The sequence below is a fragment of the Delftia sp. Cs1-4 genome (assembly GCF_000214395.1).
GTDB lineage: Bacteria > Pseudomonadota > Gammaproteobacteria > Burkholderiales > Burkholderiaceae_C > Comamonas > Comamonas acidovorans.
In genome coordinates, this window is the sequence record NC_015563.1 from 5927242 (window position 1) to 5982987 (window position 55746).

A 55746-nucleotide genomic window follows, 5' to 3' on the forward strand; every position below is an offset into this window, starting at 1 on the left:
CGGCATCGAGCAGGCCAGCGGCGTCATCGAGCCGCTGCCACTGACCGGCGGTCTCCAGCATGGGCACATCGGGGTTCAGCAGGAGCGCCTGGGCCTGGGTCAGCAGCGGACACAGCAGCCAGGCCAGCAGCAGGAGGGTTGCACGGTAATATCGCATCGGAGGTCCACCACAGGGCCGCCAGCGTACACCAGCCTCCCGGCCTCGCCGCTCCGCCCCCTTCCTCCCCATGCTTGATGTGATCCTGCTCGAAGACGAGCCCGTGCTGCGCCATGAACTGGGTGAATTCCTGGAGGGCCTGGGCTACGCGCCGCAATGCGTTGCCAGCCTGCAGGAGTTCGACCGCCACTTCGACGCCCGGCGCCACCGCCTGGCCATCATCGACATCGGCCTGCCCGATGGCAGCGGCCTGGCCCTGATCCAGCGCCTGCGCCAGCAGGGCCAGCAACTGGGCATCATCGTGTTCAGCGCGCACAACACCAGCGCCAACCGCATCGACGGCCTGGAAAACGGAGCCGACCACTACCTGGGCAAAGGCTGTGATCTGGACGAGCTGGAGGCCACGCTGGCCGCGCTGGTGCGCCGCCTGGGCCTGCAGCAGCGCCAGGCACGCTGGCTGTTGCAGCTGGGCCCGAGCCGCCTGCTGCCCCCCTCGGCCCCGCCGGTCGCGCTCTCCCAGCAGGACCTGCTGGTGCTGCAGTGCCTCATGGGCCAGGCAGGCACCGAGGTGAGCCGCCGAAAGATCGTGCAGGCCCTGGGCGGCGACTACCTGGTCTACGACCAGCGCCGCCTGGACACCCAGATGCGCAGGCTGCGCCGCAAGGTGGAGGAGGCCAGCGGCCAGCAACTCCCCGTCAAGACGCTGCGCAACAGCGGCTATTGCTTCTACCAGGCGGGCGAAGTGCAGGCCTGAGGGCGGGCCTGAAGGCGCCCGGCCTTGGGCCCCGCAGAGAAATCAGACGACCGAACGCACCCAGCGCACGATCTCGCCGGCCGGCAAAGCGCCGGAGACACGGGCGATCTCGCGTCCCTCCTTGAACACCACCATGGTCGGGATGCTGCGGATGTTGTAGGGCTCAGCGGCCTGGGGATGGGCTTCGGTATCGAGCTTGGCCAGCTGCACGCCGGGCGCCAGCGCCTGCGCCGCCTGCTCGAAGGCCGGCGCCATCATGCGGCAGGGGCCGCACCAGGGCGCCCAGAAGTCCACCACCACCGGCGCCTGGCTGCGCCCCACATGCTTGGCAAAGCTTTGCGCATCCAGCGCCACGGGCTGGCCGGTGACCAGCGGCTGGTGGCAGCTGCCGCAGTCAGGCGCGCTACCGAGCTGGTCGGCCGCAATGCGGTTGGTGGTGTGGCAATGGGGGCAGACGAAATGCAGCTTGTCGGACATGGGCGGCCTCTTGTTCGGAAGTCATGGGGCAATGCCTGCATATACGGGCGGCGCGCCCGTGCTTCAAGCCATGCTCAGACCAGCTTGGCGATCAGGGCGGCAATCACGCTGAGCAACACGGTGCTGGCAATGGGCAGAAAAATCACGCGGCCGAACAGGCGAAAGCGGAAGTCGCCCGGCAGGCGGCCCAGGCCTATGCGCTCCAGCCAGGCGTGCAGGCCATTGAATAGCAGCAGGGCCAGGAAGATGACGAGGAGCCAGCGGATCATGGCGCCGAGTGTACGGCGGCGGCGCGTCATGGGCAGGACACATGGGCGTCCTACATTGGGAAAGTCCCGTGGCGGGAGGCTTCGGGACCATTCGCGACAAGCCCCCTTCTTCCATGGCTCCATGCCGCAACAAGACAACCCCACCATGCAACACACATCCAGGCGCCTTCTTCTCGCCATCCTGCCCGCCGCCCTGCTGGCGGCCTGCGCCAGCGCTCCGGCCCCCACCACGGCAGCCGCAGCGTCGGGCGCCATCGACAACAGCGCCCTGCAGCGCAGCGATTTCCGCGCCCACCAGGCCACCTATGGCCTGGTCTACCGACTGCCGGCCGATGCCACGGCCATCATGGACAGCCAGGTCACGCCCGTGGTGCACGAGCAGTTGCTGGGCCTGAAGCTGGTGGCCGAGGCCAATACCTTCAACCTGCCCCATGTCACCGTGGTGCATATCCACAGCGCCGACCCGACCACGCCGCGCAAGATGCTGGCCGCCCTGCCGGCATTGCCGCCCGTGCTGCAGGACGTGCACCTGAAGAATTTCTACACCACCGAGGCCGCCAAGGGCGCCGGCAAGCCGTGGTGGCTGGACCTGGGCATCGTCAAGTCCGGCCCGGCCTACGAGGCCATGATGGACTTCAACACCCGCGCCACCGCCGCCATGGCACCGCTGCGCGACGGCCCGCTGCCGCGCGTGACGGGGCCCGTCTATGCCCGCATGAACGATTCGGCCAAGACCATGGTGCAAAGCGTGGGCGTCAGCGGCATCAACCAGGTGCAGGCCGGCAAGGAGGTGCGCAGCCACAACCCGCACAACACCCTGGTCTACAGCGAAGCCACCTTCACGCCCGAGATCGAGCGCGCCATGGGCGAGACCGCCGCGCGCCTGAACCGCATCCTGCCCGGCGGCTTCACGACCACGTTCGAGAACCTGTCCATCGTGGAGCTGGGTTTCTCGGGCAACGTCACGCGCGAGATCTACCGCATCAACCTCAAGGACCAGACGGCCTACGAGGTGAGCAACGGCCGCAGCGTCCAGCGCTGAGGCCCGGGGCGGAGCTCTGGCCGGCGGCTACAGGCGGTGCGTGCGGTCGCCGCGCACAAAGCCCATGGCGTCCCAGGGCTCCACGCCCTTGGCCAGGCCGATGACCTTGAACAGCTCGCCCATCTCGTGCTCCATCATCAGCTTGGTGGCCATGGCGCGCGGGCCCTGGGCCAGGGCGTCGAGCTTGGGTCCCAGGCCGCAGTTGATGAGGAAGTGGGCCTGCGAGGTATAGCCCAGCACCTCGAAGCCCGCCTCCTGCGCGGCCACGGCCGTGCCCGTGAAGTTCACGTGGGCCGTGATGTCCTTGAGGCCGACCTCGGCCAGCGGGTCGTCGTCCACCTTGTGCAGGCGGTGGCAGACCAGGGTGCCCATGTGGCGCTGCGGGTGGAAGTATTCGGACTCGCCGAAGCCGTAGTCGATGAAGAAGGCAGCGCCCCGCGCCATGCGCTCGCCCAGCGTGCGGATGAAGGCCTCGCCCTGCGGGTGGATCTCGGTCAGGTAGTCGTGCTCGCCCTCGATCTCCATGGGCGGGCGCAGCTGCGTGGGCCGGTCTTCCCAGCCCAGGCTGCCGTCCGGCTGCAGCACCACGCCGCGCTCGTGCCAGACACCTGCCTTGCGCACCAGCAACTGCACGGGCATGGCATCCAGCACCTCGTTGCCGATGACCACGCCTTCGAGCCGATCGGGCAGGGCATCGGCCCAGTGCACCAGTCCTTCGTACTTCACCAGCCTGAGCTGCTGGCGCGCGCGCAGCGTGCCCGACAGATCGACGATGGTGTAGCGGTCCGGCCGCACGCCCAGGGCGGCCAGCTCGTCCAGCACCTGCAGCGCCAGCGCGCCCGTGCCGGCACCAAACTCCCAGACTTCGCGGGTATGCGTGCGCTGCAGCGCCTCGGCTACCTGGGCGGCCAGCAGCTGGCCGAAGACCGGAGACATCTCGGGCGCGGTCACGAAATCGCTGCCCGACGATGGCATCAGCCCGAACTTGGCGGTGTCATTGGCGTAGTAGCCCAGGCCCGGCTCGTACAGTGCCAGGGCCATGAAACGGTCGAAAGCCAGCCAGCCTCCAGAGGACGCAATCTCTTGCGCAACACGGGATTGCAGGGCGGCCGTTAAAATTGAGGGTTCTGTCGTCACGATCCGTACATTGTCCTCGAATGTCCACACCTGCCCGAACACGCACCGTTTTGGTGACCGGCGCGGCCCGCCGCCTGGGGCGCGACATCGCGCTCGCGCTTGCCAGCGCCGGCTGGCAAGTGGCCGTGCACTACCGCGACTCGCACGACGAGGCGCTGGAGACGGCCGCCGCCTGCGCTGAACTGGCCGGCGACAGCGCCGCCCTGGATGCCGATTTCTTCAACGAGGATTCGGTGCGCTCCCTGGTGCCGCGCGCCGTGGCGCACTTCGGCCACCTGGATGCCGTGGTCAACAACGCCTCGCTGTTCGAGCACGACGATGCAGGCAGCTTCAGCTACGTGGCCCTGGAAGCCCACCTGCGCAGCAACACCGGCGCGCCCATCCTGCTGGCCCATGCGCTGCATGCCCATATCGAGGACCGCGTGGCGGCTGGCGAGGAGCATGCCAGCGGCGCCGTGATCAACATGCTGGACCAGAAGCTCTGGAACCAGAACCCCGATTTCCTCAGCTACACGCTGTCCAAGGCGGCTCTCGAGGCCGCCGGCACCATGCTGGCGCTGGCGCTGGCACCGCGCGTGCGCGTCGTCGGCGTGGCCCCGGGCCTGACGCTGACCAGCCACATGCTGAGCCAGGAGCGCTTCGAGTCGCTGCACCGCCTCAGCCCGCTGGGCCGCTCGTCCAGCGCGGCCGACGTGGCCGCCACCGTGTGCTTTGCGCTGGACAACCAGTCCATCACCGGCACCACCTTGCTGGTCGATGGCGGCCAGCACCTGCAGCGCTTCGAGCGCGACTTTTCCATGATGTAGGCGCCTGCGCGCGCCACCCCAAACACTCCACGGCTTTTCCCCATGCACTCCGCCACCGGACAACAGATCCTGACGCTCACGGGTTTGCGCTTCGACGCCAACCTGGGCATCCTCGCCCACGAAAAACAGATGCCCCAGCCAATCCAGGTCGATGCCGAGCTGAGCCTGGGCACCCAACCGCTGGCGCCGCGCGACGACGACATCCTGCATGTGCTGGACTACCGCAAGGTGCGCCAGATCATCATCGATGAATGCACGGCCGAGCATGTGAACCTGCTGGAGAGCCTGATCGGCAAGCTGGCCCAGCGCCTGATGCAGCTGCCCGGCGTGCTGGGCGTGCGCGTGAAAATCGCCAAGCTGGAAATCTTTGAAGACTGCGAAGTGGCCATTCGCATCGAAACCGGACAATGGTGAACCCCATGAATGCAGTGACCGACAACCCCTGGCTGGCCGAAGAAGCCGCCCCCGAAACCGCCGCCGCCGATGCGGATGCCCAAGCCCATACCGCGAACGGCAACCGCATCAAGATCGAGCGCGAACAGGTCAAGCTGGAAAAGCGCCTGTGCCGCGAGGTGGGCCGCGCCATCACCGACTTCAACATGATCGAGGAAGGCGACAAGATCATGGTCTGCATGTCGGGCGGCAAGGACAGCTACACGATGCTGGACGTGCTGCGCAAGCTGCAAAAGCGCGCGCCCGTCAAATTCGAGCTGGTGGCCGTGAACCTCGACCAGAAGCAGCCCGGTTTTCCTGACCATGTGCTGCCCGAGTACTTCAAGAGCATCGGCGTGGACTACCACATCGAAACGCAGGACACCTACAGCGTGGTCAAGCGCGTGGTGCCCGAGGGCAAGACCACCTGCGGCCTGTGCTCGCGCCTGCGCCGCGCCATCCTGTACAAGGTGGCCGACGAGCTGGGCTGCACCAAGGTGGCCCTGGGCCACCACCGCGACGACATCGTGCAGACGCTGATGCTCAACATGTTCTACGGCGGCCGCATGAAGGGCATGCCCCCGAAGCTGGTCTCGGACGACGGCAAGCATGTGGTGATCCGCCCGCTGTGCTACGTGCCCGAGAAGGACACCGTCCGCTGGGCCCAGTACCAGAACTTCCCCATCATCCCCTGCAACCTCTGCGGCAGCCAGGACGGCCTGCAGCGCGTGGCCGTGGGCGAGCTGCTGCGCGAATGGGACAAGAAATTCCCGGGCCGCGTGGAAAGCATGTTCCGCGCCATGGGCCACATCGTGACCACGCACATGATGGACCCCGAACTGCACGACTTCAAGAACGCCAAGGCCACCGGCATTGCCGACCCCAACGGCGACATGGCCTTCGACCATGAAGAGATGCCCGTCTCCGCATCACTGCCCGGCCTGCAGGTGGTACAACTGTCGTCCTGACGGCTGAACCTATAACAATCGCCCCACTCCAACCAAGGCCCGTGCAAACGGGCCTTTTTTCGACCAAGGAGTACACCATGAAGCTGCGCTGCATCCATGTCCTGGCCATCGTGGCCACGGCCTTGCTCACGGGCTGCGCCAGCGTGCGCGAAGTCCAGAGCACCGTCCAGAGCTATTCCACGCTGGGCGCCCTGCCCGCGCCGCCCACCTACCGCCTGGAAGTGCTGCCCTCGCAACGCGAGGCGCAGACGCATTTCGCGGCCATCGAGTCCCAGGCCCAGCAGGCCCTGGGCCGCGTGGGCCTGCAGCGTGACGACTCCCGGGCCAGCCTGATCGTGCAGATCGGCGCCGACGCACGCTATGCGCGAGACTACGCCGCCTGGCCCTACTACGACCGCTGGGGCGGCCCGCGCTGGGGTTGGGGCGTGGGCTACGGGCGCGGCTGGGGCATGGGCTTTGGCGGCAGCTTCATGTTCGACGGCCCGCCGCTGGAGTACTACCGCGCCGTCAGCATCGTGATGCGCAACGCCACCACGCAGCAGATCGTCTACGAGACCTCGGCCCAGCGCCAGGATGTGTGGACCGACGACCCGGCCATCTTCGGCATCCTGTTCGACGCCGCCCTGACCGGCTTCCCCAACCCGCCCAAGGGCTCGCGCGTGGTGCGCACCACCATCGGTCCGGTGCAGCAGGGTGGCGCGCCGGCGCAGCCGCCGGCCCAGGCGGCGCCTGCGGCGCAGGCAGCACCGGCCACGCCAGCACCCGCCCGGTAAGTCATCGTGTCTCAGAAGCAAAGGCCTGCATCCGCAGGCCTTTTTTGCATGGTGATGGCGCTTGAAGCAGTGCCTCAGTGCACATGCTCCATATCCGGCACGGCAGCCATCAGCGCGCGCGTGTATGCATGCTGCGGCGCATCGAGCACGGCGCCGGCCTCGCCGGTCTCGACCAGGCGGCCGCGCTGCATGACGCCGATGTCGTCGCACATGTGGCGGATCACGGCCAGGTTGTGGCTGATGAGCAGATAGGTCAGGCCGAACTCCTCCTGCAGGTCGCGCATGAGGTTGAGCACCTGGGCCTGGACCGAGACGTCCAGCGCCGAGGTGGGCTCGTCGCAGATGATGAACTCGGGCCGGCTGGCCAGGGCGCGCGCGATGGCGATGCGCTGGCGCTGCCCGCCCGAGAACTGGTGCGGATACTTGCGCGCATCGTCGGGCTTCATGCGCACGCGGCGCAGCGCCTCCTGCACGCGCTCGGCCGTCTCGTCCTTGCCGGCCGTGAGGGCCAGCACCTGCAGGGGCTCGGCAATCAGTTCCTGCACGGTCCAGCGCGGGTTCAGGCTGGCATACGGGTCCTGGAAAATCATCTGGAAGCGCCGGCGCATGGCCACGGTCTGGGCGGCCGGGCTCCACTTGTCCACGCCGTCGAACAGCACGGTGCCGCTGGTGGGCGGCGTCAGCCCCGCCACCATGCGCGCCACCGTGGATTTGCCCGAACCGGACTCACCGACCAGGCCGAAGGTGGAGCCCCTGCGGATGGAGAAGCCGACGCCGTCCACGGCCTTGAGGATCTTTTTGTCCTCGCGCGCCAGCAGCCGGGCCAGCCAGCCGCTGGACAGGTCGAACTCCTTGCACAGATCCCTGACCTCCAGCAGGGCAGCCGCGGGCTCCTGCGCACCGGCCCCAGGCTGCCAGGGCACGGCGGGCGCGGCCGGGCCGCCGCCCACCTCGGGCACGGGCAGGCGCTGCACGCGGTGGTGCACGCTGGGAATGGCGCCCATCAGCACCTGGGTGTAGGGCTGCTGCGGTGCGTCCAGCACCTGGCGCACGGGGCCGGTTTCCAGCACGCCGCCCTGGTACATGACCATGACGCGGTCGGCCGTCTCGGCGATGACGCCCATGTCGTGCGTGATCAGCATGGCGGCCGCGCCGCGCTCCTTGCACACGCGGCGCAGCAGGGCAATGATCTGCGCCTGCACGGATACGTCCAGCGCCGTGGTGGGCTCGTCGGCAATGATGAGTTCGGGCTCGGCGCACAGCGCCAGGGCGATGGCCACACGCTGGCGCATGCCGCCCGAGAACTGGTGCGGATACTGGGCCATGCGCTCGCGCGCCTGCGGGATCTCCACCTCTTCGAGCAGGGCCAGCGCGCGCGCTTCAGCCTCCTTCTCGGAGACGGGCAGGTGCGTGCGGATGGTCTCCACCAGGTGCCGGCCCACGGTATAGACCGGGTTCAGGCTGGTCAGCGGGTCCTGGAAGATGGAGCCTATGCGCCGGCCGCGTATGCGCCGCAGGTCCTCGCCGCGCAGCGTGTCGATGCGCTCGCCGCGCAGCTGCACCGTGCCGGCCGAGATGCGGCCCGGCGGCTCGATCAGGCCGATCACGGCGGCGCCCGTCATGGACTTGCCCGCGCCTGACTCGCCCACCACGCCCAGGATCTCGCCGGGCGCGATGTCGAAGGACACATCGTCCAGCACCTGCACGGGGCCCTTGTAGGTGTCGAAGGTGACGGACAGGCCGCGAACGCTCAGCACCGGAGGCTGTGCAGGGGGCTGCCCGGATTCTTGTGTCGTGCTCATTGCAGCTTGGGGTTCAGTGCGTCGCGCAGCCAGTCGCCGACGAGGTTGACGGACAGCGCCAGCGCCAGCAGCACCAGCGAGGGGAACAGCAATATCCACCACTCGCCCGAGAACAGGAAGCCCTGGCCGATGCGGATCAGCGTGCCCAGCGAAGGCTGGGTGGGCGGCAGGCCCACGCCCAGGTAGGACAGCGTGGACTCGGCCACGATGGCATGCGCGAAGCTGATGGTGGCGATCACCAGGATGGGCGCCAGCAGGTTGGGCAGGATGTGGCGCACCAGGATGGCCACGCGGCTGCGGCCAATGAGCTGGGCCGCCAGCACGTAGTCCTTGTGCTTTTCCACCATCACCGCGCCGCGAACGGTGCGTGCGTACTGCACCCAGTCGGACAGGCCGATGGCCACGATGATCACGAAGACCGCCATGTCGTCGCGGTAGCCCTCGGGCAGCAGGCCGCGTGCGATGCCGAAGACCAGCAGCGCCACCAGGATCACGGGAAAGGTCAGCTGCACATCGGCGATGCGCATCATCAGCGTGTCGAACCAGCCGCCCGCATAGCCGCAGACCAGGCCCAGCGGCACGCCGATCAGCAGGGACAGCCCCACGGCCGACACGCCCACCAGCACCGACATGCGCAGCCCATAGAGGATGGCGCTCCACACATCGCGGCCCTGGTCGTCCGAGCCCAGCGCGTACAGCGTGCCGCTGGTGCCCGCCTGGCCCGGGGGCGTGAAGGCATCCATCAGGTCCAGATTGGCGGGATCGAAGGGGTTCTGCCAGGCCAGCCAGGGCGACAGCAGCGTGGCCGCCACGATCAGCGCCAGCACCAGCGCCGCCGCCTGCACCAGGCGCGAGCGTGCAAAGGCGCGCTTGACCGGCGAGTCGCTGGCGCGCCAGCCCGTGGGAGGGATTGCTTGTTTGGCGGAATCGGTCATCGGTTTCTCAAGCGGGGGTCCACGATCACGTACAGGAAATCGACGAGCAGGTTGATACCCACGTACAGCAGCGCGATGAACATCAGGTAGGCGGCGATCAGCGGCACGTCCACGCCCTGGATGGAGGAGATGAACAGCAGGCCCACGCCGGGCCACTGGAACACGGTCTCGGTGACGATGGCAAAGGCGATCAGCGAGCCGATCTGCAGGCCCGCGATGGTGATCACGGGAATCAGGGTGTTGCGCAGCGCATGGCCGAAGTACAGGTCGCGCTCGCGCAGCCCGCGCGCACGGCCGAAGCGCATGTAGTCGGCGCGCAGCACCTCCAGCATCTCGGCGCGCACCAGGCGCATGATCAGCGTCATGTTGTAGAAGCCCAGCGTGATGGCCGGCAGGATCAGCGCCGACCAGCCCGAGGCCGTCAGCAGCCCGGTCTCCCAGCCGCCCAGCTTCACCGTCTCGCCGCGCCCGAAGGACGGCAGCCAGCGCAGCTCCACGGCAAACAGGTAGATCAGGGCGATGCCGATCAGGAAGGTGGGCAGGGACACGCCCACCAGCGACACCGTCATGATCGAGCGGCTCAGCCAGCCCTCTCGCCGTATGGCCGTGTACACGCCCAGCGCCACGCCGATGACCAGGGCGAACAGCGCCGCCGTCATCGCCAGCTCCAGCGTGGCGGGCAGGCGCTCGGCAATGATCTCGGTCACGGGGCGCTTGAGCCGGTAGGAGATGCCCAGGTCGCCCTGCAGCACCTTGCCCACGTAGCCCAGGTACTGCAGGGGCACGGGCTTGTTGAAGCCCAGGCTTTCCGTCAGCGCCTCGCGCTCGGCAACCGTCGCGTCCTCGCCCAGCAGGCTGATCGTGGGATCGCCGATATGGCGGAACACCATGAACGAGACAAAGGAAACGGCCAGCAGGACCAGGGCGGACTGGCCCAGCCGGCGCAGCAGATGGACCAGCATCGGTGCTTACTTCTTCTCGAACTTGACGAACTTGAAGTGCAGCGCGTTGTCCGGGTGCACGGGCACATTGATCCGGGGCACGGACGCGAAGTGGATCACCTGGTCATGCAGCGCAATGTAGAAGCGCTCCTTTTGCACGGTCTCCCAGATGCTCTTGATGGTTGCATCGCGCTTTGCCTTGTCGCTCTCCGAGGACAGGGACAGGATCTTGGCATCCACATCGGCATTGCTGTAGTGCGTCGCGTTCTGCGCGCCACGGCTGTCCTTGCCGCGCGTGTGCACCAGGAAGTCGAAGATGTAGGCCGAGTCATAGGTGGGCACGCCCCAGCCGTACAGGTAGAAGTCGCTGTCCGCCTTGGTCAGCGACACGCTGTGCATGGCGATCGGCCGGGCCGAGACTTCGGTCTTGATGCCGATGCGGCCCAGGAAGCCCGCCACCGCCGTGGCAATGGCCTCGTCGTTCACATAGCGGTCATTGGGTGTGTTCAGCGTGATGGTGAAGCCGTTGGGGTAGCCCGCCTCGGCCAGCAGCTGCTTGGCCTTGGCGGCATCCGCCTTGGGATAGGCCGCGAAGGCCTTGTCGTAGCCATTGACGAACGACGGCGCGATCACGCCCGTGGGAATCGACAGGCCGCGCATCACCGAGCGCTTGATCGCATCGCGGTCGATGGCCAGCTCGATGGCCTGGCGCACCTTGGGATCGGCCAGCGGATTCTTGCCCTTGACGTTGCTGCTCTTGAGCTCTGCCGCACCCACGTTCAGTCCCAGGAAGATGGAGCGGTTCTCGGGGCCTTCATTGATGCGCAGGCGCTTGTCCTGCTTCAGGCGCGCCACGTCCTGCGCGGGAATGTCCTGGGCGAAGTCCACCTCGCCCGACAGCAGGGCCGCCACGCGCGTGGCCGGGGACTTGATGGGCAGGTAGACCAGCTCGGTCACCTGCAGCGGGAACTGGCCCTTGCCCCAGTAATCGGGGTTGAGCTTCATCACCGTCTTCGAATCGACCTCGCGGCTAGCCAGCACATAGGCGCCCGTGCCGTTGGCTGCGCGCGTGGCGCCGTTCTCGGTCTTGCTGGCCGTGTCCTGCGTGGTCTCGGCGCCGTTGGCCTTGGACCACTTCTCGCTCATGATGAAGAGATTGGTCAGGTTGTCGGGGAAGATCAGGTTCGGGCCCTTGGTCTTCACCTGCACCGTGAGATCGTCCACGGCCTTGGCCTCCTCCATCGAGGACAGCAGGGACTTGACCTGGGCGTTCTCGCCCTTGGCGCGGTTCAGCGAGAAGACCACGTCGCGCGCCGTGAACGGCGTGCCGTCATGGAACTTGACGTTGGGACGCAGCTTGAACTCCCAGACCGACGGGTCGGAGGTCATCTTCCACGAGGTGGCCAGCGTGGGCACCAGCTTGCCGTCGGCCGAACGGATGACCAGGGTTTCGTAGATCTGGTGCAGCAGCACGAAATTGGTGCCCACGTTGAAGGCATGCGGGTCCAGCGACGTCGGATCGGAGCCGCGCGCCCAGCGCACGGTCTCGGCCTGGGCCAGCGCGGCCGAGGTCAACAGGCCTGCGGCCAGCAAAGAACTGCCCAGAATCTTCATGATCATTTGTCTGCTCCCCTGTGGATTGATTGGAAGGGCGGCGGTCATGCGACGCAGCAGCCCGGGCGCCGCAAGAAGCGGGCCATATAGGTGCGCCCCACTGTAAATAACTTTTACAGCTTGTTGAATTGATTTTTATACTTAAAAGCCATTTCCAAATAACAAGACCGCCGCCTGCGGCCCGCCATTGGCGTGCGGCCATCATGGACAGGCCAACGGCTTTGACAGCTAGTGAAAACGCGAAAGACCGCCACGGCCCGCTCTGGCAAAGGTTTGCAATCGGGCACAGGTCTGCGCCGCACGGCGTGCTAATTTCAGGCCCTGTATCGAGCCTGCGGGTTTCCGCGGAAAGGAAGCATCCATGAAGACATCCATTGCCAGCGCACTGCTGTGCGCCATGCTGGGCCTGGGCGCCCTGCCTGCCCAGGCGTCGGGCCTGGGCGACTCGCTGCGCCAGGCCTCGGGCCTTGGCGGTGACAAGGCCGCCGCCAGCAGCGAAGGCGCCGGCTCCGGCCTCGGCGGCATGCTGGGCGCGGGGGCAGGCGGTGCGGGTGCGCTGTCCGCCCTGGGCCTGAGCCCCTCGGCCACGGCCGGCAATGCGGCAGGCGTCATCTCCTACTGCATGAAGAACAACTACCTCAATGCCGACAAGGCGGCCCAGGTCAAGGACCAGTTGCTGGGCAAGCTGGGCATGCAAAAGCAGGAAGAGCCCAAGGACACGGGATTCCAGAACGGCCTGGGCGGCCTGGTCACTGGCTCCAACGGCAAGAGCTTCAGCATCGACAAGCTCAAGGGCGACCTCAAGGAAAAGGCCTGCGATTTCGTGCTGAACAACGCAAAAAGTCTTATTTGATCCCCCTGAGGCGCTGCGCGCCTTCCCCCTGAGGGGGACGACACCCTCGGTGCGGGGCGGCCCTTCCTCGGTGTCCCTGGGTTTAGGGCGCGCCAGTTTCGCCTTTTAGTTGACTATGCCAAGGATCCACTTGGCCTGCGCACCTGGGCCATGCAGGCTCCCGCAGCTTGCGGGACAATGCCTGCTCTTTTTGCAGCACCCCACGCCAGCCCCTCATGCAAGCCACGCGCATCATTGCCATCCGCCACGGAGAAACCGCCTGGAATGTGGACGCCCGCATCCAGGGCCATCTGGACATTCCTCTGAACGACATGGGACTTTGGCAGGCCGCCCAGGCCGGCAAGGCCCTGGCGGGTGAGCCGGTAGCCGCCATCTACAGCAGCGACCTTCTGCGTGCCTATGTCACGGCCGAGGCCGTGGCCGCAAGCACGGGGGCGACGCTGACGGCCGACAAGGGCCTGCGCGAGCGCTGCTTCGGCAGCTTCGAGGGCCAGACCTTCAGCGATATCGAGGCGTCCCACCCGGAAGATGCGCTGCGCTGGCGCAAGCGCGATCCCGAGTTCGTGCCCGCTGGCGGCGGCGAGTCGCTGCTGATGCTGCGCGACCGCATCTCGGCCACGGTGAACCGGCTGGCCAGTGGCCATCCCGGCGAGCAGATCGTGATCGTGGCGCATGGCGGCGTGATGGATGTGCTCTACCGCCTGGCCACGCACCAGGAAGTGCAGGCGCCCCGCACCTGGGCGCTGGGCAACGCGGCCATCAACCGCCTGCTGTGGACGCCCCAGGGCCTGGGCCTGGTCGGCTGGGGCGATGTGCAGCACCTGGAAGGCGGTGCGCGCGACGAGGTTTTCAGCTAAGCACCCGCATGGGGAAGGGCGCCGCAGCGCACCTCCCCGCCACTTGTCGCTTACCAGTTGTCGTCGTCCTTCTTGCCGACCGGGGCATCGGCCTCCTTGGCGGGCGATGCCGCGCGGCGTGCTGCGGGCGGTTGTGCAGCACGGGCCGGTGCGGCCTGGGGCTCAGCGGCCGCGGCCGTATCACCTGATGCAGCCTGTGCAGCCAGCACGGGCGCGGCGGATGCCTTCAGCACCTCACGCACCTGCAGCCCGCCCGGTGGCAGGTCTTCCATGCCGCCGCGCATGTTCTCCAGGTGGCCGTAGGAGAGGTTGGGGGTCACGCGATCGACCACCAGTTCGCAGCACGGTGACTCCAGGCGCCCCAGGCTTTGCCCGGTCTGCGGGTCCTTCATCTCCTTGCCCATGGCCACCACCTGGTAGCGCGCGCCCTCCTTCACGGCCTGGCCGCCCTGGCTCAGCACCACGCTTTCGCCATCGCGGGCGACCACGGTCAGCGGAAAGGTGCGCTGCAGGATGGAGCTGACCACGCCGGCGACCAGCGCATCGCTCATGTCGGTCATGACCTTGTTGCCATCCACGCCCGCGCCCAGCGTGGTCGGTGCCGTGGAAGGGACGGAGCCGCGCAGCGAATCCGAGGCCGTGACCTGGCGCGTGGCCACGTTCACCAGCTTCTGCGACAGGGCCCAGCCGCCTGAGTAGCTCACCAGTTGGCGGTCGCTGGTCTTGAGCTGGCGGGCATGGCGGTTGTAGGCAAAGCTGCTGACGCGGGCGCTCCACACCAGATCGGCGCTGGCGGCCTGGGACAGCTTGGCCAACTCGGCGCTGGGCGCCTGGCCCGTGGCGATGATGGCCAGTTCCTGCTCGATCTCGGGGCTGAATTCGCGGTCCAGCACGGCAAAGCGGCCTGTCTGCACCAGGGCGTCGCTGATGCGTTGCCTCAGCGTTGCACCCACCTCGGCGGCGGAGACGCTGCGGTCGCCCATGGGCAGCGAGGCCTGCTCGAAGCGCACCGGCCCCACAACGACCTTGATCTTCTGCATCTCGGCCGAAGGCTTGAACTTGGAAATGTTGGCCTTGATGGTGTACTTGTAGCGTTTGGCCCAAGGCTTGGGTTCCTCCAGATCCACCACCTGGACCGACTGGATGACGCCACCGGACTTTTGCTTGACCACCTCGGCGAAGGCGCTGGCGCGCAGCGAGGCGGCGTCCTGCCCCAGCGCCACATCCAGACCGTACTTGGCCGTGACCGAGGCGGACTGGATCACGGCGCCATTGACCTGCAGCAGCGCCATCTGCAGCGCCTGCGCCATGGCTTCGCCAGGGGACTGGCCCAGACCGATGACCTGGACCTCGACGGTCTCCAGCCTGCCCACGTCGGGCACGGGCGGGGCGACGCTTTGGGGTTGTTCAGGCGCGTCGGTCCTGGGCTGCTCGGATGGCTTGTCGCCACAGCCGGACATGGCGGCGCAGGCAGCCACGACGGCCGCAATGATGCGGGTACGCATAGAAAGTGCTCCTTGCCTGTACCGGATCACAGCTTGAGCGTGCCCAGCGCGGCCGTGGCGTCGGCCGCATTGGCCGGCACCTCGATGTCGTTGGCCCGCGCGAAGGCAATGGCCGTCTGCACGGTGCTGAACAGGTCGGAGGCCGAGCCGGGGAACTTGGACACCACCCAGGCCGCGGAGGTGAGCTTGGTCAGCTGCATGGGGTTGGCGCTTTGCAGGCTCTTGCCCATGACCGATACATCCTTGCCCATGCCGGCGTACTTCACGCTGCCGTTGACCAGGTGCACCAGCCCCTCGGCGAAGGTGGCCTTGGAGGCGGCATCGAGCACGGGCTTCTTCGCCATGGACTCGGCAATCGCGCCGCTGGTGTCGGAGACCACCTTGTTGCCATCGCCCAGCGCGCCGATGGTCGCGCCGTCACCCAGGCTGTCCGCCGTGCTGGCGGCGCTGGCGGCCTGCTCCTTCAGGCCCAGGGCCGTGGCCATCTTGGCATTGGCGCTGAGCACCTCCTTGCTGGCGCCCACATAGCTGCGCACCAGTGCGTCGCCCTGGCCGGCCACGTCGGCAGAGCCGCTGCCGCCCATGAGCTTGCCGACACCCGGGATGGAGGGCATGGAGAACTGGGCCTGTGTCAGGGCGGGGCTGGCCATGGCGGCGGCAACGGCGACGGTGGTGAAGAGCTTTTTCATGGAGATGGACTCGGGTTGCAGCAGTCCGTGAACGCGGACGGCGAAGATAAAAACGAGGTAGGCGTGGAAAACGTGGAAAGCGAAAGAACGGAAAAAAGGTCCGGCTGCATGGCAGCCGGACCTTGGAAGCCGCAGCGCTCAGCGCAGGCCCAGATTGGTGACCTGGCTGGTGAGATCGCGGGCCGCGTTGTTGGCGGCCAGCTTCAGCGCGTTGTTGCGCGCCTCATCCTCGGACGGACCCATGCCCGCGTACAGCACGGGGCCGACGGCGGCAATCGTGTCGGGAATGGTCTGGGCGATGTCCAGGATCTTGGCGTTGACCGTCACGCTCACGCGCATCAGGCCGGTCTGGGGGTCGGGCTCGCCCATGCCCACATCCAGCGTGCCCAGGGCGATGTAGGGAATCTGTGCCGTGCGCATGCCGGCCACCATGGCCGCCAGCGTCGAGGGCTGCAGGTCCATGCCGCTCTTGTAGTCGTTCTCCACGGCCGCGACCTTGAAGTGGCCGCCCGTGTAGGGCTCCACCAGGGCAGCCTCTGACACCTTGAAGCCGGCCTTGGCGAAGTTGGAGAAAAAGACCTGGGACAGGTTGGCGCTGGGGATCACGCGCCAGGTGGACTCGGCCGAGCGGCGCGTCGTGCTGCCGCCGGTTTCGGAAGTGCGGCTGCTCTTGACCGAGGCGGTGCCCGAGGTCGCCGTGGAGGCATTCGTGCTGATGCGTCCGCCACGGATGGATTCACCCTCGCTGCCCTTTTCGGAAGCGCTGACCTGGGCCTTGACGTCCTCGGTCTCGTCCACGCGCTTGTAGACGCGGTCATCGAAGGACTTGGTCGTGGCCACCTGGCGCGAGACGAACATGAAGGCCAGCGGCGACCGGCCTGCAGGACCGGCCTTGACCACGGCAGAGTTGGCCTTGACGGCATTGCGCAGATTGGCCACGTTCAGCGCCACGCGCACGGAGACCGTGTACTGCTTTCTGTCGGCGTTGTCCTCTTCGCTGAGCACGGTGTGCTCAAGGATGTAGCGATCGGGGTTGGCCAGGATCTTGTCGCGCACGGCGTCGAAATTCTCGGCCTCCGACTGGCCGGCTTCGGCGTAGTAGAACTCCACGGCCTTGAGCTGGGCCGCCATCAGCGCACGCTCCTTGTCCTGCGGGCTGACCTTTGAATCCTGGTAGCTGACCGAGGCCTTGCCGCGTGCCTGCTGCACCTGCGCGCCCGCACCGGCCGCGAACAGCGCCATGGAAAGGCACAGGAGGATTTTCTGGATTACTTGCATAGATTCATCAGGTCTTTTGTTTTGACAATTTGCGCTTCGATGTCGCTCTCGGCAGCAGCCGACTTGAGCCAGTCATTGCCCCGTCCAGCCGCCACCGTCTCGGCCAGCTTCACGAAAAGGCCGTTGAGCGAGTCATAGAACGCCGGAAAATCATCGACATGGGTTTGCGTGGAAGGCACCACCTTCACTTCCGCGTTCTTCAGCGAGGCGCCGAGAAACACCGGTCCATTGGGTTCCTGGATGCGCATATCGGCAAAGGTGCCGTAGACATAGCTGGTGCCGGCGCTGGATTCCTTGAACTTGAGCTTCTTGAATCCCTTGAAATCGACGCTGATGGCGTAGTCGGCACTGGGCAGCTGCAGCGTGTAGACCTCTCCATCAAGCACCTGCATGCGCATCACATTGCCCACGGCATAGCCCATGGCAAAAGGAATGATGGGCACACCAATGCGGCTGGAAATGGCCTCGCCCACGATATCGGCGGCCCAGGTCTTGTGCACCTGCGGGTCCTGCAGATAGCCGGGCAGCATCTCGGCCATGGCGGCGGGAATCTGGATATCGGTGACCTGCAGGAAACGCGGAGTCTGCGAGGGCACGGTGGCCGTGGCCAGCACCTGGGCAAAACGGCCGAAGATGCCGGGCTTGCCTCCCGCGCCTTCGTATACCTTGGTCACGCGCTCCATGATTTCCTCTTGCGACGGCTCGTGGCGCAGGTTGTCGATGAAGGCAAAGCTCAGTGGATACGAACGCACCGCCGTCATGGACTTGAAATCGAAAAACAGGGCCTGCCCACGAATCAGGATGAACAGCTTGCGCACGCCGCCAAAGCTTTCCACGGAGACCGTCTCGGAATTGAGCACCAGAGAAACCACCAGGGCCTGGTCGCGCCCCTTGAGCTCATCGATGGGATTGGTGGATATCTGCAGATGCTGTGCAGGCGCCTGCTGCACGAATGCCAGTGCCCGCGCATAGGCACTGTGTCCGGCGGCCTTCAGGCGGCTCTCATACTGCTTTGAATAAGGGAATCGCTGCTGCTGCGAACTGGCGTCGCCCGAATAGGCGACTCCCGCAAAAGTGACATTGGGCCGGTCCTCGGCCATTGCAGCACCCGACGCTGCAAGCGCAAAAAGCCAGAGCCATGCCATGGCCCGGCGCATGATTTTCTCCACCCCCACACCGCCCCCTTAAAAATGTAAGCGGAGGGTAACAGATTTCACACACCAATACGTGGCACTCGGCGCACAAAGGCGACTGCAGACAATGCCGCCGATTTCGCCGGCCCTGTCTTCATTCAATGGAAAAAAGCGGTCACCCGCTGACCGTCAGCGCGGCCTATTCCACCTGGATATTGGCGGACTTGACGATCTGCGTGTAGCTCGCCTTTTCCTTCTTCAGGAATTGGGCGAACGTGGCCGGCGTGCCCGAGCCGGGCGTGGCACCACTGTCCTGCAGGCGCTTGCGGACCTCGGGCAGCTTCAGCACCTCGGCCAGTTCGGCGGCCAGGCGGCTGACCACGGGTTCGGGCGTGCGGGCGGGGGCGAACAGGCCGGTCCAGGCTTCCAGCTCGAAGCCCTTGAGATCGGGCGCCTCCGCAAAGCTCATGACCTCGGGAATCACATCGATGCGCTGTGCCGAGGTCACGCCCACGCCTTCCAGCTTTTTCTGCTGTACCAGCGGCGTGGCGCCGGTGGTCATCAGAATGCCCAGATCGACCTGGCCGCCCATGACCTCGCTGGTCACCTGGGCCACGCCGCGATAGGGCACATGGACCAGGCGGATGCGGGCGCGCTCCTGCAGCCGTTCCATGGCCAGGTGCAGCACCGTTCCCACGCCCGGCGTGGCATAGGTCAGCGCGCCGGGCCGGGCGCGGGCCATGCTGATCAGCTCGTTGAGGTTGTGCACCGGCAGGCCCGGGCGGGCCACGATCACCATGGGCGCCGCGGTGACCAGACCCACGGGAGCCAGATCACGCTCGGCGTCATAGCGCACCGAGGAGTTCACCAGTTGCGCAATGCTCACCGGCCCGTCAAAGCCCAGCAGCAGCGTATAGCCATCGGCGTGCGAGCGCGCCACCTTGCTCACGCCCAGCACGCCGCCCGAGGCCGGCACGTTGTCCACCACCACCGACTGGTGCAGCCGCGCACCCAGCTTTTCGGCGATCAGCCGCGCCGTGGCGTCCACATCGCTGCCCGCGCCAAAGGGCACGATCAGGGTGATGGGCCCGGCTGCCGGCCAGGGCTTGCCCGCGCCCGGCGCGGCATGGGCGGCGGGTGCAGCGGCAAGGGCCACAGCCAGTGAGGCGGCAGCCGATAGCAGGGAGCGGCGGGACAAGGGCATGGGGCTTGGGCATGCAAGGCGCATGCCGGCAAAGGCGGTGCGGGCTGGCGATGGCCTGCAGGGCAAGCACGTCCAGCGCGTGGAAAGCGGGCGATTCTGCCATAGGGCGCAATTTTCCTGCCACGCGCCTGCCATGAAGCCCCATTTATTGCAATCCGTTTCAACCCTTGTGATTCCGTGTCCTAGGGTTCACGCCTAAGGCGCCGCACAACGGCCCTGTCCAGAATTGGCAGGCCATGATGCCCTCACCCAGCCAAATCATCGTCTTCGCCACGCCGGCCTTTTTGCTGCTGATCGCGCTGGAATGGGGCGTGAGCCTGTGGCGCGGGCGCAATGCCTACCGGCTGGCCGATGCCGTCAGCTCCATCAGCCTGGGCATGCTCAGCCAGACCAGCGCCGTCTTCACCCAGCTGCTGCGCATAGGTCTGTACACACTGGCCTTCGATCATGTGGCGCTGTGGCGCAACGACGCCTTCTGGACCAGCATTCCCGGCTGGCTGCTGGCCCTGCTGCTCTACGACTTCTGCTACTACTGGCTGCACCGCATGGGCCATGAGGTGGCCGTGCTGTGGGCAGCCCACGCCGTGCACCACCAGAGCCAGGACTACAACCTGTCGACGGCGCTGCGCCAGACCAGCTCGGGCGCGCTGCTGGGCTGGCTGTTCTACCTGCCCATGGCGCTGGCCGGCGTGCCGCCGCTGGTGTTTGCCATCGTGGGCCTGATCGATCTGCTCTACCAGTTCTGGGTCCATACCGAGCAGGTGCGGCGCCTGGGCTGGTTCGACCGCTGGTTCTGCGCGCCCAGCAACCACCGCGTGCACCACGCCGTCAATGACTGCTACCTGGACAGGAACTACGGCGGCATCCTCATCGTCTGGGACCGCATGTTCGGCACCTTCAAGCCCGAGGACGACAGCGAGCCCTGTGTCTACGGCACGCGCGGCCTGCTGCAAAGCTGGGATCCGCTGTGGGCCAACGCCGTGGTGTACCGGCAACTCATCCATGACAGCTGGCATGCGCGGCGCTGGAGCGACAAGCTGCGCGTCTGGCTCAAGCCGCCCGGATGGCGCCCTGCCGATGTGGCGCAGCGCTTTCCCAGGCCGGCCTTCGACCTGGACGCGCACCGCGTGCTCTACGCACCGGGGATGGAGCGCGGCCTGCGCTGGTTTGCAGGCCTGCAGTTCGTGGCGCTGATCGCCGGGGTGTCGCTGTTTCTCTGGCATGCCGACCAGTCCTCGACGGCCCGCAATGCACTGTGGTTTGCCGTGCTGCTGGCTTGCCAATGGGCGCTGGGCGCAGCCATGCAGGGGCGCATCAGCCTGTGGCTGGCACTGGCCATTGAGGCCGGCGCACTGGCCACCGCCACCGCCGCGCTGGACATGCTGCACTGGCACTGGCTGTTCAAGCCGCTGACTATGGTCTTTGCGCTGATCGCCGTCATGCAGCTGTGGCGCGGCAGCACGGCCTTCTCGGCACTGGCGAAACCCGCGCGCGGCGCCTGCTGGCTGGCCGCGGCACTGGCGGCATCCCTGGCGGGCGACGTGTTCCTGATGCTGCCCGATCTGTTCATCCCGGGCCTGGCCAGCTTCCTGCTCGCCCACCTGGCCTATATCGTGCTGCTGCGCCAGGATGCGCCCTGGTTTGCACACCGGCCCTCGCTGGCCGCCACGCTGGCCCTGGGCGCGGGCATGTATGCCGTGCTCTGGCAGGGCGGCCTGCCCGCCGCGCTGCGCCTGCCCGTGGCCGCCTATGTGCTGGTCATTGCGCTGATGGCGGCGCAGGCCCTGGGCCGCGCGCGGCATCTGGGCGGCAAGGCGGCCTGGCAGGTGGCCATGGGTGCCTGCTTCTTCATGGCCAGCGACTCGCTGCTGGCCATCAACCGATTTGTGCAGCCCTTCGACGGCGCGCAAGCCGGCGTGCTGTCCACCTACTATGCGGCGCAGCTGCTGATCGTGCAGGGCTGGCTGGCCCGTGGCGCATCGACATCAGGGTTGACCCGAAGCAGCTCGCAAGGCACAATCGAGGGATCGCATTTTCAGGAGTCCTCCGTGGACAGTGCCAGTTCAACCAGTGACAAACAGCGCGCCGCAATGGCTTCGCTGCTGGCTGACTGACCGACTCCTGTGATGGGAGCGGCCATGTCGGTCGGCTTCCATCCATTGCTGCGTTTCCCCTTGGATCTTCGCGCCGCCCGGCGCTGCAGTGGCGCTTGGCATGCATCAGGCACGCCGCTCCTGCACCGAAGATTCCAATGGCTGTTGATCACTGACCGCGTGCCCGTGTGGCTGCCATCGAGCAGCGCCCGGCCCACGCTGCTTGACGGCCCTGCCTACGGCGGTCTTCCTGGTTCGCCAAGGAGAAAGCCATGTCCACACCGTTCGTCCGCCCCGCAATGCAACGCCTGCAGCCTGCCACTGCCGCGCCCTGCCCCGGCGCCACCGGCACGCGCGTGGCTGCCTCCCAGGCAGCAATGCAGGCCAAGGCACAGGCACAGATGCAAGCCCAGGCCCCTTCGGCCATGGAGCACGCCATGCACCTGGACCTGCAGACCCACTGGCCCACGCACCGCATCCGCAGCTTTCTGAGCCTGCAGCCGCGCTGAGCGCGCCGCCCGCCTTGTCCGTCCCCTCGTCAGAAAGGAGCTCCCCCATGGACCCCGATCCGAGTCGATCTTGCCCTGACCCCTCCGATACGGTCCGGCCGCACATGCCTGCGGCCCTTCCGCCTCATCCCAAGGCCCCGGCCGGGAGACCCGCGCACGTCCATTGACGGATAGGTGCCGGGCTTCTTTCGGCCGCAACGAAAGAAGCCCGCCATGCAACACGTCATCACCGCGCTGCGCACCCTGCCCGCAGCCACGCCGGCCGCCACACGCGCCAGCCACACCTCCCGCGCCAGCACCCTGCAGCTGGCCCTGCAAGCCGCCATTGCGGCACGCCATACCGGACAACTGCACGCCCTGCTGCAGCAACACGGCCCCGATCTCTTCGCCCACGCCCTTGTGGCGCTCACGCAGCGCCAGCAGGCCGACGTCCTGTCCCTGCTGGCGGCGCAGGAGCGCGCCGAGGTCTACCGCCACCTGCCTGCCCATGCGCGGCGCCAATGGCTGCAGTCAGCCACCGTGACCCGCCCGCCGCTGAGCCGCCGCCTGCTGTGCGCCTGCCAGCGCAACTGGCACTGGCTGCGCGCCACCCTTCGTTCGAGCCAGGCCTGAGCCGCCAGGGAGGTCACCATGAAAAGCCTCAAGCACCTGTTCCAGGCGTTTCTGCGCAGCCGCCATGCCCTGGGGCTGTTCCGGCGCAATGCCCTGCCCTCGGGCACGGCCGTGCACCACTCGCGCTCGGTATCGCCGACCCTCACGCGCGAGCTGCTGCGCGCCTCGCGCGATGACATTGCCGCCGTGCTGGCGCGCACCGGCTCCAGCGAGGACGGCCTGACCCGCGAGCAGGCCCGCGCCGCGCTCGCACGTCTCGGCCCCAACGAGGTCGAGCACGAAAAGCCGCTGCCCGGCTGGCTGCACCTGTGGTACTGCTACCGCAATCCCTTCAACCTGCTGCTGACGCTGCTGGCCGTGGTCTCCTACGCCACCGAGGACATGAAGGCCACGGTCGTCATCGCCTCCATGGTGCTGCTGTCCACGCTGCTGCGCTTTGTGCAGGAAGGCCGCTCCAACCGCGCCGCCGCGCGGCTCAAGGCCATGGTCAGCAGCACGGCCACGGTGCTGCGCCGCAATGGCGGCCCCACGGCGCCGGCAGATGCCGACTCCGCAGACGCCCCGCACAGCGGCTTCGGCCAGCAGGCGCGCCGCTACGAGGTGCCACTGCGCGAGGTCGTGCCCGGCGACTTCGTGGTGCTGTCGGCCGGGGACATGATCCCTGCCGACTGCCGCGTGCTCAGCGCCAAGGACCTGTTCGTGAGCCAGTCCGCCATGACCGGCGAATCCCTGCCCGTGGAAAAGCGCGCCGACGCCAGTGCATCGAATGGCACTGGCGTGCTGGATGCCAGCAACCTGCTGTTCATGGGCACCAACGTGGTCTCGGGCACGGCGCTGGCCGTGGTGCTGGCCACGGGCAACCGCAGCTATTTCGGCACCATTGCCACGCGGGTGACCTCCAACGACCGCGCGCCCACGGCCTTCGAGACCGGGGTCAACAGCGTCAGCTGGCTGCTGATCCGCTTTGCGGCGGTGATGGTGCCCGTGGTGCTGTTCATCAACGGCTACACCAAGGGCGACTGGGCCGAGGCCTTCCTGTTCGCGCTGTCCGTGGCCGTGGGCCTGACGCCCGAGATGCTGCCCATGATCGTGACCTCCACCCTGGCCAAGGGCGCCGTGGTGCTGTCGCGCCGCAAGGTCGTGGTCAAGCGGCTGGACGCCATCCAGAACTTCGGTGCCATGGACGTGCTGTGCACCGACAAGACCGGCACGCTGACCCAGGATCGCATCGTGCTGGAGCGGCACACCGACGCCTTCGGCCAGCCCTGCGACGAGACGCTGCGCTTCGCCTACCTCAACAGCCACTACCAGACGGGCCTGAAGAACCTGCTCGACCATGCCGTGCTGGAACACGTGGAGCTGCACACCCAGATGCGCCTGGCCGAGGACTACCGCAAGGTCGATGAGATCCCCTTCGACTTCGAGCGCCGCCGCATGTCCGTGGTGGTGGCCGAGCGCAACCACCACCACGAGCTGATCTGCAAGGGCGCGGTCGAGGAAATCCTGGGCGCCTGCACCCGGCTGCGCGAAGGCGACGGCACGCGCCCGCTGGACGAGGAGCAGCTGGCCCGCGTGCGCCGCGTGACGCGCGAGCTCAACCGCGAGGGCCTGCGCGTGGTCGCCGTGGCCATGAAGGAAGTGCCGCCGCACAAGAGCGACTACGGCGTGGCCGACGAGTCGGAGCTGACCCTGATCGGCTACATCGCCTTCCTGGACCCACCGAAGGAAACCACGGCCGAGGCGCTGGCCGCCCTGGCCGCGCACGGCGTGGCCGTCAAGCTGCTGACCGGCGACAACGAACTGGTGGCCGCCAAGGTCTGCCGCGATGTGGGGCTGCCCGCAGACCGCATCGTCCTGGGCACGCAGATCGAGCACATGAACGACGAGATGCTGCGCCAGACAGTGGAACGACACCAGCTGTTCGCCCGGCTCACGCCGCTGCACAAGGAGCGCATCGTGCATGCGCTGCGCGCCAACGGCCACATCACCGGCTTCATGGGCGACGGCATCAACGACGCACCGGCCCTGCGCGCGGCCGACATCGGCATCAGCGTGGACAGCGCCGTGGACATCGCCAAGGAAGCGGCCGACATCATCCTGCTGGAAAAAAGCCTGATGGTGCTGGAGCAGGGCGTGATCGAGGGCCGGCGCACCTTCAGCAACATGCTGAAGTACATCCGCATGACGGCCAGCTCCAACTTCGGCAACGTGTTCTCGGTGATGGTGGCCTCGGCCTTCATCCCCTTCCTGCCCATGCTGCCGCTGCACCTGCTGGTGCAGAACCTGCTGTACGACCTCTCACAGATCGCCATCCCCTTCGACAACGTGGACGACGAACTGGTGCGCCAGCCGCTGCGCTGGAACCCGGCCGACCTGGGCCGCTTCATGGTGTTCTTCGGGCCCATCAGCTCGCTGTTCGACATCCTGACCTTCGCGCTGATGTGGTTCGTCTTCGCCGCCAACACGCCTGAGCAGCAGACGCTGTTCCAGTCGGGCTGGTTCGTCATCGGGCTGCTCACGCAGACGCTGATCGTGCACATGATCCGCACGCCCAAGATCCCCTTCCTGCAAAGCCGCCCGTCCTGGCCGCTGCTGCTGGCCACGGCGGCCGTGATGGCGGCCGGCATCTTCCTGCCGATGGGGCCGCTGGCCGGCTACTTCAAGCTGCAGGCGCTGCCGGCGGCCTACTTCCCGTGGATGATTGCCATATTGCTGGGCTACGCTTGCCTGGCCACGCTGCTCAAGCGTGTCTACATCCGCCGCTACGGCTGGCAGTGACGCACCCTCCAACCCATTCACCAGGAAAGCCCGGAACCCCATGCAGGCCCTGCAGAACCTCAACCCCGGCGCCATGCTGGACACCTTCGTCAGCCTGACCACGGCCTTCGTGTTCGGCGCCCTCATCGGCCTGGAGCGCCAGGTGCGCCAGCGCACGGCGGGGCTGCGCACCAACACCCTGGTCGCCGTGGGCGCGGCCGTCTTCGTGGACCTGGCCGTGCGCCTGGGCGGGGCCGAGGGCGCCACGCGCGTGGTGGCCTACGTGGTCTCGGGCGTGGGCTTCCTGGGCGCGGGCGCCATCATGAAGGAAGGGGCCAACATCACCGGGCTGAACACGGCGGCCACGCTGTGGGGCTCGGCCGCCGTGGGCGCCTGCGCGGGCGCCAGCCTGGTGGCCGAGGCGGGCCTGGCTACGCTGTTCGTGCTGGCCAGCAATACCTTGCTGCGCCCCGTGGTCAACCGCATCAACCGCCGCCCGGTGGATGACGAATCCACGGAGTCGACCTACTACGTCTACGCCATCTGCCACCGCGGCGCCCAGGGCGATGTGCGCGAGCAGATGCTGGAGCTGCTGGAGAACGCCAGCTACCCCGTGCGCGGCGTGGAAACCCATGCCTTCGGCCCGCAGGACACGGAGATCGAGGCCATGCTCTACGCCACCTCGGTGGACTCAGACGAGCTGGACCGCGTGATCGCCGCCATCGAGGCCCTGCCCGGCGTGCTGCAGGCCTTCTGGAACGCCGGCACGGAAGAATGAGTAGGGGTATCACGCAGTCCTAGATCTAGGACACCGAGGAAGGGCCGCCCCGCACCGAGGGTGTCGTCCCACTCCCGCGAAGCGAGAGAGGGGGAAGCGGCACAGCCGCTCAGGGGGTGTCTTTTTCTGGCACCGGCAACCCGAGATGGCGGTACGCCGCCTGGGTCGCCATGCGCCCGCGCGGCGTGCGCTGCAAAAAGCCCTGCTGGATCAGGTAGGGCTCGATGACATCCTCGATGGTGCCCGCCTCCTCGCCGATGCTGGCCGCGATGTTGTCCAGGCCCACGGGGCCGCCGTCGAAGCGGTGCACCACGGCCTCCAGCAGCTTGCGGTCCATGATGTCGAAGCCCTGGGGATCGACATCGAGCATGGCCAGCGCGCGGTCGGCCAGCTCGCGCGTGATGCTGCCGTCGCCGCGCACATCGGCATAGTCGCGCACGCGGCGCAGCAGGCGGTTGGCAATGCGTGGCGTGCCGCGCGAGCGGCGCGCGATCTCGAAGGCGCCCTCGTCATCGATGGGCGCGTTCAACAGGCCTGCACTGCGCCGCACGATGCGCGCCAGCTCCTCGGCCGTATAGAACTCCAGCCGCGCCACGATGCCGAAGCGGTCGCGCAGCGGGTTGGTCAGCATGCCCGCGCGCGTGGTCGCGCCCACCAGCGTGAACGGCTGCAGGTCCAGCTTGATGGAGCGCGCCGCCGGCCCCTCGCCGATCATGATGTCGATCTGGTAGTCCTCCAGCGCCGGGTAGAGGATTTCCTCGACCACGGGCGACAGGCGGTGGATCTCGTCGATGAACAGCACATCGTTGGCTTCGAGGTTGGTCAGCAGCGCCGCCAGGTCCTTGGGCTTTTCCAGCACGGGGCCGCTGGTCTGGCGCAGATTCACGCCCAGCTCGGCCGCGATGATGTGCGACAGCGTGGTCTTGCCCAGGCCCGGCGGGCCGAACAGCAGCACATGGTCCAGCGCCTCATTGCGCTTTCGGGCCGCGCCGATGAAGATCTCCAGTTGCTCGCGCGCCTTGGCCTGGCCCACGTACTCCTGCAGCAGCTTGGGGCGCAGCGCGCGCTCCATGGCCTCTTCCCCGCGCGAGACCGGCGCTGCCGAAATCATGCGCGGCTTGTCCGGTGCCTTGTCTGGCGGGAAGCCGCCCTGCGCAAAGCCGCCCTGCCCGAAATCGTCGGTATGGATGCTCATGCGCCGCTCACTTGGCCAGCGCCTTCAGCGCCAGCTTGATGCCTTCGGTCACGCCCACGTCGGGCGGCAGCTTCTTGAGCGCGGCGGCCGCATCCTTGTCGGAATAGCCCAGCGCCATCAGCGCCTGCACGATGTCGTTCTGATCGTTGTTCACGAACAGCGACTGCGCGCCCGTATCGGCGCCGATCTTGCCCTTGAGCTCCAGCAGCAGGCGCTCGGCCGTCTTCTTGCCGATGCCCGGCACCTTGACCAGGCGGCCCACCTCCTGCAGCGTCACGGCCTGGGCCAGGTCCTCCACGCTCATGCCGCTGAGCACCGACAGCGCCATGCGCGGGCCGATGCCGGTGATCTTGATCAGCTCGCGGAACGCCTGGCGCTCGCTGTGCGTGCCAAAGCCGTACAGAAGCTGCGCATCCTCGCGCACCACGAAGTGCGTCAGCAGGCTGACCTTGGCCCCACTGGCGGGCAGGTTGTAGAAGGTGCTCATGGGCACCTGCACCTCGTAGCCCACGCCGCCGCAGTCCACCAGCACCTCGGGCGGGTTTTTTTCCAGCAGCGTTCCTGTCAATTTGCCTATCATTGGTGTCCTTTGCCGCCCTGGGGGCGGCTTTTCATGCCCGTCCGCAACCGAACGCCGGCCCATTCACAGGGTATGGCACCACGCCCTCGCGCTGGCCGCCGCCCGGAATCTCTGGAATTATCCGCGTGATCCTGCGCCACACCTTCACACCCCACGACAACAACCGGTTGAGCCACGTCTGCGGCCCGGCCGACGCGCACCTGCGCACCATCGAGATCGCACTGGGCGTCAAGATCGCCCACCGCCACGAGCAATTCAAGATCGACGGCCCCAAGGCCAAGGCCAACGACGCACTGGAGCTGCTGCAGGCCCTCTACGAGATGGCCGACGACCCCATCCTGGACGACTCCCTGCAACTGATGCTGGCCGGTGACACCGAACTCATCGAGCAGCCCCAGGACGCCATCCAGCTGTCCACGCGCCGCCCCGACCTGCGCGCGCGCACGGCCAACCAGTCGGCCTACCTGGAGAACATCGCCCGCCACGACATCACCTTCGGCATCGGCCCGGCCGGCACCGGCAAGACCTACCTGGCCGTGGCCTGCGCCGTGGACGCGCTGGAGCGCAGCGCCGTGCAGCGCATCGTGCTCACGCGCCCCGCAGTGGAGGCAGGCGAGCGCCTGGGCTTCCTGCCCGGCGACCTCACGCAGAAGGTCGACCCCTACCTGCGCCCGCTGTACGACGCGCTCTACGACCTCATGGGCTACGAGAAGGTGCAAAAGGCCTTCGAGCGCAATGTGCTGGAGATCGCGCCGCTGGCCTTCATGCGCGGGCGCACTCTGAACAACGCCTTCGTCATCCTGGACGAGGCGCAGAACACCACGCCCGAGCAGATGAAGATGTTCCTCACGCGCATCGGCTTCGGCGCCCGCGCCGTGGTCACGGGCGACGTCAGCCAGATCGACCTGCCCAAGGGCGCCCTGAGCGGCCTGATCGATGCCGAGCGCGTCTTGAAGCGCGTCAAGGGAATCGCCATCAACCACTTCACCAGCGCCGACGTGGTGCGCCACCCGCTGGTGGCCCGCATCGTGGACGCCTACGACGCACGCGGCCAGGCCCCGGCGCGCCGTGCCGCACCGCGCCTTGCCGCGCATTGATCCCGACAGCCACAGCAGACGCCCGCCCACGGGCGCTCCAAAGCACACGCCCAAGCTCACGCCCACGCACTCCCCCATGTCCCTGAACCAACTGCAACTGTCCCTGCAATTCGCGCGCTTTGCCGAGGCACCTGTCCACCGCGCCGTGCTGTCCCGCAGCAAGGTCACGCGCTGGATACGCCACGCCCTGGCCGTCGATGCCGAAATCACCGTGCGCATCGTCGATGCCGAGGAAGGCCAGCAGCTCAACCGCGAATACCGGCAAAAGGACTACGCCACCAACGTCCTGACCTTCGACTACCAGCAGGAGCCCACGGCCATGGCCGACCTGGTGCTGTGCGCCCCCGTGGTCGAGCGCGAGGCGCGCGAGCAGAACAAAACGCTGGAGGAGCACTACGCCCACCTGCTGGTGCACGGCACGCTGCACGCCCAAGGCTGGGACCATGAAACCAGCGAGCAGGACGCCGAGGAAATGGAAGCCTACGAGACCGAGATCATGGTCGAGCTGGGCTTTGCCGACCCCTACGCCAAGTAGGCGGCACCAGAGCCCACGCGGGCCTCAGCGCGCCGTATCGATGACGACCCGGCCGCGCACCTGGCCGGCAAGCAGCCGGGGCGCCAGCGCAACCGCATCGGCCAGGCCCGCCTCTTCGGTATTGCGCTCCAGCACCTCGCGCGGCAGTTCGGCGGCCAGCCGCGCCCAGGCCTGCTCGCGCCGCGCCTGCGGCGCATAGACGCTGTCGATGCCCAGCAGCGACACGCCGCGCAGGATGAACGGTGCCACGGAAGCGGGCAGGTCCAGCCCCTGGGCCAGCCCGCAGGCCGCCACGCAGCCGCCGTAGCGCAGGCTGGCGCACACATTGGCCAGCGTATGGCTGCCCACGCTGTCCACGGCCGCCGCCCAGACCTCCTTTTGCAGCGGCTTGCCGGGCGCATCCAGGCTGCTGCGCTCCACGATCCGCGCCGCGCCCAGCGCCTTCAGGTGCTCGGCCTGTTCGGGCCGCCCGGTGCCGGCGTGCACCTCGAAACCCAGGCGCGACAGCAGGGCCACGGCAATGCTGCCCACGCCGCCATTGGCCCCCGTCACCAGCACCGGGCCGCTGGAGGGCGTGATGCCATGCGCCTGCAGCGCCATCACGCACAGCATGGCCGTATAGCCGGCCGTGCCTATGGCCATGGCATCCCGTGCGCTGAAGGCCTCGGGCCGGCGGATCAGCCAGTCGCCGTTCACGCGCGCCTGCTGGGCGAGCCCGCCCCAGTGGGTCTCGCCCACGCCCCAGCCGTTGAGCAGCACGGCATCGCCGGGCTGGAAACGCGCGTCCTCGCTGTCCAGCACCGTGCCGGCCAGGTCGATGCCCGGCACCATGGGGAACTGGCGCACCACGGGCGAGCGCCCCGTGATGGCCAGTGCATCCTTGTAGTTGAGCGTGGAATGCGAGACGGCCACGCGCACCGTGCCGGCGGGCAGGCTGGCTTCGTCCAGCTCCACACACTCGGCACGGGTTTCACGCGGTACGGGTTGGGTCAGCAGCAAGGCTTTGAACATGGGGTCTCCAGCAAGGCAGTGGCAAAGGAAATCCAAAGGCAATCAGGACTGCGGCGCGCCCAGCACGCCGCTGCGGCACAGGCGGCCGATGGCCTCGTCCGCCATCCCCAGTTCCCGCAGCAGCGCGAGATTGTCGTCGCCCAGGGCGGGGGCCGGCGCACCCGGCAGGGGCGCGGCATCCATCCACCGGAACCCCAGTCCCGGAGTGTCCACCGCAGCGCCGTCGGCGCCATAGCTCACAGGTGACACGGTGCCGGCGGCGCGGGCCTCGCCCAGGAATTCACCCAGGCGCCGCACCCTGGCCGCAGGCACGCCCACGGCGTTGAGCCGGGCTTCCATGTCCCGAGCACTGCGTGCGGCGAAGGCCTCGGCCAGACATGCCTGCAGCCGCTGCAGCGCGGACGCATCGCGCGCGGCGACAAAGCCGCCCTCGGGCGCGTTGAAGGCATCGAGGTCCAGCAGCGTGGCGTCCTCGCACAGCGCATCGAGCCCCAGCACGCTGGCGAGCCTGCGAAACTGCTGCGGCGTGTTGGCGGCCGTGGACAGCCAGCCGTCGGCGCACCGGTAGGTGTCGGCCGCCGGGCTCCCCGTATAGCCCCGGTTGCCCACGCGCCGAGGCTCCACGCCATGGGTGAGATAGGTACAGGCATGCGGGTACATCAGCATCAGCGAGGCCTGCAGCATGGAGGCATCGATGTGCTGGCTGCGCCGCTCGCCAGGCGCCCAGGCGTTGCGCTGGTGCAGGGCCGCCGTGACCGACAGCGCCCCCAGCATGCCCACCGCCACGTCGATCACGGGAAAGCCCACCTTCACGGGCGGCGCTTCCTCGTCGCCCCCCGCCATCATCATCATGCCCGTGAGCGCCTGCACCACATGGTCATAGGCGCCCCGCCCGGCCCACTCGCCCTGCTGGCCAAAGCCCGAGATGGAGCAGTACACCACGTCGGGACGCACCGCCCGGATGTCCTCGTAGCCCAGGCCGTGGCGCGCCACCACGCCGGGGCGGAAGTTCTCGATGAACACATCGGCCGTGCGCGCCAGGGCACGCACGATGTCCGCGCCCTCGGGCTGGCGGATGTCCACCGCCAGCGAACGCTTTCCCGCATTGAGCGCCACGAAGCCCGAAGGCATGCCGCCCCCAGGCTCGCCGGGCGCCCGGCTGTTGCGCATGACCTCGCCACGCGTGGGCTCGACCTTGATGACCTCGGCCCCGAGCTGGGCCAGGTAGTGCGAGGCCAGCGGCCCCGCGATCACATGCGACATGTCGATGACGCGCACTCCTTGCAGCGGCTTGTCCATACCCGTCTTGCCTTTCCCTGGTTCAACTGTTGGCGGTGATGCCGGCCAGCTCGATGATGGCGGCCCACTTGCGGTTCTCGCTGCGCACGAAATCAGCGAAGGCCTGCGGCGAAGCGCTGGCCGTGGCCTCGTTGCCGACAGCCTCGAACGAGGCGCGCAGCGCTGGCTGGGCGGCGGCCTGGCGCACGGCGGCGTGCAGGCGCTCGACCACGGCAGGGGGCGTCCTGGCCGGAGCCCACAGCCCGAACCAGGACTCCTGCACCGCCAGCTCGCTGCCCAGCACCTCCTGCAGCGTGGGCACCTCGGGCAGCTGCGCCAGGCGCTTGCGGCTGGTCACCGCCAGGGCCCGCAGCTTGCCGCCCTGCACCTGGGGGATGCCGGTGCCCGCCACCGGAAACGCATACTGCGTATCGCCGCGGATCAGCGATGCCGCAATCTCCACCGATCCCTTGAGCGGTATGTGCGTGACCTGCAGGCCCGCCAGCGAGGCCAGCGTGGCGCCCGCCAGATGGGCCGAAGTGCCTATGCCGCCCGAGCCGTAGTTGGCCTGCGCCGGCTGGGCCTTCAGCCCCGCGATCAGCTCCCGGGCCGTGCGCCAGGGCGCATCGGCACGCACCACCAGCACCGTGGGCGATGAGGCCAGGTTGCTGACGGGCGTGAAGTCGCCGATGGGGTCGAAGCGCAGGCCCGGTTGCAGCAGCTTCTGGATCAGGTGGGTGTTGGAGCCCATCAGGCAGGTGTAGCCATCGGCGGGCTGCTGCGCCACATACTGCGCGGCCAGCACGCCGGCCGCACCCACCTTGTTCTCGATCACGATGGACTGCCCCAGGATCTCCCCCAGCACCGGGCCGGCCTGGCGCAATTGCACATCAGGCCCCCCGCCCGCCGCATACGGGGAAATCACCCGCACCGGCCGGCTCGGAAAATCGCTGGCCCGCACCAGCGGAAGCGCGGCAGCCGCCAGGCTGCCTGCCAGAAAGACGCGTCTGTCCATGGTCCTGTCTCCTTGTCGCTTGTCGTCGTGGGGTCACGATAGAACGGCAGGCCCATTTCCAATAGTGATATGTTTGGATGGATGGCAAACCTCTGGTAATCACTCCACCCCCGGGAACATGCACGACTTCGACCCGCAACGCCTGCTGTCGCGGCTGCGCTTCAAGCACCTGCAGCTCCTGCTGGCCCTGCACCAGGGAGGCAGCCTGCGCGCCGCCGCCGGCCTCATGCATTTGACCCAGCCCGCGCTGAGCAAGGCCCTGGGCGAGATCGAGGCGGCCTTCGGCGTGACGCTGTTCCTGCGCAATGCGCGCGGGCTCGAACCCACGGCCCAGGGCGAGATCGCCATCCGCGGCGCGGCCATGCTGCTGGCCGAGCTGCGCCATCTGGGCAGCGAGACCGCCCAGCAACCGGCCATCACCTTGCTGCGCATCGGCACCCCGCCCTTCGTGGCACAGGGCTACCTGCCCGGCGTACTGGCGGACCTGGCCGCACAGCAGCCCCATGTACGGGTACAGCTCAAGGAAGAACGCGTGCCTTTGCTTGTGCAATGCCTGCTGGACGGCGAGCTCGACGCCCTCATCACCAGCTACCCCACCGAACTGCCCGAGGCTGCAGGCCAGCCACTGCGCTACGAAAAACTGTTCGACACCGGCTTCACCGTCATCGCCCCGCCGGACCACCCTGCAGGCCACGCGCGCAGCAACCGCTGGGAGGAGCTGGCGCGCCAGCGATGGATCCTGCCCACGCGCAGCTCCATGCTGCGCCGCATGATGGAAGAGGTGTTCCGCCGCGAAGGCGTGATCGCGCCCACGCCCGTCATCGAATCCACCAGCCCCTTCACCAACCTGCAACTGGTCCGGGCCGGCCTGGGGCTCAGCGCCGTGCCCGACTCCACGCTGCAGGCCTCGCCCCGGTCGCTGGGGGTGCGCAGGGTGCATGTCACACCCGCCATCTCCATGGGCCCCGTGGCGTTGATCTACCGCAGCGCCGTCGCCAACCCGCGCGTCGCCCTGCTGCGCGCCACGCTGGGCCTGCCCGGCCCGGTGGTGGAGCAGCCCTAGCCGCCAGGTGGCCACCACGCCGGCGCGATCCTGTCCTTTTGCGCAAAGCAGCCCTGACCCAGCCGCCATGCCGGTGCGACAGCCCGGCCGATGGTCCGGCACTAAGATCGGCCTCGACCTATAACACCGGCCTGGCCGCGCAAGGCCACGGCGGCCTGCCGATGCCCGGCTCCAGGAGGAGACAACACCCATGTGGGACATCGCACTGCTCATGAGCGCCGCCTTCGTGGCCGGCGCGCTCAATGCCGTTGCCGGAGGCGGCAGCTTCCTCACCCTGCCCGCCCTGGTCTTCACCGGCGTGCCGCCCGTGGCCGCCAACGCCACCGGCACCGTCGCCCTGCTGCCCGGCTACATGGCCGGTGCCTGGGGCTTTCGCCAGGACATGGAGCCGCCGCCCGGCCTGGGCATGCGCGGCGTCATCGTGCTGTCGCTCATCGGTGGCTCGCTGGGCGCGGCCCTGCTGCTGGTCACGCCCGACCACCTGTTCCGCAAGGTCGTCCCCTGGCTGCTGCTGGCCGCCACCGCCATGTTCGCCTTCGCGCCCCAGCTCAGGCGCATGGCGTCGCGCGGCAGTGCCGAGCATGCCGCCCATGCCTCACCCGTCAAAGCCGGCGCCGGCATGCTGGCCGTGGCCATCTACGGCGGCTACTTCAACGGCGGTCTGGGCATCCTGCTGCTGGCCCTGTTCGGCCTGCTGGGCCAGACAAGGCTGCATGCCATGAACGGCATGAAGAACCTGGTCTCCGCCCTGCTCACGGCCATTGCCGTCGCCATCTATGCGGCCGGTGGCGTCGTGCAGTGGGAGCAGGCCCTGGTCATGATGATTGCCGCCACCGCAGGCGGCTACGGCGGAGCTCGCCTGGCACGCCGCATCCCGCCCGAATGGCTGCGCGCAGGCATCGTGCTGACGGGGCTGGTGATGGCGGGGGTGTTTTTCTGGAGGCAGTGAGGCCAGAAAGCTACTTCTTCGGCGCCGCACTCTGCGCTGACTTCGATACGCGCTTGCCTGTGGATCTTTCCGGCGTCGCCGCATCCGTGTCTGGCTGAGAGCCGCTCTGTGGCAGGGCCAGGGCTTGCGCAAGCGAATGCAACCGCTCTTCGATACGCTTCACGGTTTCCAGCGTTTCGTCACCGACGCGGGTATCCAGATTCATTTGCGAACTACCGCTTTCCATGCCCGAAACGCGCGGCGCCGCAAAGGTCTGCTGTAGCCGAGCCACGACCTCGGCAGTCATTGAGCGCCGGTTCTCTTCAGAAGCGGCATCCAGCAGATCCTTCAACTCCTGAGGGATACGCATGTAGATGGTTGGGTCGTCGCGTGCCATCCGCGCACTTTGCCATGGAACACGCTTGCCATTTTCTATGCACAATGCATAGAATATTGAGTGCATAGATCGTGCATAGAAAGCCCGAGTCATTGAAGCGACGGACAAAGGAATCGATATGGCTGCGTCACGGCACTCAACGAACAAGCCCTGCACGATGGACACCGCTGCCTGGCCAACCATGCAGCAAATGATCGCCCTGTCCATTGCCCGCGCAGAGATGGGGCTGGTTGCTCTGATCGAAACACGCTGTGCCGACATGGACTGGCATGACGCGGATGTAGAGGTGGACCTGGCCGCAGACCTGGCGCTGAATCACATCCGGCAAATTCGGCACAAGGTATTCGAGGACGCCAGCGAATTCGACAACGAGTGGTACCTCGCCCGCGCAGCCATCGCCCTGGCAGCCCAGGCCTTCAACCGGCCACAGAGCCTCTACGCCCGGCGCCTCAAACTGCTCTTGCAACTGTTTGATGAAGCACCGTCCTTTGTGGAATACGCGGAGCATGGCCCGGAAGGTTGAATGCAGAGGCTTCTCTGTCGCCTCCAAGTCAGCAGCCTTTCTGAGCTGCCTAAGCGGCAACGAACCTGAGCGCCCCCCCCGCGCCGGGCGGCTCCGTTTTCTGAGTTGCCTACGCGGCAGCGAACCTGTGCTGCATGGCGTTACCCTGGAGGCGGATTTTCTAAGCTGCCTACGCGGCAGCGAACTCTCTTTTTGATCGACTACATCGTGTGGCAGTTTTCTGAGCTGCCTATGCGGCAGCGAACATCCGCCGGCATCACCAGCATGTCGCGGTCCTTTTCTGAGCTGCCTATGCGGCAGCGAACCATGGCGTAGGGTTCGCGGCACACTGCGTCATTTTCTGAGCTGCCTATGCGGCAGCGAACCAGGCCAAGCGATACGGGCCGTAGCTGAACGATTTCTGAGCTGCCTATGCGGCAGCGAACCACCAGATAGGCCTGCTTCTTGGCCGGATTCATTTCTGAGCTGCCTATGCGGCAGCGAACGTGCGGAGCTCGGATTCCTTGGCGTCAGCCCATTTCTGAGCTGCCTATGCGGCAGCGAACGCCAGAAGCCCAAACCTCGCGCGGCCGTGGCCTTTCTGAGCTGCCTATGCGACAGCGAACATCGACGGCGCCGTGCATCACGTTGTCATCCCTTTTCTGAGCTGCCTATGCGGCAGCGAACCCGTAGCGCACCACAGCCTTTGATTCGTCCATTTTCTGAGCTGCCTATGCGGCAGCGAACGCAATGCTCTCCGCGATCTGTCCGGCCTTCATTTTCTGAGCTGCCTATGCGGCAGCGAACCAGGCCTTGCCCACCCATTTCTGAGCTGCCTATGCGGCAGCGAACAAGCCGGCGTTTCAGTTCGCTCCAGGCCTGCTTTTCTGAGCTGCCTATGCGGCAGCGAACATGGCGCGGCGCAGGTAGATCGCCTGGTCCAGTTTCTGAGCTGCCTATGCGGCAGCGAACGCGGGATCGACGGGAGCCCGGGGCGCTGCGATTTTCTGAGCTGCCTATGCGGCAGCGAACTCGCTTTGGCTGGGCATCTTGGCGATTTCCATTTTCTGAGCTGCCTATGCGGCAGCGAACAAGCCGTCTGATCTTGCAACGCCAGGCGCAAATTTCTGAGCTGCCTATGCGGCAGCGAACTTGGGGATCAAGTTTGCGGATGGTCGTGGGATTTCTGAGCTGCCTATGCGGCAGCGAACGAGATGGAAAACGATGAGGTCGTGGACCGCACTTTCTGAGTTGCCTACGCGGCAGCGAACCACCTTGCCCTCGCGCCACAGGAATTCCAAGCTTTCTGAGCTGCCTACGCGGCAGCGAACTCATGCGCGCCGGGTAGCTCGGACGGCCAAAATTTCTGAGCTGCCTACGCGGCAGCGAAGGCGAGATCGGTCATTGGATGGCTCCGGTGGTTTTTCTGAGCTGCCTACGCGGCAGCGAACAGCAGAGTGCGCACGTCATCAGAACTTGGGATTTTCTGAGCTGCCTACGCGGCAGCGAACGACAGGATGCCGTTCGCCGCGTCGATCTGGAATTTCTGAGCTGCCTACGCGGCAGCGAACGTTGATGACGGCATCCTCGGCCCCAAGACCTTTTTCTGAGCTGCCTACGCGGCAGCGAACGAGGGTCAGGGGCAAAGCGGGCATTCACTGAGTTTCTGAGCTGCCTACGCGGCAGCGAACTCTTTGAACAGTCCGTCAAAGATCCCGTCGAATTTCTGAGCTGCCTACGCGGCAGCGAACTGCCCATTCGGCTCAGCTTCATCTGCTCGTTTTTTCTGAGCTGCCTACGCGGCAGCGAACGGCCAAACACGAATTGGCCCAGGGTCATCATTTTTCTGAGCTGCCTACGCGGCAGCGAACTAGCGTTGCACCGGCACGCGCAGCCACTTCGGTTTCTGAGCTGCCTACGCGGCAGCGAACCACTTGCCGCCGGCGGCTTCCAACACCTTGTTTTTCTGAGCTGCCTACGCGGCAGCGAACAGCCAGGAGCGCGCGCAGGTCGCATGCGTAGATTTCTGAGCTGCCTACGCGGCAGCGAACGAGTATGAGCAGATGTGGCTCATCCGCCCCCTTTTCTGAGCTGCCTACGCGGCAGCGAACGCAAGCGAGAGAGAGGGATACACGCTGACCGATTTCTGAGCTGCCTACGCGGCAGCGAACGGCTCGACCCATCGCCGCGCGCAAGCCGCAATTTCTGAGCTGCCTACGCGGCAGCGAACGAAGACAGCGCTGAGTTCTCACGATGCATCCTTTTCTGAGCTGCCTACGCGGCAGCGAACCCCAAGGACAAGGCCATGGCCGTTGCCACGCTTTTCTGAGCTGCCTACGCGGCAGCGAACATGTGCACGATGGGACGCTGGCCCAGGCAGATTTTCTGAGCTGCCTACGCGGCAGCGAACAGAATTTCCGACGCTGCTCACATACCCGAAATTTTCTGAGCTGCCTACGCGGCAGCGAACTGAGCGGCCTCCAAAAGTTGCAGTTGATCGATTTTCTGAGCTGCCTACGCGGCAGCGAACCCGCTATGGCCGTCGCACACAATCAGCCGCACTTTCTGAGCTGCCTACGCGGCAGCGAACATGGCCTTCCTGCTGATGCCGCTCATGATTCTTTTCTGAGCTGCCTACGCGGCAGCGAACGATACGGGGACGCTCAGAATCGGCCGCTTGTATTTCTGAGCTGCCTACGCGGCAGCGAACATCGCCGAAGCCACCGGCCTGCCGCGCGGGAATTTCTGAGCTGCCTACGCGGCAGCGAACTCCAGGAACTCATTTGTGATGCTCCTGAAAATTTTCTGAGCTGCCTACGCGGCAGCGAACTTCTACGACTACTCGACTGAGGCCGGCAGCAATTTCTGAGCTGCCTACGCGGCAGCGAACGAGCTCCTCAGGCGGCAACCTGAACCGCTGGGTTTCTGAGCTGCCTACGCGGCAGCGAACCGCCAGCTCAGGCAGAGGGGCGTCGCCGTACATTTCTGAGCTGCCTACGCGGCAGCGAACAAAACATGGCTGGTGAATACGACCCAACAAGCTTTCTGAGCTGCCTACGCGGCAGCGAACGCAGTCGCATAGTTCTCGGCCCAATATTCAATTTTCTGAGCTGCCTACGCGGCAGCGAACGCCGCAATTGCGTACTTTCGCGCGATTCCATCTTTCTGAGCTGCCTACGCGGCAGCGAACACGCCATGAAAGAACGACCGATCCTGTTTTCATTTCTGAGCTGCCTACGCGGCAGCGAACACGGCAAAGATGGGAGATGACGGCTTCTATGATTTCTGAGCTGCCTACGCGGCAGCGAACCCGCTCCACGCGCACACTGGTGATCTCCAGCATTTCTGAGCTGCCTACGCAGCAGCGAACCGAATCAGGCCTAGGCGTTCAGCACATGCAGTTTTCTGAGCTGCCTACGCGGCAGCGAACATCCCGTAGATGGCCGGAAGCTGGTCCACGTTTTTCTGAGCTGCCTACGCGGCAGCGAACAAGGACTGGAACGACTACCGGGCGCGCGGCCATTTCTGAGCTGCCTACGCGGCAGCGAACTGTGTCGAGAAGACCAGCGACGGCATCTACAATTTCTGAGCTGCCTACGCGGCAGCGAACGCCAGCAAGGCATTTGCCGCAGCGCAGTGGCTTTTCTGAGCTGCCTACGCGGCAGCGAACATGCCGATTGCTGAGGCGCCGGCCTTCATGCTTTTCTGAGCTGCCTACGCGGCAGCGAACCTGGATCACATAGTCGCTGGCTTTGCTGGTCTTTTCTGAGCTGCCTACGCGGCAGCGAACCGCCTGCTGGAAATGGCCCAGGCGCTCTACAATTTCTGAGCTGCCTACGCGGCAGCGAACAAGGCAAAAAATTCCCCAATCCATTGATTTTGAAAGAGCTTTCACCTCCAGCAGGCAAACACCCCAAATTCCGGGGCATCCGCCAAGCTGTTGATTTACAAGGCAGTCTTCAGGCCGCCAGAAAAAGGGTCAGAACCAGGGAACAGCAGTTCCCAGGCTCAGCCCATAAGTATTGAAGCCTTCCTGACCCACCGTGCCCTGCACCGCTTTCTGCTCCACGAACAGGCAAAACGGCTGGCCGGTGCTGGCGCTGCGCAATTGAACGTAGGGCAGGTCCGGGGTGCGCTCCACGCTGTCGGGGATGGCGGCCGCGGCCTGTTCGGCGGTTTCTCCCTTGCGCCGCATGCGGCGGCGGCGCAGGCGGTCGGGGCTGGTCTTGAATTGCCGGCGTTGCACCAGGTAGGGCACGGCGCCCTCTGGCACCAAAGCTGGCGGCGTGCATTGCACGTGATCGCGCATGCCCTGCAGCCAGGGCTGTTCCATCAGGCAGCGCAGCGCGGCTTCACTGCCATGCAGGCGCAGGATGGTGCCCAGAGTGCGTGGACGCAGGCTGTAGCCGGGAAAGCTGATGCCTATGTCAGCACTGCCCAGTTGCACGAGCGCACGGTGCAGCTTGGCGACCAGCGCGCCCAGCAGGTGGGCGTGGCTGAATTCCGGGTCAGGCAGCAGCGTGATGTCGATGTAGTGCGAGGTCATGGCCATCAGCTCGCATCGCCGAAGACACCACCGCGGATCAGCACGGCCATCACGAAGTGCTGCTGCTCGACGGGCGGCACCTTGTCCTTGAGCAGCCAGTCGTCCAGCAGGGTGTAGAAGTCCTGCTTTTGCTTGGGCTGGCGCCAGGCCTTGCCCTGGGTGGTGACGGAGCCGTAGGGCTCGACCGCGATAGGGCCCAGGTCCTGCGCGCCGTCGTACCAGGTGTCGATGGTGCGCAGGGCGTTGCCGATTTTCTGGGAGTGGATGGCGGCGACCTCCTGGCCTTTTTCACCGATCTGGTAGAGCGTCTTGCTCTTTTTGGTGCTGCCCTTGTCGAGGATCAGTTCCTGCGAGGGGAAGACTTCCTGGCCCGCGCCCAGGCGCACAAAGGCGGTGATCTGCAGCAGCACATGGGCCTTGCCCTCAAGCCCCTGCGCGATCACGCTGCCCAGCGCAGCCACTTTCTCATCAGGCTGCTCCAGCGTGCGCAGGTTGTGGGCCAGCGCATCGAACGCCCATGCCTGCCCGGCCTTGCCATCCTTGAGCTGCACCACCTGCACCTGCACGCTTTCCGCGCCCACGCGGTTGCGCCACAGGAAGCGCCCGTTCGCCAGGTTGGCCGCATAGCGGTTGGCCAGTTCGGCAAAGCCCTGGGCCGAGGCATAGGCCTGCACCGTTTGTGCGAGCCTGGCCTGGTATTCGGCGCTGTTGCAGGCAGACGGGGTGCCTGCGCCAGACAGCACGCGCAGCGTGAACTGCACCTTGAGCGTGTCGGCATCGGCGGGCAGGGCTGCCACGTCCACGGTCTGCAGGTTGGGGTTCTCGATGGCAGCGTCGAGCTTGGCCGGGTCCTGGTCCTTGGTCTTGAGGCGGTTGGAGATGGTGCCGCGCACGGATTTCTCGCGCAGCTTGACGGAGGGCCAGGAGGCGGAGGCCGCCCTGTCATCCCAGTTGCCTGCGTGGAAGACGGCGTCGGAGGGGTCGAGCTTGCGTTCGAAGGCGAGGACGGATGCGGTCTTGAGGGTGCTGGACATGGTGTTCAATCCTTTGGCAATACGGTGTGAAAGGCGAAGGTGCAAGGACGCGGGTCAGGTGTATGCATAGCTGTCGTCGTCTTCCTGCTCCTGGGCTGCGGCGTCGTCAGGGTCGGCCACGGCTGCCGGGTCTGAGACGTAGCCGCTGCGGCAGCGGTAAAGGCCCCGCTTTTCATCGGTGTGCGCATGCCACAGCAGTTGCTCCAGATGGGTGAGGCGGTGCGGGCTGATCCATTCGCCCAGCGAGTAGACCGACTCCACGAAGCGCAGCGGCGTGGTGGCATCGCGGGCGTTGAGCACTTCGCCTGCGGCATGTGATGGCGAGAGTGCCGCATAGCCCACGGGCACAGGCACGATCCAGCCGCTGCCGGGGCCGCGCCAGGGATCTGCCCATGGATGCTTGCCATCGGCAGGCGGGGGCTGGCCTTCGGCCGCTGCCACGGGCTCATGGTTGAAGCGCGATGCATGCAGCCAGGCGTCGAGCAGCGTGGTGTGCGCCGCTTTGTCGCGCAGCCTGTGCAGGCGGTCGGCCAGCAGGTCGTCACGCCCCACCAGGGCGAAGCCCGGCAGCCACTGGCGCCGCCATTCGCGGAATTGGCGGCTGCGCTCGGTGGCGTCCTCTGCCAGCACGGACAGCCTGGGGCGCACGCGCCTGCCGGGCGCGGCGCGTGATGGCAGCAGGCTGCCGCCGGCCACGCGCATTTGCGACAGGATTTGCCCGGCTTCATCGGCCCATTGCTGCATCTGCGGCTCGGCACTCTGCACCAACGTGGCCGCAGCGCCTGCGGCGCGTTTTTCCGAAACGGCGAAGACCAGGGAGATGTCGAGGTGGATGCGGCCTTCCTCGACGATAGAAGGAGGGGTACCTTCCTCCAACTTTCTAGCTTGGTCTGCGGTAGCAACGTAAGGCTTGCGCAAATGAAAAGTGTGAGGGTCGTACAACTTCCCTGAACCTCTGACCTGCTCCTGATGGTGGTGGCAGACCACGCCCACTGCGTGCAGGCGCAAGGGGATGCCGGCCTGCGCCAGCTTGCGCTCCAGCGCCCACATCAGGCCGGTGAAGGCGGTGATGGAGGGGAAGCCATGGGTGAGCGGGCTGGAGATGGCGTTGGCGTTCTGGACGCGCAGATGGGGGAAGGTCAGGATGGCCTGCGGTTGTGGCGATTGCCTCATACCACGCCCCCCCTGTGCATCACCAGTTCATCATGCGTTTTGCGGATAGGGATATAGGCCGGGGCGTCCAGCCTTTTGCGCAGTTCGCGCAACTGCTGCACAAAACCATCCTCATCGGTCAGCAGCTCTTTCCGCCACACACGCGCCTCGGCGTCGCCCACGGGCAACTGGCCGAACAGTTGGCTGTTGAGCCAGTTGGCAAAGCGCTTGCCTACCTCGGCAGGCCAGTCCATCCAAAGCCATTCGCGGGCGAACTCCTCCTCATCGCGCAGTTCGGTGCGCAATGGGTCCAGCCACAGCTGCTCTTCACGCACCAGCTTGCCGAAGCGTTCCGAGTCGCGGCTCCAGCCAGCGGGCAGGGTCTGCTGCACTTCGCCGGCGAGCGAGACCATTTCATCGATCAGCGCATCCATGAAGGCTTCACGGCGCTCGCGCGTTTGCAGGTTGGGCTCCGGGTCGGTCGCAAGGAAGGCACGCAGCTTGCGCACCGTGCTGCGCACCTCGGGACGGCCAACGAACAGCTTGTCGAACACGGAGCTGGCATGCACCGGCAGCCGTACATCGCTGCTGCGCCAGACCGGTGGCAGCGAAGCCAGCAGGTAGTTGACCCCGCCACGCTCGCTGTTGAGCTGGGAAATATTCTGTGGCTTTGTCCCTCCCATCTTCTGGACGGCCAGCCCAGGGTAGTCATGGAAGACGCCGTCATGCGCCTTGCGCTCGCGCCGCGCCTGCCGGGCCGCCTTGTTGCTTTCCCCAAAGCGGTCTTCCTGCACCTGCGCATGCACGGCATGAGCCAGCGAGGTGGCAAACAACGGCGCCAGCAATTCATAGCCTTCATCGGCACAGGCATCGCTGCCCGTCAGCCAGTACAGCTGCTTGGCCCGCGTGTGCGAACTGGGTGCGCCCGCGCGCGGCTGGGTCAGGCCGACGAAGGCATCGCGCAAGCCCATGGCCTGCTGCGGGTCCTCATGCAGGGCCTGGAGCGCGCCCGGGTCTTGCGCCAGCAGCGCGGTCAGCAGGCTGGTGCCGTCCACCTCGACCTTGAGGAACTTGTAGACGTCGAGCGCCGCCGCATTGCCCACCACATCGCCGGCGAAGGACTGCCCCAGCGCATGGCTTCCCAGTTCCTGCAGCGCTGGCAGGCTGGCCGGCTCCACATAGAGATTGGTGCCGCGCGCGTCGGGGTGTATGGGTTTGAGGGAGTGGGTGACGGCCTGGATTTGCGTCACCCGGCGGGCGGCGTCTTCCAACCAGGTATCGCGCTGGTGCTGAGCCAGCAGCTCCTGTCGTTTGGGGTCGTCTTCGGCCAGCTTGTCCAGCTTGGCCTGAAGCCGTTCCTGGATAAAGATGGCGATGGCGTCATGCCAACGCATGGCGCTTGGGGTGGGCGGCATTGCTTCTCCTCCTTGCAAGAAATTCAGAACAAACCCACGATCTGCGTGGTCTGCAACGATGTCCTTCAACGAACGGTGCGGGTGGTCTTGCTCCTCTGCGCTTCGTTTCCTTTCTGCTGCAAAGCGATATACCGAATAACGGTAAACGGTATAAAATTCCTGACTTATGGCGATCACTTCCTTCAAGTGCCCGGAAACCCAGCGCCTGTTCACCATCGGCAAGACCCGCCGGTTCGCCAACATCCAGAGCGTGGCGGAGCGCAAGCTGGCTCAACTGGATGCGGCTGTGACACTTGAATTTCTGCGCAGCCCTCCTGGCAATCGCCTGGAAATGCTCGTGGGAGATCGGCAGGGCCAGCACAGCATCCGCATCAACGACCAGTGGCGCCTCTGCTTTGTCTGGACGGAAAAGGGAGTGGTTGACGTAGAGATAGTGGATTACCACTGACGAACAATGACATGCCTTCGCTGCCGCATCGGCGGCTTGGGAACCGGCGCCTCCCGGCAATGAGGGGCACAGGAGAAAGACATGCTTAAAAACGGCATGCGCCCCATACACCCAGGTGAAGTCCTGCGCGAGGACTACCTGAAGCCCATGGACATGAGCGCCAACGCGCTGGCCAGGCACCTGCACGTTCCCGCCTCGCGCGTGAACGACATCGTGCTGGAGCGGCGCGGCATCACGGCCGACACGGCGCTGCGGCTGAGCCGCTTCTTTGGGGGCGACGCTCAGTCCTGGCTGAACCTTCAGACCGCCTACGACCTGCGCACGGCAGAGCTGAACGCGGAGTTGCAGGCGTCCGTGAGGCAAGTTCATCCGATGCAGCTGCATACCGCCTGATCCTCAGGCACGGCCCACAAAGCCCAGCACGCCATGCCAGCGCCAGCCCTGTGCCTTGTCGGGCAGGCTGGCCGTGGCGTACTTGCTTGCACAGGCATCCAGCCCCAGCCCCTTGCCCTCCGCCAGGGCTAACAGTTCCTGCATCAGGTCAGCCTGTCCCCATGCAGTGACCGTCCCCTTCCGTAAGTCCAAAGGCTCCCGGTGCAGCAGGCTGTCCTGCACCAGCACATGGAGCTTGTCGCCCCGCCGCTGGCTATCGACCACGCGGTGCAGTTGCAGGCCCTCTTCCTCCTCGTCCGGCAGAAACACCACATCCACGCGCGGCAACGGGTCGTAGCGAAAGCGCTGGAACTGCGGCAGCAGGCCCGTGAGCCAGAAGCAGGCAGGGCTGGCCCAGTGCAGGCTGGCGGCGCGCAGCACCGGCGTGGCATCCGGGCTGTCTGCGGGGCGCGGCAGCATGGTGTCGTGCAGGCGGGCGTGTTCCAGGTCCACGAGGTTCCTGGCCGGGTGGAACTGCTCCCTGGCCACTTCGATGCGTGCGCGGGCATCCACGGGCCAGAGGTGCTCACCCTTGGTGTGCTTGGCCAGCAGCGATTGCAGGTCATGCGAGCGCAGGTGGAAGTACCGCGCCGTATCCGCCTTGTCATCCACCGGCTCCATCTCGAAACCCGGCTTGCAGAATGCCGCCCGGCCTGGATGCTCGAAAGCGCGCAGGTTGCTGTCCAGCACCCGCATGTTGGCCTCCTGCACCGCACCCGGCCGGTGGCGCCGCACGCGTCCGGCCAGCTGGATCAGCGAGCGCATGGACGAGGGCTCGACCACGGCCCAGTCATAGTCATGGTCGCGGCCCACTTCGGTGACGGGGGAGCCGAGCACGATGAAGAGGTGATCGGCCTCATTGTTGGCATCAAGCAATGCGCGGATGGCCGGCCTCTGGAAGAGGGGGTCTGCGCCGTCGGGGGAGCGGCGGTCCAGCACGGTGTCCAGGTGCCGCTCGATGCTGGAACGCGCAAGCAGCGGAAATTGCGAGTGGTAGACGCACAGGTGCACACGCACGCCCGGTGCAGGAGCGCCCTGGCCATACATGGCCACGGCCACGTCGAACAGCGGCTCGATATTGGCCATGCGGATGAGGCCGAAGCTCACACGCTTGCCACTGGCGGGGTCAATGCCATGGTTGCCCGGCTGCTGGTGCAGCTGCCATGCATGCTCCAGCGCGATGCGCGCAAAATCCCGACGCCGCGCGGCCGGGTCCAGCCCCTGCCAGCCGGCAGGCAGGGGAGCGATGGCAGCCAGGCGCCGCACCTCGGCCCGGGCGAGCTGGGCCACGCGCTTTTGCACAAAGCCTTCATGGCCTGTGCGAAACCCTGCGCCATCGGCGCAGTCCAGTGCCTGCTGGTGGTACTCGTCCACCCACAGGCAGCAGATGGCAACGGGCTCGCCGGGCCGCTCGCCGCGATGGCGCTGGAAGATCTCGCGCCCGGCGCGGTATGCCAGGTACAGCCCCTCCACCAGCGCTGGCGGCAAGGTGGCCGAGGACAGCAGCACGCGTGAGCCCAGCAGGCCTGCCCAGTGCACGAGCCGCGTGAGCGCGGGCAGGTCGGCCATGTCGAAATCATCGGGCTCGTCCAGTACCAGGTCGCCCGTCATGAGGCGCAGCATGGGCGCGATCTGGCGGCCGCCGCGCAGGCTTTCGGTGGCGGGCGTGAGGTGGTCCACGGTGCAGGCCAGCACGGGCGCGGCGATCAGCGAGCGCACCTGCGCATCGTCGGTCAGGCGCTGCAGCAGCGGGTGCTGGTCATTGCCGTCAAACAGGACTTGCCCGCCTTCGTCGAGCAGCGCCTGGCGCGAGGCCGAACCCGTGGCCTCGGCCTGCGCTTCCCAGTACTCGAACAGCGCGCGGCTGGCCGCGCCGCCGACCTTGATCGCAAGCTGGTCGTTGCCCAGGCCCAGGTCGTTCTGGAACACCCGCCCCGTCTGCAGCGTGAGCGTGCGCAGGCCGATGGCGAAGGCACAGCGCATGCCCACGCCCGGGTCAGCCAGCGCGTTCATGATGCGCGCATTGCCCAGCGTCTTGCCGCAGCCTGTGGAGGCCATATTGACGATGAAGCCACCCTGGCTGGCGGCCCGGTGGCGCACGCTGGCAGCCAGGTCGGCGGCCTTGTCCTGCCACTGGAAGCGCGCGTTGCTGCTGCGCTTCTTGAGGCCGCGATGGCTGCGCAGGGCCGGCAGGCTGCGCGCCAGTGTGGGCAGCGAGCGCGCTACCAGCGTGGCATGGGCCTGCACGCCCAGCAGGTGTTCGTCCAGTGTCTGGTTGAACGCGGACGCGGCACCTGGAGCTGCACTCTTGCGCCGGGTGTTGGCGTACAGCGGATAGCCCGCGTTGCGGAAAGGATGGCGGCGCGCTTCGTCCTCGATGCTGGAGTAGTGATGGTCGGCCAGCATCAGGCACAGGCGCGAGAGGTGCAGCGTTAACGGATCGCCCAGGCTTGCAGCGTCAAGCGACCGGCCCGCCAACTCCTGCAGCTTGAGCGCATAGCGCGCCGCCTGCTTGCGCCAGGCGGCCGTGGCCACCGGAAGGCCCTGCGGGAAGTCCCAATGGGAGCGCACTTTTGCCGGATCGGCTTTCTCGCGCGGCTCGTTCCAGTCGGCGCTGATGCGCTGCAGCAGCTGCTCGATCTCATTGCTGTTGACGAAGCGCGGGCGCGCGCCGAAGCGGCACCATTGGCGGCGGTCGGGCTCCAGCTCGTCGTCGGACTCCTGCCGGCCTGCAGCGACCGGCATGCAGGGCAGCCGATGGTGTGTCAGAACCAGCCAGGCCACGGCGGTGGCCAGCGGCGGCAGCGCCTTGAACGGCAGATGCTGGCTGGCCTGCGGCTCGTCCAGGCCATCGCGCAGAAGGCGGCCGCTGCGGTGATCCAGCCATTGCGCCTCAAAGGCCCGGGCGTCGGCAGCCTCATCCACACAGGCTGCCAGCCTTTGCAGCCATGCCGCGTCGCTGTCGCCGCCCACGAAAGCCTGGAACAGCCGCACCGACACCCATTCATGGCGGTAGTGGTTGCGCTCGCGCAGGCCCGGATTCTTCAGCCGGTCCTGGAATGCCTGGGTGGCCTTGCCCAGGTCATGCACCAGGGCAGCCAAAGCGGCCAGCGCCGTGATCAGTGGCAGGTGGTGCCAGTGGCTTTCGTCTTCTGCGCGCAGCACGTTGCTGGCCGTGGTGTTGGTGGGCACGGCGCCTTCTGCGTTGAACTGGCGCCCGTCGCCCACGATCCACAGCAGTTCGCTGTGGTCGCGCCCGCGTATCCAGTGGCAGGCCACGGCGGTGTTCTTGCGCGCGGTCTGGCGCAGCAGCTTGCGCACGGTGTCGAGCCCAGCCGCGGTGATGGGCGTCTGCCAGGTGCGATCGCCGCGCCGCTCGGCAAACTGGTCGAGGATGCGGCGCGTTTCGGTGAGGGCGCGCTTGCTGCACTGGGAGACGAAGAGCACGTTCATGTGTCGGCCTCCTGCGCAGCGCCGGGCGTTGTGGGCGTTGTGGGCGCGCCGGCCAGGCGCGCCGTGTCGACGGCAATGCGCTTGAGCGTGTCGATGATGAAGTCCAGCGATTCGCTGCGCGTGAGCGCCTCGATGCATTGGCGGCGAAATTGCGGCTCGTCGTCGCCGTGCATGGCCGACAGGAAGGCCTGGGGCAGGATGGCCGCATCCTTGACCAGGTCGGCCGCATCGAACACCAGGCCACCACGCCGCGTCTTGCCATGCAGAACGGCCAGGCCGTGGGGCAGGCCCAGCACCCAGGTGGCCGTGGCGCCCAGTCCGTAGGCCAGGTAGTTGCCATGGTCCAGATAGCGGTTGGCTGCATCGGTGCCGGTGCCGCGCTTGGCGCGCGTGAATTCGCCATATCCCACGGCGTCCACGGCGAGCTTGAACAAGGCCTTGGTCAGCCGTGCCTCATCGGTCAGCAGTGTCATGACATCGGGCGCATTGGCCATCAGCGCCGCAAATTGCTGCACCAGCGCCTTCAGGCGCTCCATATCCACGGCAAAGCCGGATTCACGCAAGGCACGTGCACCCCATTCCTGCTGCAGCCGCTGCAATCGCAAAGCCTGCAATTGTTTGGCGGCATGCAGGCGCAGTTCATCGTCAAACCAGAATTGGACCCAGGCCTGCAGGTATTCAGTGGGGCGGTACTCGCTTTGCGGAGTGAGCCAGGCGACTTCCACATCGACTTCATTGGCGCTGAACAAAGGCGTGCCGCCGCCGCCGCAAAAGCCGACCAGCACGCCCGCCTTGGCCAGTTCCCGCATGGCCGCCTGCGTGATGGAGGTGCCGGTGCCCAGCAGGATGCTGGTGGTGTTGGCAATGGGAATATTCCAATACAGGCTGCGCTTGCCGGCATCGGTCACATATTCCACCCGCCCGCCATTGACCAGGACACGGCAGTGCTCAAGGTAATAGATGTTGGCGCGTTTGGAATGGAGAATGGTCTTGAGATCCTGGCCCTTGATATCCTGCATTGCAGCCTCCCGCAGGCAGTTGTATCAAATTGCCAATCCCCTTCAATGGCTTGTCCCAGGAATAAAAAGGCGCCTTGCTTCCACAAGGCGCCTTTCTTTACATCCCAGTGAATGATCACTGCATCTGCTTCAGATTCCCGATGCGCACCAGCATTTCCGTGAACATCTGCATGTCGGCGCGCAGGTCCGGCAGTTCCTTGTATTCGAGCGCGTTGTGCGCCGTGTACTTCTTGCCGGGCATGGCAGGGCCGAAGTTGATGGCGTTGGGCATGAGCTTGGCCGTGGTGCTGCCGGCCGTGGGCACGGGCTTGGCGTCCAGGCCCGTGGTGTCGCCGAAGATGTTGAGCAGGGTGGACAGCCAGGCGCCCTTGGGGTCGCGCGCCATCCAGTTGCCCTGGGTGTATTGCAGGGTCAGGGGGACCTTGGCGGCCGCGCTCCAGCGGGTGATGCGTTGCTCGACTTCGGTGCGCAGTTGCTCGGGCGTCTTGCCGCGCGGCATGCGCACGTTGGTGGTGACTTCCAGCTTGCCGTCTGCCGCCTTGATGAGGTTGGGCGACAGGGTCAGCGGGCCCATGAAGTCGTCGGCATAGGCAACGCCCAGCTGCTTGCCGAAGTAGTCGAGGCCGAAGGCGCCGTTGATGTAGCGCAGGGCGTTGCTGTAGGCATTGGGCTGGACCAGGGCCACGCCATCGGTGGGCATGAGCACCTGCTGCAGGAACAGCGTCAGGCGCGGCACGGGGTTGACGCCTTCCTCAGGGCGCGAGCCGTGGGCCGAGGTGCCCGTGACCTTGACGGTGGCTGCGGTGCCGCTGCGCTGGATGTCGATGGTGAACGGCCCACCCTGCCCTGCATAGCTGGTGGTGAAGTCACCCTTGGCCGCCTGCAGGCGCGCGGCGATGGCTTCGATGGCGGCTTCGTCGCCGGCCGTGATGGTGGCGGTGGCAGTCTGCGCAATGGCGTTGGCCGAGGCGGCGCCGGCCATGGCGGTGATGGCGGGCTGGGCGGGCTCGGCCTTCACGTCGTCGAATACGGCCTTGAGCGCGCCCGAGCCTTTTTCCGCGACGACGGCTGGGTACTTGCTGTCCAGCACGATGTTGTAGGCGGGCAGCGTGGTCTTGCCCTGGTAGTACTTCATGGCGTCGCCGCCGGTTTCCTCGGTGGTCTCGATCATGAGGCGTATGCCGCGCGACAGGGGCAGGCCGCTGTCCTTGACGGCCTTCATGGCGAACAGCACGGTGGCGATGGAGCCCTTGTCGTCGATGGTGCCGCGCCCGTAGAGCTTGTCGCCCACGCGCGTGACCTTGAAGGGGTCGATGGCCTGGCCGTCCAGCACCCATTCGGCGGGGACGACGGGCACGACGTCTGCATGGGTGAGGATGCCGAATTCATCGGCACCCGAGTTCGCGGTGTTCGCGGTGTTCGCAGGCAGGGTGACTTCGAAGATGCGGTTGTCCACGTTGCGGTACTGCAGGCCGAAGTCCCTGGCCATCTGCTGCACCAGTTCGCCGAAGGCCAGAATGGCCGGGCTTTCGTGCGGCGGCACCTTGGCATCGCGCACCGTGGGCAGGGCGACCATGCGCTCGATGCTGGCCAGCACGGCCTGCTCCTGCGTGAGACGTGTGTACAGGCCCAGCAGGCGGGCGATGTGGTTGAGTTCATCCCCCGTGAGCGCGGCGCCTGCGGCATGGCGCTGCACGGCCTGGGCGATGGCAGGCTGCGCGGCCGCAGCCTGCTTCAGGAAGCTGGCGAAGTCGGTGGGTGCCGGCTGCGCCTGGGCCAGCGCGTCCAGCGCGGGCTTCCTGAGGGTGTCGGCGCCGGCCGCGCCGCTCCACGCCAGGGCCATGCTCATGGCAAGGGCCAGGGTGGAGGCTTTGAACGGATGGTTCTTCATGGTCGTCGGTCTGTCGATGAATGCTGAGGCCGCAAGAATACGGGCTTTGCAGGCATGTTCCGACCAGGCCGCGCTCGCAAATCGCGCCAGAATCCGCCCCTCGGCAGCGCGCTATGCCGCAGTGGCCGGAGCTATCGACAGCGGGATGGTCACGGGCCCGTCGTTGAGCAGGTGCACCTGCATGTCGGCCCCGAAGCGGCCCGTGGCGACTTCCGGGTGCAGGGCACGCGCCCGCTGGACGATGTAGTCGTACAGGCGCTCGCCCTCGTCCGGCGGCGCGGCGCGCGTGAAGCTGGGGCGGTTGCCGCCGCCGGTGTCGGCCGCCAGCGTGAACTGGCTGACGATGAGCAGGCCGCCGCAGGCGCCCTGCCCGTCCAGGTCCTGCACGCTGCGGTTCATCTTGCCCGCGTCGTCGGCAAAGATGCGCAGCTTGAGCATCTTGGCCAGCAGCTTGTCGGCCTCGGCCTCGGTGTCGCCGCGCTCGGCGCAGACCAGGGCCAGCAGGCCGGGGCCTATGCTACCGGCGACCTGGCCGTCGATTTCCACGCGCGCCTGTTTCACGCGCTGCAGGATGCTGATCATTGTTCGGGGTTCGGGTTCTTGTCGGTGGATGGGGAAGGAGTGTCCGCCTGGCCCGCTGCCTCGATGGCGGCTTCCATGGCGGTCTGCATGCCCAGGGGCAGCAGCTCGATGCGCGCATACAGCCCGGGCACGGCCTGCAGCAGTTCGGCCTCGATCTCGGTGCGCAGCCGCGCGGCGCGGGCCACGCTCCAGTCGCCGGGCACATGCATGTGCAGGTCGGCAAAGCTGCGCTCGCCGGCACGCCGGCTGGAGATGTTGTCGAAGACCACGCCCTGCTCGCGGTGCGCATGGCGGTCCAGAACGGCGTCGATACGCAGGCGCTCGGGCGCGTCCAGCGCCTGGTCCATCAGACCCTGGGACGACTGCCAGACCAGTTGTGCGCCCTGCACGCAGATGTTGAGCGCCACGCCTATGGCCACGGCCGCGTCCAGCCACAGCCAGCCTGTGAGCGATGCGCCGATCAGGCCGATGACGACGCCGGCCGAGGTCCAGACATCGGTGAGCAGGTGGCGGGCATCCCCCTCCAGCGCCATGGAGCGGTGCTGGCGCGCCGAGCGCAGCATGACCACGGCCAGCAGGCCGTTGAGGGCCGAGCTGATCACGGACAGCGCCAGGCCCCAGCCCAGTTGCTCCAGCGGCTGCGGGTTCCACAGCCGCGCCAGCGCCGCCCAGGCGATGGCCAGGCTGGCGCCGATGACCAGGATGCCCTCGAAGCCCGCAGAGAAGTACTCGGCCTTGTGGTGGCCATAGGGATGATCGGTGTCGGCCGGCCGCTTGGCGATGGTGACCATGGTCAGCGCGAACACGGCACCGGCCAGGTTGACGAAGGATTCGAGCGCGTCCGACAGCAGGCCCACCGAGCCCGTGAGCCACCAGGCCAGGGTCTTGAGCACGATGGTCAGCAGCGCCACGACCACCGAGATGCGCAGCAGGCTGTGCGGCGCCATCCAGTCGGGTGCGTTGGCGGTAGATGGAGTGGACTCGGCCATGCTGCGCTGCGATAGGTGGGGGTGCCGTGGATTAGACCACTGCGCATGCGATGCGCATGCCAGAATCCGCGCCATGAACTGGTGGCGACATGCGGCATGGTGGGTGCTGGCCTGGGCCGTGGCCGCATGCTGCGGCGCGGCCTGGCTGGCGCATGGGCGCCTGCAGTCGCTGCGCGAGGTCTTCGATACCGATGCCCGCATTGCCCACCGGCTGCTGAGCCAGCGCATGGTGCAGCACGATGCCATCCTGGGCACGCTGGCGCTGCTGCAGCCGCGCCAGCCCGCGCCCGACCAGGCCTCGTGGAAGCAGTTGCCGCGCCTGTATCCGCAGGTGCTGGATGTGGCGCGCCGCTCGGCCGCCGCAGGCGAGTCCTGGCCCGCGCCCTGGCCGCACGGCATGGCCGAGGCCGAGCGCCGCTCCCAGGCCAGCGGCCATGCCGAACTGGCCCTGGCCGATCTGGCCCGGGGCCGCCTGTACCTGGTGCAGGCCGGGCTGCCGGCCAGCTATGCATTGCTGTTGGACCTGCGCGCCACCATTCCCGCCGACGAATGGCCCATGCCACCGGCCACCAGCCCGGTGCGCGCCTGGCTGGCCCTGGGCGGGCAGGAATTCCTGATCCAGCCCGGCAGCACCGGCTCGCCAGGCTGGAACACATGGTCCTGGGAGGTGAGCAAGACCCTGGCCTCGCCCAGCCAGCCGCTGGTGCTGTACCTGCGCCAGCCGCTGGACGCCTCGGTGCTGCCCTGGACGGCCATGCTGGGCTGGGCCCTGGGCTGCGCGCTGGCCGTGGCCGCGCTGCGCGCCCTGCTGCGACAGCGCGTGGCCCGCCGCCGCGCCGAGCAATTGCTGCAGCTGGGCCAGGTGGCGCGGCTCAATACGCTGGGCGAACTGGCCGCCGGCATGGCGCATGAGCTGAACCAGCCGCTGACGGCCGTGCTGTCCAACAGCCAGGCCGCGCGCCGCCTGCTGGCCGAGGACCCGCCCGAGATGGACGCCGCCCGCCAGGCCATGACGCAGGCGGCCGAGCAGGCCAAGCGTGCGTCCGCCGTGGTAGGCCGGCTGCGCCGCCTGGTGGAGCAACCGGGGCTTGCGCCCCAGGCCGAGCCGCTGGATCTGAACCAGGCCGTTGCCGAAGCGCTTTATCTGCTGGAGCCCGAGCTGCGGCGCCGCCAGGTCCAGGTCAAGGTGCAGATGAAAGTGCAGGCCGCCGATCTGCCCGCCGCCCAGGCCGACCCCGTGGCCGTGCAGCAGATACTGCACAACCTGCTGGTCAATGCGCTGCAGGCCATGGACGAGCAGCCGCCCGCAGCCCGCCATCTGCGGGTGGAGCTGGAACGACGCGACACCCGCCTGCTGGTGGCGGTGCAGGACAGCGGACCCGGCGTGGCGCCCGAGATGCGCCAGCGCCTGTTCACCCCGTTTGCCACGGGCCGCGCCCAGGGGCTGGGCCTGGGCCTGACGTTGAGCCAGAGCCTGGCCGAATCCATGGGCGGCAGCCTGGAGCTGGCCGCCTCGGGACCGGGCGGCGGAGCCCGCTTCGAGCTGCTGCTGCCTGCGGCGTGCGCCAGTGCATGCGCCAATGCATCCACGGCACGCGCCGCCCCCACCGCATCCACACCACCACCACCGAACCCATGACCGCCGCGCCTGCCCAAGACCTGTCCCCGCTGATCCATCTGGTCGATGACGACGAGGCCGTGCGCGACAGCCTGGCCCTGCTGATCGGCACCGTGGGCCTACGCGTGCAGTGCTGGGCCGATCCGCTGGCCTTTCTCGAAGGGCTGGACCGCCAGGGCATAGGCGCCATCGTGATGGACGTGCGCATGCCCGGCATCGGCGGACTGGCCCTGCTGGGCCGGCTGGTGGAGCAGGGCGTGGACCAGCCCGTGATCATGCTCACCGGCCATGGCACGGTGGACATGTGCCGGCGCGCCTTCAAGGCCGGCGCGGCCGAGTTCCTGGAAAAGCCCGTGGACGACGAGGTGCTGATCGACGCGCTGCAAGGCGCCGTGCGCCAGCATGTGCAGTCGCGCGAACGCCAGCAGGCCGACCGCGATGCGCAGCAGCGCTTCGCCCAGCTCTCGGCACGCGAGCGCGAGGTGCTGGCGCTTATCGTGCAGGGCCTGACCAACAAGGAGATTGGCCGCAGCCTGGAGCTGTCGCCGCGCACGGTGGAAACGCACCGTGCCAACCTCTTCGCCAAGCTGGAGGCGCCCAGCCTGGCCCAGCTCATACGCCGCTACGCCAGCCTGGCGGACACGGCGGCAGGCGCCTGAAGCGCCACCTCCTCGCCCAGCAGCGCGCCTGGCTTCTCCGTATTTCTACGCAGCGCCGAGCGTAACCGTCCGAATGGTGCGCAGCGGCGGCATTTTCTACAGTGCATGCATGCCGTCCGGGCTTGTGGCCCGGGCCGTCCTGACCCCGAAGGAGAAGACCATGCAACGCCACGCCACCAAGCTCGCCACCCTCGCTGCCCTGACCCTGGGCCTGATCACCACCGCCGCCCAGGCCGAGGCCGTGCGCACGGAAAAGAACATGTCGCTGGAGCTGGCCAACCAGATCGCCGCACGCAGCGTGGCCGCCTGCGCCGCCGACGGCTATGCCGTCACCGCCACCGTGGTGGACCGTGCCGGCACCGTGCGCGCCGTGCAGCGCGCCGACAATGCCGGCCCCCACACGCTGGAGGCCAGCCGGCTGAAGGCCTATACGGCTGCCTCGGCCAAGAACAGCACGCTGGCCATCATGGAAGGCGCGCAGAAGAACCCCGGCGCCGCCAACCTGGTGAACATTCCCGGCTACCTGCTGCTA

General features: G+C 66.9%; 51 protein-coding genes and 2 CRISPR repeat arrays (2 of these 53 cut by a window edge). Of the genes, 23 read left to right on the forward strand and 28 right to left on the reverse strand.

The features are described from left to right. Window positions 1-157 carry the beginning of a sensor histidine kinase gene (locus DELCS14_RS26005; RefSeq protein WP_013804274.1) on the reverse strand. Its footprint begins 1796 nt before the window's first position, so the window shows 157 of its 1953 coding nt (coding positions 1-157); the start codon lies at window positions 155-157; its stop codon lies beyond the left edge, outside the window. A gap of 70 nt (window positions 158-227) precedes the next feature. On the opposite strand from DELCS14_RS26005, the gene DELCS14_RS26010 reads away from it, so the two are divergent. Next, window positions 228-911, forward strand: a complete 684-nt coding sequence (locus tag DELCS14_RS26010) for a response regulator transcription factor (RefSeq protein ID WP_013804275.1) — start codon at window positions 228-230, stop codon at window positions 909-911. 42 nt (window positions 912-953) lie between these two features. Here DELCS14_RS26010 and trxC read toward each other — a convergent pair whose 3' ends face one another. Next, window positions 954-1388: a thioredoxin TrxC gene (gene trxC, locus DELCS14_RS26015; RefSeq protein WP_013804276.1), complete on the reverse strand. Its 435-nt coding sequence runs from the start codon at window positions 1386-1388 to the stop codon at window positions 954-956. 74 nt (window positions 1389-1462) lie between these two features. Continuing rightward, entirely contained in the window at window positions 1463-1657 is a 195-nt protein-coding gene (locus DELCS14_RS26020; protein WP_012203183.1) for a DUF2905 domain-containing protein, read from the reverse strand. 145 nt (window positions 1658-1802) lie between these two features. Between DELCS14_RS26020 and DELCS14_RS26025 the strand changes: the two genes are divergently transcribed. Next, complete coding sequence (locus DELCS14_RS26025; RefSeq protein ID WP_043796932.1) at window positions 1803-2699, forward strand: hypothetical protein; 897 nt, start codon at window positions 1803-1805, stop codon at window positions 2697-2699. A 27-nt stretch (window positions 2700-2726) separates the two neighbouring features. Here DELCS14_RS26025 and DELCS14_RS26030 read toward each other — a convergent pair whose 3' ends face one another. Then, entirely contained in the window at window positions 2727-3740 is a 1014-nt protein-coding gene (locus DELCS14_RS26030) for an SAM-dependent methyltransferase (RefSeq protein ID WP_043796457.1), read from the reverse strand. A 116-nt stretch (window positions 3741-3856) separates the two neighbouring features. Between DELCS14_RS26030 and DELCS14_RS26035 the strand changes: the two genes are divergently transcribed. The 4 genes from DELCS14_RS26035 to DELCS14_RS26050 all read left to right on the forward strand — a co-directional run bounded on the left by DELCS14_RS26035 (window position 3857) and on the right by DELCS14_RS26050 (window position 6815). Then, window positions 3857-4642: an SDR family oxidoreductase gene (locus tag DELCS14_RS26035; protein WP_013804280.1), complete on the forward strand. Its 786-nt coding sequence runs from the start codon at window positions 3857-3859 to the stop codon at window positions 4640-4642. 42 nt (window positions 4643-4684) lie between these two features. Next, the gene (locus DELCS14_RS26040; protein ID WP_013804281.1) at window positions 4685-5056 is read left to right on the forward strand and encodes a dihydroneopterin aldolase; all 372 of its coding nucleotides are present in this window, start codon (window positions 4685-4687) and stop codon (window positions 5054-5056) included. Further along, window positions 5050-6042, forward strand: a complete 993-nt coding sequence (ttcA, locus tag DELCS14_RS26045) for a tRNA 2-thiocytidine(32) synthetase TtcA (RefSeq protein ID WP_013804282.1) — start codon at window positions 5050-5052, stop codon at window positions 6040-6042. Before DELCS14_RS26040 ends, ttcA begins: the two co-directional genes overlap by 7 nt. A gap of 77 nt (window positions 6043-6119) precedes the next feature. Then, entirely contained in the window at window positions 6120-6815 is a 696-nt protein-coding gene (locus DELCS14_RS26050) for a DUF4136 domain-containing protein (protein WP_013804283.1), read from the forward strand. A gap of 74 nt (window positions 6816-6889) precedes the next feature. Here the strand turns inward: DELCS14_RS26050 and DELCS14_RS26055 are convergent, their stop codons facing one another. The 4 genes from DELCS14_RS26055 to DELCS14_RS26070 are packed head-to-tail and all read right to left on the reverse strand — an operon-like array spanning window position 6890 to window position 12113. Then, complete coding sequence (locus tag DELCS14_RS26055; RefSeq protein WP_013804284.1) at window positions 6890-8617, reverse strand: ABC transporter ATP-binding protein; 1728 nt, start codon at window positions 8615-8617, stop codon at window positions 6890-6892. Continuing rightward, a complete protein-coding gene (locus DELCS14_RS26060) occupies window positions 8614-9552 on the reverse strand; it encodes an ABC transporter permease (protein WP_012203172.1) in 939 nt (312 codons plus the stop codon). The genes DELCS14_RS26055 and DELCS14_RS26060 overlap by 4 nt, the downstream gene beginning before the upstream one ends. Beyond that, a complete protein-coding gene (locus DELCS14_RS26065) occupies window positions 9549-10514 on the reverse strand; it encodes an ABC transporter permease (protein WP_012203171.1) in 966 nt (321 codons plus the stop codon). The genes DELCS14_RS26060 and DELCS14_RS26065 overlap by 4 nt, the downstream gene beginning before the upstream one ends. 6 nt (window positions 10515-10520) lie before the next feature. Continuing rightward, window positions 10521-12113 carry an ABC transporter substrate-binding protein gene (locus DELCS14_RS26070; RefSeq protein ID WP_013804285.1) on the reverse strand — a complete coding sequence of 531 codons (1593 nt, stop codon included), beginning with the start codon at window positions 12111-12113 and terminating at the stop codon, window positions 10521-10523. A gap of 355 nt (window positions 12114-12468) precedes the next feature. On the opposite strand from DELCS14_RS26070, the gene DELCS14_RS26075 reads away from it, so the two are divergent. Beyond that, window positions 12469-12960: a DUF2501 domain-containing protein gene (locus DELCS14_RS26075; RefSeq protein ID WP_013804286.1), complete on the forward strand. Its 492-nt coding sequence runs from the start codon at window positions 12469-12471 to the stop codon at window positions 12958-12960. A 215-nt stretch (window positions 12961-13175) separates the two neighbouring features. Beyond that, window positions 13176-13817, forward strand: a complete 642-nt coding sequence (locus tag DELCS14_RS26080) for a histidine phosphatase family protein (protein WP_013804287.1) — start codon at window positions 13176-13178, stop codon at window positions 13815-13817. A gap of 50 nt (window positions 13818-13867) precedes the next feature. Here DELCS14_RS26080 and DELCS14_RS26085 read toward each other — a convergent pair whose 3' ends face one another. The 5 genes from DELCS14_RS26085 to DELCS14_RS26105 form a co-directional block, all read right to left on the reverse strand. Beyond that, a complete protein-coding gene (locus tag DELCS14_RS26085; protein ID WP_013804288.1) occupies window positions 13868-15322 on the reverse strand; it encodes a CsgG/HfaB family protein in 1455 nt (484 codons plus the stop codon). 26 nt (window positions 15323-15348) lie between these two features. Next, window positions 15349-16011 carry a hypothetical protein gene (locus tag DELCS14_RS26090; protein WP_012203166.1) on the reverse strand — a complete coding sequence of 221 codons (663 nt, stop codon included), beginning with the start codon at window positions 16009-16011 and terminating at the stop codon, window positions 15349-15351. Window positions 16012-16149: 138 nt separating this feature from the next. Then, window positions 16150-17289, reverse strand: coding sequence for a hypothetical protein (locus DELCS14_RS26095; protein ID WP_013804289.1), 1140 nt, complete (start codon window positions 17287-17289; stop codon window positions 16150-16152). Then, window positions 17280-18434 (reverse strand): hypothetical protein, encoded by a 1155-nt coding sequence (locus tag DELCS14_RS26100; protein WP_228676823.1) that lies wholly within the window; start codon window positions 18432-18434, stop codon window positions 17280-17282. The genes DELCS14_RS26095 and DELCS14_RS26100 overlap by 10 nt, the downstream gene beginning before the upstream one ends. Window positions 18435-18621: 187 nt before the next feature. Then, a complete protein-coding gene (locus DELCS14_RS26105; protein ID WP_013804291.1) occupies window positions 18622-19626 on the reverse strand; it encodes a tripartite tricarboxylate transporter substrate-binding protein in 1005 nt (334 codons plus the stop codon). Between the two features lie 239 nt (window positions 19627-19865). Here DELCS14_RS26105 and DELCS14_RS26110 point away from each other — a divergent pair, with 239 nt between their 5' ends. The 5 genes from DELCS14_RS26110 to DELCS14_RS26130 all read left to right on the forward strand — a co-directional run bounded on the left by DELCS14_RS26110 (window position 19866) and on the right by DELCS14_RS26130 (window position 26375). Beyond that, window positions 19866-21740 carry a lysoplasmalogenase family protein gene (locus tag DELCS14_RS26110; protein ID WP_013804292.1) on the forward strand — a complete coding sequence of 625 codons (1875 nt, stop codon included), beginning with the start codon at window positions 19866-19868 and terminating at the stop codon, window positions 21738-21740. 251 nt (window positions 21741-21991) lie between these two features. Further along, a complete protein-coding gene (locus tag DELCS14_RS26115; RefSeq protein ID WP_012203161.1) occupies window positions 21992-22228 on the forward strand; it encodes a hypothetical protein in 237 nt (78 codons plus the stop codon). A 213-nt stretch (window positions 22229-22441) separates the two neighbouring features. Next, complete coding sequence (locus tag DELCS14_RS26120; RefSeq protein WP_013804293.1) at window positions 22442-22840, forward strand: hypothetical protein; 399 nt, start codon at window positions 22442-22444, stop codon at window positions 22838-22840. A gap of 18 nt (window positions 22841-22858) precedes the next feature. Then, the gene (gene mgtA / locus DELCS14_RS26125; protein ID WP_013804294.1) at window positions 22859-25618 is read left to right on the forward strand and encodes a magnesium-translocating P-type ATPase; all 2760 of its coding nucleotides are present in this window, start codon (window positions 22859-22861) and stop codon (window positions 25616-25618) included. Window positions 25619-25658: 40 nt separating this feature from the next. Further along, complete coding sequence (locus DELCS14_RS26130) at window positions 25659-26375, forward strand: MgtC/SapB family protein (protein WP_012203158.1); 717 nt, start codon at window positions 25659-25661, stop codon at window positions 26373-26375. 109 nt (window positions 26376-26484) lie between these two features. On the opposite strand, the gene ruvB is transcribed toward DELCS14_RS26130, so the two are convergent. Both ruvB and ruvA read right to left on the reverse strand, forming a co-directional pair. Then, window positions 26485-27570: a Holliday junction branch migration DNA helicase RuvB gene (ruvB, locus tag DELCS14_RS26135; RefSeq protein ID WP_013804295.1), complete on the reverse strand. Its 1086-nt coding sequence runs from the start codon at window positions 27568-27570 to the stop codon at window positions 26485-26487. Between the two features lie 7 nt (window positions 27571-27577). After that, window positions 27578-28150 (reverse strand): Holliday junction branch migration protein RuvA, encoded by a 573-nt coding sequence (ruvA, locus tag DELCS14_RS26140; protein WP_012203156.1) that lies wholly within the window; start codon window positions 28148-28150, stop codon window positions 27578-27580. A gap of 125 nt (window positions 28151-28275) precedes the next feature. Here ruvA and DELCS14_RS26145 point away from each other — a divergent pair, with 125 nt between their 5' ends. Both DELCS14_RS26145 and ybeY read left to right on the forward strand, forming a co-directional pair. Beyond that, window positions 28276-29247 carry a PhoH family protein gene (locus DELCS14_RS26145; RefSeq protein WP_013804296.1) on the forward strand — a complete coding sequence of 324 codons (972 nt, stop codon included), beginning with the start codon at window positions 28276-28278 and terminating at the stop codon, window positions 29245-29247. A 76-nt stretch (window positions 29248-29323) separates the two neighbouring features. Beyond that, complete coding sequence (gene ybeY, locus DELCS14_RS26150) at window positions 29324-29782, forward strand: rRNA maturation RNase YbeY (protein WP_012203154.1); 459 nt, start codon at window positions 29324-29326, stop codon at window positions 29780-29782. A gap of 24 nt (window positions 29783-29806) precedes the next feature. On the opposite strand, the gene DELCS14_RS26155 is transcribed toward ybeY, so the two are convergent. Genes DELCS14_RS26155 through DELCS14_RS26165 form a run of 3 tightly spaced genes read right to left on the reverse strand, consistent with a single transcriptional unit; the run spans window position 29807 to window position 33086 of the window. Next, complete coding sequence (locus DELCS14_RS26155) at window positions 29807-30793, reverse strand: MDR family oxidoreductase (protein ID WP_013804297.1); 987 nt, start codon at window positions 30791-30793, stop codon at window positions 29807-29809. Between the two features lie 42 nt (window positions 30794-30835). Beyond that, a complete protein-coding gene (locus DELCS14_RS26160; protein WP_013804298.1) occupies window positions 30836-32092 on the reverse strand; it encodes a CoA transferase in 1257 nt (418 codons plus the stop codon). 22 nt (window positions 32093-32114) lie between these two features. Next, a complete protein-coding gene (locus DELCS14_RS26165; RefSeq protein ID WP_013804299.1) occupies window positions 32115-33086 on the reverse strand; it encodes a tripartite tricarboxylate transporter substrate binding protein in 972 nt (323 codons plus the stop codon). 118 nt (window positions 33087-33204) lie between these two features. On the opposite strand from DELCS14_RS26165, the gene DELCS14_RS26170 reads away from it, so the two are divergent. Both DELCS14_RS26170 and DELCS14_RS26175 read left to right on the forward strand, forming a co-directional pair. Continuing rightward, window positions 33205-34149 (forward strand): LysR family transcriptional regulator, encoded by a 945-nt coding sequence (locus DELCS14_RS26170; RefSeq protein WP_013804300.1) that lies wholly within the window; start codon window positions 33205-33207, stop codon window positions 34147-34149. Window positions 34150-34339: 190 nt separating this feature from the next. Then, window positions 34340-35098, forward strand: a complete 759-nt coding sequence (locus tag DELCS14_RS26175) for a sulfite exporter TauE/SafE family protein (protein WP_013804301.1) — start codon at window positions 34340-34342, stop codon at window positions 35096-35098. Window positions 35099-35108: 10 nt separating this feature from the next. Here DELCS14_RS26175 and DELCS14_RS26180 read toward each other — a convergent pair whose 3' ends face one another. Further along, on the reverse strand, window positions 35109-35474 hold the full coding sequence (locus tag DELCS14_RS26180) for an Arc family DNA-binding protein (RefSeq protein WP_013804302.1): 366 nt from the start codon (window positions 35472-35474) through the stop codon (window positions 35109-35111). Between the two features lie 157 nt (window positions 35475-35631). Here DELCS14_RS26180 and DELCS14_RS26185 point away from each other — a divergent pair, with 157 nt between their 5' ends. Beyond that, window positions 35632-35997, forward strand: a complete 366-nt coding sequence (locus DELCS14_RS26185; RefSeq protein WP_034400094.1) for a hypothetical protein — start codon at window positions 35632-35634, stop codon at window positions 35995-35997. Window positions 35998-36034: 37 nt separating this feature from the next. After that, window positions 36035-36783: a CRISPR direct-repeat array (repeat unit 28 nt; unit sequence TTTCTGAGCTGCCTATGCGGCAGCGAAC). A gap of 17 nt (window positions 36784-36800) precedes the next feature. Further along, window positions 36801-39826: direct repeats of the CRISPR family, unit length 28 nt; unit sequence TTTCTGAGCTGCCTACGCGGCAGCGAAC. Window positions 39827-39955: 129 nt separating this feature from the next. Here the strand turns inward: DELCS14_RS26185 and cas6f are convergent. The 4 genes from cas6f to csy1 are packed head-to-tail and all read right to left on the reverse strand — an operon-like array spanning window position 39956 to window position 44300. Continuing rightward, window positions 39956-40522 (reverse strand): type I-F CRISPR-associated endoribonuclease Cas6/Csy4, encoded by a 567-nt coding sequence (gene cas6f, locus DELCS14_RS26190; protein WP_013804303.1) that lies wholly within the window; start codon window positions 40520-40522, stop codon window positions 39956-39958. A gap of 5 nt (window positions 40523-40527) precedes the next feature. Beyond that, complete coding sequence (gene csy3 / locus DELCS14_RS26195; protein WP_013804304.1) at window positions 40528-41556, reverse strand: type I-F CRISPR-associated protein Csy3; 1029 nt, start codon at window positions 41554-41556, stop codon at window positions 40528-40530. A 54-nt stretch (window positions 41557-41610) separates the two neighbouring features. After that, window positions 41611-42729, reverse strand: coding sequence for a type I-F CRISPR-associated protein Csy2 (gene csy2, locus DELCS14_RS26200; RefSeq protein WP_013804305.1), 1119 nt, complete (start codon window positions 42727-42729; stop codon window positions 41611-41613). Next, the gene (csy1, locus tag DELCS14_RS26205) at window positions 42726-44300 is read right to left on the reverse strand and encodes a type I-F CRISPR-associated protein Csy1 (protein WP_228676910.1); all 1575 of its coding nucleotides are present in this window, start codon (window positions 44298-44300) and stop codon (window positions 42726-42728) included. The genes csy2 and csy1 overlap by 4 nt, the downstream gene beginning before the upstream one ends. Here csy1 and DELCS14_RS26210 point away from each other — a divergent pair. Both DELCS14_RS26210 and DELCS14_RS26215 read left to right on the forward strand, forming a co-directional pair. Then, window positions 44290-44571 carry a type II toxin-antitoxin system RelE/ParE family toxin gene (locus DELCS14_RS26210; RefSeq protein ID WP_013804307.1) on the forward strand — a complete coding sequence of 94 codons (282 nt, stop codon included), beginning with the start codon at window positions 44290-44292 and terminating at the stop codon, window positions 44569-44571. The genes csy1 and DELCS14_RS26210 overlap by 11 nt on opposite strands. Before the next feature lie 81 nt (window positions 44572-44652). Further along, window positions 44653-44964, forward strand: a complete 312-nt coding sequence (locus tag DELCS14_RS26215; protein WP_012203141.1) for a HigA family addiction module antitoxin — start codon at window positions 44653-44655, stop codon at window positions 44962-44964. A 3-nt stretch (window positions 44965-44967) separates the two neighbouring features. Here DELCS14_RS26215 and cas3f read toward each other — a convergent pair whose 3' ends face one another. From cas3f to DELCS14_RS26240, 5 genes are all read right to left on the reverse strand, one after another. Then, window positions 44968-48456, reverse strand: coding sequence for a type I-F CRISPR-associated helicase Cas3f (gene cas3f, locus DELCS14_RS26220; protein ID WP_013804308.1), 3489 nt, complete (start codon window positions 48454-48456; stop codon window positions 44968-44970). After that, window positions 48453-49475: a type I-F CRISPR-associated endonuclease Cas1f gene (cas1f, locus tag DELCS14_RS26225; RefSeq protein ID WP_013804309.1), complete on the reverse strand. Its 1023-nt coding sequence runs from the start codon at window positions 49473-49475 to the stop codon at window positions 48453-48455. Before cas1f ends, cas3f begins: the two co-directional genes overlap by 4 nt. Before the next feature lie 115 nt (window positions 49476-49590). Beyond that, window positions 49591-51366 (reverse strand): dipeptidase, encoded by a 1776-nt coding sequence (locus DELCS14_RS26230; RefSeq protein WP_013804310.1) that lies wholly within the window; start codon window positions 51364-51366, stop codon window positions 49591-49593. Window positions 51367-51477: 111 nt separating this feature from the next. After that, a complete protein-coding gene (dtd, locus tag DELCS14_RS26235; protein ID WP_013804311.1) occupies window positions 51478-51948 on the reverse strand; it encodes a D-aminoacyl-tRNA deacylase in 471 nt (156 codons plus the stop codon). Further along, the gene (locus tag DELCS14_RS26240; protein ID WP_013804312.1) at window positions 51945-52937 is read right to left on the reverse strand and encodes a cation diffusion facilitator family transporter; all 993 of its coding nucleotides are present in this window, start codon (window positions 52935-52937) and stop codon (window positions 51945-51947) included. The genes dtd and DELCS14_RS26240 overlap by 4 nt, the downstream gene beginning before the upstream one ends. A 73-nt stretch (window positions 52938-53010) precedes the next feature. Here DELCS14_RS26240 and DELCS14_RS26245 point away from each other — a divergent pair, with 73 nt between their 5' ends. The 3 genes from DELCS14_RS26245 to DELCS14_RS26255 all read left to right on the forward strand — a co-directional run. Further along, window positions 53011-54576, forward strand: a complete 1566-nt coding sequence (locus DELCS14_RS26245) for an ATP-binding protein (RefSeq protein WP_013804313.1) — start codon at window positions 53011-53013, stop codon at window positions 54574-54576. Beyond that, complete coding sequence (locus DELCS14_RS26250; protein WP_013804314.1) at window positions 54573-55214, forward strand: response regulator; 642 nt, start codon at window positions 54573-54575, stop codon at window positions 55212-55214. Before DELCS14_RS26245 ends, DELCS14_RS26250 begins: the two co-directional genes overlap by 4 nt. 160 nt (window positions 55215-55374) lie before the next feature. Continuing rightward, window positions 55375-55746, forward strand: partial view of a heme-binding protein gene (locus DELCS14_RS26255; RefSeq protein ID WP_013804315.1) — the 5' portion only. 132 nt of this gene lie beyond the right edge of the window; the window shows 372 of its 504 coding nt (coding positions 1-372); it begins with the start codon at window positions 55375-55377; its stop codon lies beyond the right edge, outside the window.

What these genes read in the sequence shown, in the direction of transcription:
- DELCS14_RS26090 (WP_012203166.1), bottom strand. Translation starts at nt 16,011, where the DNA reads ATGAAAAAGCTCTTCACCACCGTCGCCGTTGCCGCCGCCATGGCCAGC.
- DELCS14_RS26030 (WP_043796457.1), bottom strand. Translation starts at nt 3,740, where the DNA reads ATGGCCCTGGCACTGTACGAGCCGGGCCTGGGCTACTACGCCAATGAC.
- DELCS14_RS26245 (WP_013804313.1), top strand. Translation starts at nt 53,011, where the DNA reads ATGAACTGGTGGCGACATGCGGCATGGTGGGTGCTGGCCTGGGCCGTG.
- cas3f (WP_013804308.1), bottom strand. Translation starts at nt 48,456, where the DNA reads ATGAACGTGCTCTTCGTCTCCCAGTGCAGCAAGCGCGCCCTCACCGAA.
- DELCS14_RS26110 (WP_013804292.1), top strand. Translation starts at nt 19,866, where the DNA reads ATGCCCTCACCCAGCCAAATCATCGTCTTCGCCACGCCGGCCTTTTTG.
- DELCS14_RS26070 (WP_013804285.1), bottom strand. Translation starts at nt 12,113, where the DNA reads ATGATCATGAAGATTCTGGGCAGTTCTTTGCTGGCCGCAGGCCTGTTG.
- DELCS14_RS26055 (WP_013804284.1), bottom strand. Translation starts at nt 8,617, where the DNA reads ATGAGCACGACACAAGAATCCGGGCAGCCCCCTGCACAGCCTCCGGTG.
- DELCS14_RS26180 (WP_013804302.1), bottom strand. Translation starts at nt 35,474, where the DNA reads ATGGCACGCGACGACCCAACCATCTACATGCGTATCCCTCAGGAGTTG.
- DELCS14_RS26215 (WP_012203141.1), top strand. Translation starts at nt 44,653, where the DNA reads ATGCTTAAAAACGGCATGCGCCCCATACACCCAGGTGAAGTCCTGCGC.
- dtd (WP_013804311.1), bottom strand. Translation starts at nt 51,948, where the DNA reads ATGATCAGCATCCTGCAGCGCGTGAAACAGGCGCGCGTGGAAATCGAC.
- cas1f (WP_013804309.1), bottom strand. Translation starts at nt 49,475, where the DNA reads ATGCAGGATATCAAGGGCCAGGATCTCAAGACCATTCTCCATTCCAAA.
- DELCS14_RS26100 (WP_228676823.1), bottom strand. Translation starts at nt 18,434, where the DNA reads ATGGCATGGCTCTGGCTTTTTGCGCTTGCAGCGTCGGGTGCTGCAATG.
- mgtA (WP_013804294.1), top strand. Translation starts at nt 22,859, where the DNA reads ATGAAAAGCCTCAAGCACCTGTTCCAGGCGTTTCTGCGCAGCCGCCAT.
- DELCS14_RS26105 (WP_013804291.1), bottom strand. Translation starts at nt 19,626, where the DNA reads ATGCCCTTGTCCCGCCGCTCCCTGCTATCGGCTGCCGCCTCACTGGCT.
- DELCS14_RS26250 (WP_013804314.1), top strand. Translation starts at nt 54,573, where the DNA reads ATGACCGCCGCGCCTGCCCAAGACCTGTCCCCGCTGATCCATCTGGTC.
- DELCS14_RS26175 (WP_013804301.1), top strand. Translation starts at nt 34,340, where the DNA reads ATGTGGGACATCGCACTGCTCATGAGCGCCGCCTTCGTGGCCGGCGCG.
- ybeY (WP_012203154.1), top strand. Translation starts at nt 29,324, where the DNA reads ATGTCCCTGAACCAACTGCAACTGTCCCTGCAATTCGCGCGCTTTGCC.
- ttcA (WP_013804282.1), top strand. Translation starts at nt 5,050, where the DNA reads ATGGTGAACCCCATGAATGCAGTGACCGACAACCCCTGGCTGGCCGAA.
- DELCS14_RS26115 (WP_012203161.1), top strand. Translation starts at nt 21,992, where the DNA reads ATGTCCACACCGTTCGTCCGCCCCGCAATGCAACGCCTGCAGCCTGCC.
- DELCS14_RS26065 (WP_012203171.1), bottom strand. Translation starts at nt 10,514, where the DNA reads ATGCTGGTCCATCTGCTGCGCCGGCTGGGCCAGTCCGCCCTGGTCCTG.
- DELCS14_RS26240 (WP_013804312.1), bottom strand. Translation starts at nt 52,937, where the DNA reads ATGGCCGAGTCCACTCCATCTACCGCCAACGCACCCGACTGGATGGCG.
- DELCS14_RS26040 (WP_013804281.1), top strand. Translation starts at nt 4,685, where the DNA reads ATGCACTCCGCCACCGGACAACAGATCCTGACGCTCACGGGTTTGCGC.
- DELCS14_RS26160 (WP_013804298.1), bottom strand. Translation starts at nt 32,092, where the DNA reads ATGGACAAGCCGCTGCAAGGAGTGCGCGTCATCGACATGTCGCATGTG.
- trxC (WP_013804276.1), bottom strand. Translation starts at nt 1,388, where the DNA reads ATGTCCGACAAGCTGCATTTCGTCTGCCCCCATTGCCACACCACCAAC.
- csy2 (WP_013804305.1), bottom strand. Translation starts at nt 42,729, where the DNA reads ATGAGGCAATCGCCACAACCGCAGGCCATCCTGACCTTCCCCCATCTG.
- DELCS14_RS26080 (WP_013804287.1), top strand. Translation starts at nt 13,176, where the DNA reads ATGCAAGCCACGCGCATCATTGCCATCCGCCACGGAGAAACCGCCTGG.
- DELCS14_RS26170 (WP_013804300.1), top strand. Translation starts at nt 33,205, where the DNA reads ATGCACGACTTCGACCCGCAACGCCTGCTGTCGCGGCTGCGCTTCAAG.
- DELCS14_RS26210 (WP_013804307.1), top strand. Translation starts at nt 44,290, where the DNA reads ATGGCGATCACTTCCTTCAAGTGCCCGGAAACCCAGCGCCTGTTCACC.
- DELCS14_RS26035 (WP_013804280.1), top strand. Translation starts at nt 3,857, where the DNA reads ATGTCCACACCTGCCCGAACACGCACCGTTTTGGTGACCGGCGCGGCC.
- DELCS14_RS26020 (WP_012203183.1), bottom strand. Translation starts at nt 1,657, where the DNA reads ATGATCCGCTGGCTCCTCGTCATCTTCCTGGCCCTGCTGCTATTCAAT.
- DELCS14_RS26120 (WP_013804293.1), top strand. Translation starts at nt 22,442, where the DNA reads ATGCAACACGTCATCACCGCGCTGCGCACCCTGCCCGCAGCCACGCCG.
- cas6f (WP_013804303.1), bottom strand. Translation starts at nt 40,522, where the DNA reads ATGACCTCGCACTACATCGACATCACGCTGCTGCCTGACCCGGAATTC.
- DELCS14_RS26130 (WP_012203158.1), top strand. Translation starts at nt 25,659, where the DNA reads ATGCAGGCCCTGCAGAACCTCAACCCCGGCGCCATGCTGGACACCTTC.
- DELCS14_RS26010 (WP_013804275.1), top strand. Translation starts at nt 228, where the DNA reads ATGCTTGATGTGATCCTGCTCGAAGACGAGCCCGTGCTGCGCCATGAA.
- DELCS14_RS26075 (WP_013804286.1), top strand. Translation starts at nt 12,469, where the DNA reads ATGAAGACATCCATTGCCAGCGCACTGCTGTGCGCCATGCTGGGCCTG.
- DELCS14_RS26230 (WP_013804310.1), bottom strand. Translation starts at nt 51,366, where the DNA reads ATGAAGAACCATCCGTTCAAAGCCTCCACCCTGGCCCTTGCCATGAGC.
- DELCS14_RS26025 (WP_043796932.1), top strand. Translation starts at nt 1,803, where the DNA reads ATGCAACACACATCCAGGCGCCTTCTTCTCGCCATCCTGCCCGCCGCC.
- DELCS14_RS26085 (WP_013804288.1), bottom strand. Translation starts at nt 15,322, where the DNA reads ATGCGTACCCGCATCATTGCGGCCGTCGTGGCTGCCTGCGCCGCCATG.
- ruvA (WP_012203156.1), bottom strand. Translation starts at nt 28,150, where the DNA reads ATGATAGGCAAATTGACAGGAACGCTGCTGGAAAAAAACCCGCCCGAG.
- csy3 (WP_013804304.1), bottom strand. Translation starts at nt 41,556, where the DNA reads ATGTCCAGCACCCTCAAGACCGCATCCGTCCTCGCCTTCGAACGCAAG.
- DELCS14_RS26155 (WP_013804297.1), bottom strand. Translation starts at nt 30,793, where the DNA reads ATGTTCAAAGCCTTGCTGCTGACCCAACCCGTACCGCGTGAAACCCGT.
- DELCS14_RS26185 (WP_034400094.1), top strand. Translation starts at nt 35,632, where the DNA reads ATGGACACCGCTGCCTGGCCAACCATGCAGCAAATGATCGCCCTGTCC.
- DELCS14_RS26050 (WP_013804283.1), top strand. Translation starts at nt 6,120, where the DNA reads ATGAAGCTGCGCTGCATCCATGTCCTGGCCATCGTGGCCACGGCCTTG.
- DELCS14_RS26165 (WP_013804299.1), bottom strand. Translation starts at nt 33,086, where the DNA reads ATGGACAGACGCGTCTTTCTGGCAGGCAGCCTGGCGGCTGCCGCGCTT.
- ruvB (WP_013804295.1), bottom strand. Translation starts at nt 27,570, where the DNA reads ATGAGCATCCATACCGACGATTTCGGGCAGGGCGGCTTTGCGCAGGGC.
- DELCS14_RS26060 (WP_012203172.1), bottom strand. Translation starts at nt 9,552, where the DNA reads ATGACCGATTCCGCCAAACAAGCAATCCCTCCCACGGGCTGGCGCGCC.
- DELCS14_RS26095 (WP_013804289.1), bottom strand. Translation starts at nt 17,289, where the DNA reads ATGCAAGTAATCCAGAAAATCCTCCTGTGCCTTTCCATGGCGCTGTTC.